Below are 56,947 nucleotides of genomic sequence, written 5' to 3' on the forward strand. Positions count from 1 at the left end.
GCACAAAATTAGTTGAAATTCGTTAAAAGAATGGTCTGAAACAAGATTATGCGTGGAGAAAATCATTTTGCTGTTTAATGATTCATCGAACTTTGCGAGCGAGTAGTTTGCAGCATAGTATGATGAAAAATCCTTAGTACCACCAGATTGAACATAATTTTCCGAATAAGCCTTAATGTAATTTAAAGGAAACATTCCTTTTTTTGCCTTTTCTAAAACGGAAGGATTAATATCAGTTGCATAAATAAGCGATTTGTGCAAGAGATTGAGTTCTTTTAAAACGATGGCTAAGGAATAAGCTTCTTCGCCGGTAGAACAGCCGGCAACCCATATTCTTATAAACGGATAGGTGCCCAAAACAGGCAAAACGTCATTTCTTAATGCCCTGTAAAACCCGGGATCGCGAAACATTTCGGTAACGTTAACCGTAATTTCTTCTAAAAATCTTTTGAAATATTGTTTATCTGTTTTAACGGTATACCTAAATTCCGCAAAACTAACAAAGTTATCGAGCGCATATAAACGAATAATCCGCCTTTTTATAGATGCATGCGAATATTCAAGAAAATCGTAACCATGTGCTTCCAACACATCGCTAAGCAGCATTTCTATCTGTTCATTATCTATAGCTTCGCTAATCACTTTTATTTTGTAACTTCTTGTATTTGAAACATTAATTCATCAACATTAATTGGCTTAGACACATACCCAGATGCTCCAGCGGTTAGGCAACGTTCTTTGTCGCCAACCATGGCCTGTGCTGTAACGGCCAGGACCGGGATATCACGCATTTTCTCCGATTTTTTCATCGTCGCTATTGCCTGATAGCCATCCATGTCGGGCATCATCATATCCATTAAAACAACAGATATTTTTTCGTTTTCGGCAATAATATCAAATCCTTCCTGTGCGCTTGGAGCTGAAAGTGTTCCAAATCCTTTGGCTCTTAGAACAGCTTTAAGGGCAAAAATGTTTCGATTATCATCGTCGATAATGAGAATTAACTTTTGGGGCATACTATTTAAAAAGGGATTAAGATTTATGGTGATTTTCGTAAAGCCAGACACGCAAAAGCGAAACCAGCTGGTCCATGTCTACAGGTTTGCTTATGTAATCTGAGGCGCCGGCGGCAATACACTTTTCCCTGTCGCCCATCATCGCCTTCGCAGTAACGGCGAGGATTGGCAAATTCCGGTATTTAAAATTCTGCCTGATGGCGGTAGTTGTTTCATAGCCATCAAGTTCCGGCATCATCATATCCATTAAAACAACGTCAACGGTAGGGTTTTCCTCTAAGAGTTTTAATGCTTCTTTACCATCTGTTGCAGCCAAAACCTTCATTTGGTGCTGCTCGAGCATTTTTGTTAGCGAAAAAATATTCCGAACATCATCATCCGCAACCAGTACAGTTTTACCTTTTAAAACATCCTGTAACTCAGAGAATTTTTTAGGCGTTTTTGCTTTACCTTTACTTTTCTCTTCTACAAGATGGAGGAATAAACCTGCCTCATCTAAAATGCGCTGGTAAGAGTGGGCCGTTTTAACAACGATAGAATCTGCATATTGTTTAATTCTGTTTTCCTCGCCTTTCGATAGGTTTTTGCCGGTAAAAATGATAATCGGCAGATTTTCCAGACCTGGTGTTTTTTTAACAACTTCCAGCGTTTCATAGGCGTGTTTATCCGGAATGCCCATGTCTAAAATAACGCAGTTAACATCTGATTTATGCAGCGCAGAAACACTATCGCCAACCTGGTTTACGATTTCGGTTTGAATATTAAAATTGCTCAAGAAATAACTTAAAGCCTTTGCATGTTGCTCGTTTTCTTCTACAATTAAAACTTTTTTAGGATGGCGGCTTAATGCATGCTCGAGCTTTTGGAAAATCTCTTGCATATGTTCGAATGCAAAAGGCTTATTGATAAAATCGACAGCTCCTTTTAATAAACTTTCTTTTTTTACCTGCAATGAGGACATAATGTGAACAGGAATAGGACGCGTTGCCGGATCAGATTTAAGTTCTTCCATAACCTGCCAGCCATCTTTTACAGGTAGTTGAATATCCAACAGGATGGCAAGCGGTTTGTAAGCCTTGGCCATCTCGATACCAACATCTCCACGAACGGCAACCAGACCTTTATAATCCCTTTTCCTCGTAAAATCCAACAATGTCTTAGCAAATGGAGTGTCGTCTTCCACAATTAATATCACTTTATCATCCGGCAGGATATTGTCTCTATCATCTTCAATATCTTGAGGAATGTTAGTAACCGTTAAGTTAGTTACTCTGCTAGTCGGAGTTTCGATTGCAGCAGCAGGCTTTTCAGTTGTTTCTTTAACATCGTGCAAACCCTTATTTTTATCTAAAGGAAGCGTTAAAGTGAATACACTGCCTTCATCCTCTTTGCTTTCCAAATTGATGTATCCACCCAGAAGTTTAGCCAGTTCTCTGCTAATCGAAAGCCCCAAACCTGTGCCGCCAAACTTGCGCCTGGTTGAACCATCAGCTTGCTGAAACGCTTCAAATACCAGCGCTTGTTTCTCCTCTGCTATGCCTATACCCGTATCCGTAACACTGAAAACAAGTGCGTTTAACGCTTCGTCTTTTTTAACATCAAGCGTAACAGCGCCTTCAGTTGTAAATTTAATCGCATTTGAAAGAAGGTTTTTAAGAATCTGCTCTAAGCGCATTTTATCTGTGTGCAAAAACTCGGGCACGTCATCAAATTTGTTAATGGCAAACTTTAGCGTTTTTTCATTGGCCAAAGGGTTAAACAGCGACCTCATATTGTTTACCACATCATCTACTCTGATATTCGCCCTGTCGAGTTCCATTTTACCGGCCTCGATTTTCGATAAATCAAGAATTTCATCGATAAGGCTTAGCAGGCCTTGTCCAGAGCTTTGAATTACCTCCGCATATTCCTGATGTTCGCGGTCCATATCTTCATTTTCGGCCATTAAACGCGATAGCAACAAAATTGAATTTAATGGTGTACGCAACTCGTGCGACATGTTTGCAAGGAATTCAGACTTGTATCTTGTACTAAGTTCTAAAGCCTCTGCTTTTTGCTGAATTTCTGCATTCCGTTCTTCAATAAGCTCGTTTTTTTCTTCCAGCAAACTGCTCCGCTCCTCAAGTTCCTGATTACTTTGAAGTAGTTCTTCCTGCTGAACACGAAGTTCTTCTTCTGATGCCTGCAGTTTTTGTGCCTGAGCTTCCAATTCCGCATTCATGCCTTCAAGCTCGTTATGCTGAACCTGCAATTCTTCAGATTGTGCCTGCGTTTCTTCCAGCAGAAGTTGTAATTTCTGCCTGTTTTGTGCACCTAACAATGCGGTGCCAACATCCGAGAGCACAAGGCTTAAAAAGTGCAGTTGCAAATCACTAAAGGCGCCAATATTTCCGAGTTCTACGGCACCAATTGTAATGCTGTTTCTTATAATTGGAAGAACCAGGAGCTGCGCTGGCTTAATGTTCCCGGTGGCATAACTGATGGTTAATTCTCCCTGCGGAACATCTTCGAGTAATATGGATTTACCAGAGCGTACCGCCTGACCGATGAGACCTTCGCCAACCTCTAAAACAGGTGACAGATTTTGCCCTTTTAATGCGTACTGTCCTTTAAGGTGTAAATAACCGTCATCTTTAAATAAGTAAATGGCACCAACCTGGCTTTTTGTGTAAGCACACAAAAATTCGATGATGTCATCAGCGAGGTGAAAAACATCTTTTTCGCCAACCATTTTAACGTTTAAGTTAGCGACGCCGGTTTGCAGCCATTCGTTTTCGGCTAAGGTATCAAAAGATTTTTTTAACGATTGCGACATGGAATTTAGCGAGCCTGATAGCTCTCCAATATCATCCTGCGCTTGATTATCGAGATTTACGCCATAGTTACCCATCGAAATCTGGCGTGCAATTTCTTTGATGGCAACGATACGTTTTTCCATCTCATATTTTTTATCTTCGATTTCTTTTTGAAGCTTAACGCGTTCATCAAAATCTACTGATACTTTTCTATAAAAGAATAAAGTGATGAGTATTGCTAAAACCGCTGCAATTAAAATCAGAATTGGTGTGTACGAAGTAAGTTTATTTAACTCTACCGTTCTGGCTTCCAACAAACGTTTTTCCTCATTCACCATTCTATGAACCACTGCCCTGGCCTGATCCATATACACTTTACCCTGAAACAAAACAGTTGGATCTACTTGTCCGCCCAATGATTTTATTTCGATCGTAGATTTGATAATATCCAGCCTGCGAACCATAATGTCTTTTAGTTCGGCGATGCTTTTTTGCTGTGCAGGATTATCTTTGGTATGCTCGGCAATTTTGTTTAGTGCGGCGAGTGCTGTATCAGTTGCGCCATTATAAGGCGCTAGAAAGATTTTATTGCCAGTTAAAAGGTAGCCCCGTTGACCGGTTTCAGCGTCTTTCAAAGTCGATATTACACCTTCAACATTTAAAATTACTTCATCACTGTGTTTAACCAGCTCAGTACTTTTAATTAAATTACTTATGCTAACATAAGATGCCAGAGAGCTGATAAACAGAATAATAAGCGATAGGCCGAGACCCAATCGTAAATTATTTTTAAGCGTTGTTTCCATTAAAATATAAGGGTTGTTATTGCTGTAATAGGTTGAGGCTAACTTTTATTTTGTGCTATCAGGTATTGTTTCCTGAGATTTTGATATCGTTTCTTCATCGATTGGAATAATGAAATAAAACTCAGAACCTTCATCCGGTACGCTGTTTACACCAACTTTACCACCATGGCGGTTAATAATTTCCGAACAAATATACAAGCCGATGCCCAGGCCATTAAATCGGTTGCTGTTTTCTTCTACGCGGTAAAATTTATCAAATATTTTGTGTTGCTGCTCCTTCGGAATTCCGATGCCGAAATCCTTAACGGCCAGGTAAAGCTTGCCATCTTTAATGTTTATGGTAATGTTTACCTGATTTGTGCCCGGAGCATATTTTATAGCGTTGCTGATAAAGTTTATTACAACCTGCTCCAACCTCATCTCATCACCATAAATCATTTCTTCAGTTTTGCCAAGCTTATTTATGATAAAACCGGGGTTCGATTGTTGCATCATTTCTATGGCATTTGTTACCATATTATCTGCACAGAAATGTTTCATGTTAAATTTGAGCTTGCCACTTTCTATTTTGGAAATGTCGAGCAAATCAACAATAAGTTCATTGAGTTTTTCCAGCTGAATGCTGGCCTTATCGAGGTGACTTTGAGCAAGCGACTTATCATCTTTATTAAGACTACGTTGCAGCAGTTGCATATAACCCTTAACACTGGTTAGTGGCGTTTTTAACTCGTGGCTGGCAATGCTGATAAATTCATCCTTTTTATTTTCCGCCTGTTTGCGAAATTCAATCTCTTCTAAAAGCTTCTCCTGCATTTCGCTCAGTTTTCTGTTTTGCTCATAAATGCGATAAAAGGTTTTTATCTTAAGCAGTAAGATATTGATGTCGACTGGTTTGGTTATATAATCCAGGCCACCGCTTTCGTAGCCTTTAGTTATGAAACGAAGCTCCGTATTTACGGCAGAAAGAAAGATGATTGCAGTATCTTTTGCCTTACTAAAACCCGAAATTGCTTCAGCAACCTCAAAGCCATCCATTTCAGGCATTTGAACATCCAGTATAATCAGGACGTAATTATTTTTGAGAACTTTTTTAAGTGCTTCTTCTCCAGAAGGCGCTGTATCAACTTCAAAATTATGAGCCTGCAGTACTTTCTGTAGAGATATTAGGTTTTCAGGCCTGTCATCAACAATAAGGATCATCTTTTATAAAACATTAAGGAAGCCTGTTTAAATCTGTTTGGTTTATGGGAAAACCCCTGTAACTGTAAACAAACAGCGTTGTTTTTAAAATGTTTTAAAATTTCTATCTTTTATAACTCATTTGAGTTGAAGGTGTCGCCTTTGGTCATGTCTCCGGTTTGGAACCCTTTTTTAAACCAGTACATGCGTTGTTGAGAGCTTCCATGTGTAAAAGAATCGGGTGTAACTTCGCCTGTAGCCTGCTTTTGCAATTTATCATCGCCAATGGCATTTGCGGCAGTTAAAGCTTCCTCAATATCACCCTCATCTAATTTAAAATCTTTAAGGTTTTGCGCATTGTGCGCCCATAAACCCGCAAAAAAATCGGCTTGCAGTTCAAGTTTAACTGATAAACGATTGTATTCTTTTTCGCTAACCCGGCCACGGGCTTCCTGCAATTTATCTGAAATACCTAAGAGATTCTGCACATGATGACCAACTTCATGCGCAATAACATAAGCCTGTGCAAAATCGCCGGCAGCACCAAAACGATTTTTTAATTCATCGTAGAAAGTTAAATCAATGTATACTTTATGGTCGCCAGGGCAATAAAATGGGCCAACCGCAGCGCTCGCGCTTCCACATGCTGTTTGTACACCATCACTAAAAAGCACCATTTTTGGGTGCTCATAGCTTTTGCCCATAGCTTCGAATTCCTTATCCCAAACCTGTTCTGTTGATTCTAAAACTCCGGATACAAACTGTGCCTGAGCATCGTTTGCAGGAACCCCCTGTTTTACTTCGGTGGTGCCGCCCTGTGGCAGCTGACTAACAACGCCGGTTAAATCTTTACCGAAAATTAAACCTAAAACAACTATTATTATGCCAATGCCGCCGCCTAAGGCCGTTTTACCGCCACCGCCACCTCTGCCGTCTTCAACATTGTTACTTCCTTTACCAAACCACTGCATAGCTTATATTTTTTCTTGTTAAACCACTATTGATTGAAATTGTTATACTAAAGTATAAATTTTTTTTCTTGATTAACTGCTCAGATATTCTTTTAAAGAATAAAAAAAGCCTGAAATTTAAGGTTTTCAGGCTTTCAGCTTTATGTATTGTTTAAGTTTTAACTGTTAAATACCGCGATAGCCTTTGCAATTCTTGATTGCGTTTCTGCTGCACCAAGTAAAATCGCAATATCAAAAACACCAGGACCGAATTTACCACCAACAAGCATAATACGAAAAGGCAGCATCAGTTCTCCGGGTTTAAAACCTTTAGCTTCGGCCAGCGTTTTAAAATTCGCTTCGGCATCTATTACATTAGTTAAATTAATATTTTCGGCATATGCTTCAAAGAAAGCTGCCTTTTCATTCGTCCATTTTGGTTTTACAGACGCAGAATCGTATTCTGCAGGCGCAGCAAAAAAATAACCGCTCTGCGCAACGAAATCCGGCAAAAGCGTGCAACGGTCTTTTATCAGTTCGATTACTGTGTTAAGAAAGGTTTCATCGTTAACTTCAATTCCAGCTTTTAATAATTCGTTTTTAACAGGCTTTTGCAACGTTTCTGCGGTAGATTGTTTAATCCACTCATGGTTATACCACTTTGCCTTTTCAAAATCGAACTTTGCTCCTGCTTTACTTATGCGCTCGATGGCAAATTTAGCTTCGAGTTCGGCAAGGGTAAAAATTTCCTGCTCGCTACCATCATTCCAACCCAAAAGTGCAAGCATATTAATAAACGCTTCCGGCATAAAGCCCAGCTCCTTAAATCCTTTCGTCAAATCTCCGGTTTTAGGGTCTGTCCAGTTCATTGCATAAACCGGAAACCCTAAACGATCTCCATCCCGTTTGCTTAATTTCCCATGGCCGTCGGGTTTTAGTATTAGCGGCAAATGTGCCCATGCAGGCATATCAGCTTCCCATCCCAAATACTTCCAAAGTAAGATGTGGACAGGCGCCGAGGGCAACCACTCTTCACCACGAAAAGCATGCGAAATTTCCATCGCTTTATCATCAACCACAACAGCCAAATGATAAGTTGGCATTCCGTCTGCCTTTAATAGAACTTTATCGTCAACAATGGCTGTTTCAAAACTTACATCGCCACGAATCAAATCATTAAAATGAACTATTTCATCCTCCGGAACTTTAATTCTGATTACATGAGGCGTATTGGCTGCCAGTAATTCTTCAACTTCACTAATTGTTAATGTTAAAGAGTTTCGCATTTGCATACGGGTTGCCTGGCCGTATTGAAAGTTTGGAATCTCTTTACGTTTAGCATCTAAATCTTCTGGCGTATCGAAAGCATAATAAGCGTAACCATCGCTAATTAACTGTTCTGCAAATTTTCGGTAGCTAGGTTTACGTTCACTTTGGCGGTACGGGCCATAGTTACCAGGCTTCGCCGGACTCTCATCCGGCGTAATGCCGCACCAATCTAAGCAATTAACAATATAAGCTTCAGCACCCTCTACAAAGCGGTTTTGGTCGGTATCCTCAACACGTAAAACAAATGTGCCGTTGTGTTTTCTGGCAAATAAATAATTAAATAAGGCCGTGCGAACACCACCTAAATGCAAGCCGCCGGTTGGGCTTGGCGCAAATCTTACTCTTACTTTTTTATTCATGATTGATTTGTTGAGCGGAAAACGTTAGTTGCCAAACTGTCAAAAGCGCAGCCAATAACGCAAATCGCAAGACAAGGCAAAGATAGGTTTTTCATTCATTTATCTGGTTTTGATATCTAATGAAGCGGTTAAGATTTCAAGAATTATTGCTTTTGGCTTTTTATAAAAGCATAATGGTTTGATGTTTTTTTCGTTTTGTTATTGTAATTTGGCTACCCAAAGCATGAATCCATACGAAAAGAAACGCCGCTGGAAGTTCTTCCTTCTCATTTTTGCCATCTTAATAGGCATTGCATCAGTATTTTACACCGATTCTTTCGTTAAAAAAATGGAACGTGAGGAGGCAAACCAATTTCAGCTTTGGGTTAAGGTGCAGGAACGTTCTATGCTTTTGATGGATAATGATTTGCTGGTTGGTTTGGTTGAAACCGTACGACAGAATACTAAGATGCCCGTAATTTTAACCAATAAGGAAGGCTTAATCATTTCATCTACGGGTTTAGACAGTACCAAGACCTGGTATCCGGATAATGAAAAACTGGTGTATGACAGTTTGTATTTTGTTAACCAGCTGGCTACAATGAAAATGCAGCATAAGCCTTCCACTATGAATGTTTTTGGCGATGAATTTAAAGCGTACTATAAAGATTCATTTATACTAACCCAGCTTCGCTATTTCCCATATATTCAAATGGGGGTTATTTTTCTGTTTCTTTTAACTGCCTATGCCGCATTTAGTTCTGCCAGGCGAGATGAGCAAGACCACGTTTGGGTGGGTTTAGCTAAAGAAACTGCACATCAACTTGGCACGCCAATATCTTCGCTTATGGCCTGGGTAGAACTCATGAAATCTAAATTTGACGCCGAAGATGACCCTTTGATTGCTGAAATGGAAAACGACATCAAACGATTGGAAATTATAACAGACAGGTTCTCGAAAATTGGTTCGAAACCGATACTCGAAGACCATGTTGTTTACCTGGTGATTAATAATTTTATTGATTATTTTAAGGTACGAACATCGGATAAAGTTAAGTTTACAATCACCGGCGATGAACAGGTTCGAGCCATGTTAAATGTTCCGCTTTTTGATTGGGTTACAGAAAATTTACTTAAAAATGCTGCCAATGCAATTGAAAATGAAGGTTCTATTTCGGTAAACATTATCGAGAATTTAGCTAAAGAGCAGGTTTTTATAGACATTACAGATAGCGGAAAAGGAATTCCAAGATCGAAATTCGATGCCGTGTTTCAACCGGGATATACTACCAGAAAACGTGGTTGGGGTTTAGGCTTGTCGCTAACAAAACGTATTGTCGAAAATTACCACAGTGGTGAAATCTTCGTTAAAGATTCAGAAATTGGGAAAGGCACAACATTTAGAATAATTTTAAAAAGCAGCTTAAAATATGAACCGACCACTGCCTAACGACTATCCCGCCTGGGGCGAAACCTATATTACCAAGGTTAATGGCGATATTATCGAAATCCTCGAAGAGCAGGTTTTCAGTATTCCGGCATTGTTTGAATCTAATAAGGAGAAAGAAAACTTTGCTTATGCAGAAGGCAAATGGACGCTTAAAGAAATGCTTGGCCATATTATAGATTGCGAACGGATTTTCGTTTACCGGATGACCTGTTTCGCAAGAAACGAACCACAGCATTTGCCTGGATTTGAGGAAGATGATTATGTTGCTAATGCCCGTTTCCACGAGCGCAACTATGAAGACATGATTGAGGAATTTGCAGCTTTACGCAAAGCGAATCTTTATTTTTTCAAAAGCCTGAATGAAGAAGAGTTAAGCAGAAAGGGTGTCGCTTCCAGCCGCGAAATATCTGTAAAAGCAATTTTATTTATCGCAGCCGGCCACATCATCCATCACGCTGGTGTACTAAAAGAACGTTACGATGTGGTTTAAAAACTTTACAATTGACGATTTAAACAATCGCCCGAAGAATCACCTTGGTGGTTTACTCGATATTAAATTTACCGAAATTGGAGAAGATTTTGTAGTTGCAACCATGCCTGTTGATGAGCGAACCCACCAGCCGGCCGGGATATTACATGGAGGCGCATCTGTGGTGTTAGCCGAAACGCTGGGGAGCATTGCCTCTTATATGTGTATAGACCCGGAGAAATACGTTGCTGTTGGATTAGAAGTTAACGCCAACCACCTTCGACCTGTAAAAAGCGGCTTGGTGAAAGGCATTTGTAAGCCATTGCATGTTGGCGCAAAAACACAGGTTTGGGAAATCAAAATTTACGATGAACGCGGCAAAATGAATTGTATCAGTCGTTTAACCGTTGCCATCATAAACAAACCTCAATAAAATTTAAAACTTACTGGTTTCAAAGGCTTAGCAGCCGTTGAAACCAGTATTCAAGTACTTATTGATCGATAGCTTTCTTTTCGACCAAGAAGGAGGTAATTAGACCTAAGCCGCCGAAAATGCCAAGACAACCGAAATAAATTGCCACCGACTGGCTTTCTTCGCTCCGTGTCATATCCGGGCCGAATAAGCCTCTAACCGTAAATAAAGCAACTAACAAACCAATGCCCAAGCCAACTAATAACAAGCCAAATTTTAAACTGAGGTATGGACGTGGCGTAGATTTTCCGATACCGGGGTCGATACCTCGTTCTATCATTGCCATTTTTTCTTTATTCGATAAATAGCGTATTCCAAATACCATTGCGAATGCGCCTAAGAAAAGTGAGATTGGGACTAATATGCCTTCCATGATTGTAATTTTTTATGTGTTAAATTTTGTTTTTTTATTTTTGTTGAACCGTGTTCTGTGCTCTATGACTACATGGTTTTTAATCAGGTTACAGGCATTGACGCAAAAAATTTAATTTACCAGCCGAAGCCTGAAATTATAAGTATTTAAACATTTCTAACTTTGCAACATGAACTGGATTATATTGATTATAGCAGGCCTTTTTGAAGTTGGCTTTACAACCTGTTTAAAACTGTCGAACAATTTTAGCAATCTGAAATGGAGCATTGGTTTTTTCATCTGTATTGCTTTAAGTTTTGTTTTGTTAAATAAGGCTTCGCAAACATTACCTATGGGCACAGCCTACGCAGTTTGGACGGGTATTGGCGCCGTTGGTACCGTTATAATTGGGATTGTATATTTTAATGAGCCCGCAACTTTTTGGCGCATATTTTTTATTTGTACGCTAATTGGTTCTATTGCCGGTTTAAAATTTTTCGCTTCGCATTAGGAGCTTTCTTTGGCGGTATGCAGGCATGCAGAAACTTGTGTTAATAAACCTGATGGTAACGATAGCCCGAGCTTTTTCTGCGAGGCTAAAGTGTACAGCAGGGCTGCATTTTGCGAAGGGACGCTAACCGTTCATTTTCAAAGAAATAAAATCTTGGTGCTTTAATAAGCCAATTGCATTTGGTGTGTAACCTGTTTAACTGTTAGGTAGTCTTAGTATTAAGTATGAAGCAAGAGTTAACAGATTTACAGCTGATTCAAAACGTGTTAACCGGCGAAACCGGGCAGTACGCTTTGTTGGTGAAACGCCATCAGCGCTTTGTTTTTACACTTGCTTTAAGGTTTGCCAAAAATCGTGAGGACGCTGAAGAGATTGCGCAGGATTGTTTTGTTAAGGCCTATAAAGCGTTGGGTTCTTTTAAACAGACCGCTAAGTTTAGCACCTGGCTTTACACCATAACTTATACAACGGCGATGACTTTTTTGCGCAAAAAACGTTTAGATACATCGTCTATTAGTGATGAGGAAACGTTTTTACAACTGGAAAACCATACTTCTGCCTTTAATGCTAATGTTTATGAGCAACAAAACAGTCATGCTTTTTTAAACCAGGCCATAGGAGATTTGCTACCGGATGATGCCGCGATTATTACCATGTTTTACAAAGGTGAACAGAGCCTGGAAGAAATTGGTGAGGCTTTAAACATGGAAGCGAACACGATAAAAGTAAAGCTACATCGTGCAAGACAAAGGCTTAAAGAAAAATTACAATATTTGTTAAAAGATGAGGTAAAGGAGTTACTATGAACACAATAGAGCAACAACTTTGGGATTATATTGATGGAAATTTGAATGAAACCCAACAAAAAGCCATCGAAGGAAAAATTGAAACTGATGTTTCGGTTAGGCGACAGTATGAAGAGTTACTAAGTTTAAATGCAACCTTTTCGGCAATGGAACTTGATGAACCTTCAATGTCTTTCACAAGAAATGTGATGGAAGATGTTGCGCTTCAACCGGCACCGATTGCTTTAAAAACCAAGGTAGATAACCGGATTATTTTTACCATTGCTGCGTTTTTTGTGCTTTCTATTTTAGGCATATTAGGATACGTTTTATACAATACAACGTTTACAATGCCTGATTTGAGCAAATATTTTACGTTAAACCTGAATATTGAAAAGGTTTTAAACCCAACAGCGTTATATGTGTTTATCGGAGTTGATTTGATTTTGGGATTGGTATTTGTAGATTACCTTTTAAGGAAGAAGTTGTTTGATAAAGACCAAAGTTTTACCAAAGGTGTCAAAGATTAAGCTTTAAAAACCCTTTGCAAAATTTTACTCAAATTCTTTTAAAATAGCCAGTCCCTCTTTCCATTCACCAAAGCCGGAAGTGGCGTTAATGTGGCCGGCTTCGCCGATATTGATGAGTTGACTACCCCAACTTTCTGCAAAGAATTTTGCTCGCTCCATACTCATCCATTCATCATTAGAGCTGGCGACCAAAATGGTTTTGAAATCTATTCTTTCTAGCGGCATCTGTTTAAAACCAACAGTATCAAAAGTATATTTTGGTGCTTCGACATCGCTTGGTGCAACTAATAACGCACCTTTTATTTTCATTTTATAGGCTTTTGCCCAATTGGCAATGGCTACACAGCCCAAACTGTGACCAATCAGCACAACCGTTTCCGGTTCGAAGCCAGAAATAGCTTCACAAATATTTTTAACCCAATCTTCACATTTTGGTGTATCCCATTCTTCCTGCTCGATACGTTTAACGTTAGGTGCCGATTCTTTGAAATAGCTTTGCCAATGTCCTTCACCAGAATTTCCCAAACCGGGAACAATGAAATAGTTTGTCATAAAATCTTGATAACAACAGAATGGATTAAAACCAAAAAAGCCCCGATCTGCGACCAGGGCTTCATTGTAAATATGATAGTTAATTAAATTACTTTCACATTAACGGCATTTAAGCCTTTTTTACCGTTAGCAACTTCGTACTGAACTTTGTCGTTTTCACGGATTTCGTCGATAAGACCTGTTGAATGAACAAAAATTTCGCTATCGCCGTTTGCAGGGATGATAAAGCCAAAACCTTTAGTTACATTGAAGAATTTTACTGTGCCTTCTTGCATTGTATTAAATATTAAAATTAAGTCTGCAAGGTAAGTTTTAATTTTTAAAATCAAAATAAATTTTAACATTTTTTTAACGTTAAAATTTTGTAAACAGCAGATTACTAAGGCCTTTTAATTGCTTTTCCAATAATCATCATCGTAATTTGGCTATTGTGCGGAATTCCGAGGCTCGTTCCTGGCAGTACATCAAAAAGGTTTCTGATGTAAATATCGGCCACAGCCTGCATATTCTTTTTCTTCGAATCAGCGTTCTCGGGCAATACGCCATAAACGTCTTTAACGTGTATACCACCCTGAAAATCTACTACAGCAGAGATTTGGTAAGCAAAATCTTTATATGCCCTATCGATAATGATTTTATACTGCGGAAACATATAATCGTAAGCCGCCGTTCGTCCCTCCAGCTTACTCGCCGTAACCAACTTTTCTACTGTAACAATTTTACTTTTCGGTATAAACTGAACCGGCTCTGTTGCGGCGAAAGCACTGTCGCTATTTTCGTTAACGCTAACGGCTCTTTTTATGATAAAAGCAGTATCTGCTTTACTTGGTTTCTGCAACTTTTCGGCCGTCGTTTTAAGTTTATTTTTGATATAGCTTTGGGCGTAAAAAATCATGTTAACATCCGACCGAAAATCGGCAAGTACATTTTTACCATTAACCTGTACCCGCTGTAATACGAGGCTATCATTAGTCATGGCTTTAACCTTAAACCATTCTTCGGCGAAATTGTAAAGATTACCATGATCATACTGGAGGAAAAACTTTTGCATAATTTGTTTCTGCGGACTCCAGGCCATCATCGTATCTTCTTTGGCAACCTCTATAATCCACGATGGCTTTTGCATAAAGCCTTCCATATTAAATGATAAGCCGTTTTTGAATCTTCTACGAACTTCCTGGTAGCGGATGCCTTTTACCGATTCCCAGGTGTAATCCCGCAGTTTTGGATTGGTCTTTTTTGAAGCAAGATCGCAGGATGAACACAAAATAATAACATAAAAAAGGAGGCAGAAATTTTTTATCATATGTATATAACGCAGCAGGCGCAAAGTTCGGCTAAAATAATTTATTTTTTCTTAACCAGAATTACGTTGGCTACTTTCCGCTGACCCTCGTGATCCCATTTTTTATTGTCCGTTGGGTAATTGATAACACCTGTGTCGCCATTTCCGTTAACCCAAAGCGTGGTAGAACCGCCGCCATCAAAATTAATTGCACTTGTACAGCCAAGCCAACGCATAATTTTTGTCAGTTCAAACAAACTCATTCCAGCAGAATTATCATTTCTTCCATCTACCGTTAGTAAAATGGCCCGGCCATTTGGCTTTAAACCCACGCAGGTGCGTGGATGTCGTAAACGATTAAAAGCCGCAGTATCCAGCCGCTCTTCCTGGTTATTGAATACCAACAAAGGCCCGTTAAACAATACATCTCCGTCTGTTAAACTTTTTTCCCAGTCAGCACTTCCATCCCACTTTACAATTTCGATTTTGCCCTTACGAATTACAACTGCAGCCTTTTGATGAAACGCACGGGATCCGCTCTTTTCAAGCCGGTTTGTATTAATAACTTCTCCGTTTACTTTTACAAAATCAACAGAACCGCCATTTTTTACGTCGAAAAAATTACCGTTTATGGCGGCAATTGCAGTATCTCTAATGCCAAAACCGCTCGTGGTTATTAATTGCTGCGCCTCTGCATCAATTGCAAAAACGGCTTTTCTGCCAGAATTTTTTACCTCCAAAAAAGAAATATTCTGGTTGGCAGAAAAGAGATTCTTCTGGTCGAAATGATGTCTAAAAAGCTTTACCTGCCTAGCTACTCTCGTTTTTATCCAATGAGTTTTTACTAAAGTAATCGAATCCTGGTTTTGCGCAAAGCAAGTTAAGCTTACTACAAATAGCGTAAAAAAAATTGCGGCCTTCTTAATCATTATCTAAGATTTTGATACCTGCGAATTTAAAGCCTGATAAGTTAGTTATGAGCTTGTAACCTTAAAATTACCTGTAAAATCAAATTCTTCGTTCGAGGTGAACTACTTTAAAAAAGGTTTTATTGTCTCTGTAAATCTCGAGAATTACGCTTTTATTTGCACCCGATTTGAAAAGTTCTGAGAGCTCATTAAGCGAATAAACGTTCATAGGCCTGAAATTAACGCCTATTATTTCATCATCCGGACAAAGGCCAGACTTTTCTGCCGGCGAGTTTTCGTCAATTTCCCCAATCAGGAATCGTTTGTATTCTTTTTGGTCAAGATATACAACCATTCCAATCATATCATGCTCAAAAGGTGTTTTGAAATTTCCGTTAGGCTTTACGTACATAAAACCCTCCTGATAGTTAAACTGGATGTTAAACTTTCTTAGCAAATCGGCGCCAACGTTACCGTTCCGGGTTTTTAAATCTATTTTTTGTGAGATAACCCGATAATCGGGAAAACCAGATATTACATCTTTAAAGTCATACCCTCCGATAGAGAAGCCTTTAATTCGTCCGAGATAACCTTTAATTTGTCCGCTAATGCTCATGCCCAGATTTGCCTTTATTTTAGAATAAGGCAAGGGAAACATTTCTCCATTATACATTTCCATAGATAAAGCATGACTGGCACCGGTATCCATAAGCAATTTAGCAGAAATCTTTTCATTATCTGATGTGGCAACATCTGCGTAAACGTATGGTTTCATGCTCTCAATCACAATTGGAATTTTGCTGCCTCTGTATTTAACCTTAGCGCCCGGCGCTGTGAAGATGAGCCTGCTTTCTGCATAGCGGATATCTACAATAAAACTGTTGAAAAAATTGAATCCGATTAATCCATAAATTTTTATCCCTAAATGCCCTGATAAATTAAACAAATCTTCTTTTAAAATGGCGGTAGGGATATGCTGAGCCTCAGCCCTGCCTACGGTAGCCTTTATATTTTGCGATACAAATGCCTCCACGGTTTCCAGCCCTAAACCCGAAACTTTAATTTTACGCATGGTTGTGAAATTCAGGGAATCGATAATGGATGGCTCTGTGATGATTAGTGGCCCTACGCCCGTATCTAAAACGAAATCAAAAGGCCCTTTTTCGTTGATGTAAACAGGAATAATGATTAGGTTTTTTATGGATTTGAACTGTAAGGATTGCCGTTGCTGATTACCTGAAAAATGGAATTCCTGAGCTTCACAGTTGTAAAAAAAAAGTATAAAAAGTCCTACGCAAATAATAATCAATTTGCGGCTCATAGCAAACTTTGCAAACTTATATTTGGTTAACATTTGATTAAATTTAATAATTTAGTTTGTATTATTTCCTATAACTTTAAAAGATGATTTTTCGCCAACTTTTTAAAGCCCCGGTGCTTCCCTTAGCTTTGTTAATTTATTTGTTGTCAGGCTGTTCTGCCGACAAAATGATGGCCCGTAAGGTTTCTAAAGAATTCAGGAAGTCAGAAATTATAAAGCAATACATGGTCGGCTTTTCACTATTTAATTTACAGGCGAAAACCACGGTGTTCGAGAAAGATGGTGATAAGCAATTTACGCCGGCATCAAACACTAAATTATATACTTTTTATGCATCGTTAAAAATGATTCCGGAGCGGATGCCAGCCTTAAGATACATCGAAACAAATGATTCGTTAATTTTTTGGGGAACGGGCGATCCATCGTTCCTGCAGTCAGAACTAAAAGATAAATCTGCCTACAATTTTCTCGCCGGAAGCACAAAAAAACTCTTCTACTCGCCTGGCAGATATACTGGGAATTTTTTCGGTGCCGGCTGGGCCTGGGATGACTACAACGATTATTACCAGGCAGAAATAAATGATTTGCCCCTGCTCGACAATACGGTTTGGGTAAAGGGAACACAAAACGGGAATTTCTCTGTAAGCCCAAAAAGCTTTAGCTCATGTTTCGTAAAAGACAGCACGCAGACCGCAGGCGATTTCCTGGTGAAACGAAATTTCAACAACAATGAATTTACCTACAACGCCGTTGCTGTCAAACCGAATTTTGTTCAGCAAATCCCTTTTAAATTAAGCAACGCCACAACGGTGGGCCTGCTTGCCGATACTTTACATAAACCCATTGGATTGATAGACAGGAATATGCCTGCCAACGCCAAGACCTTGTATGGCGCCAGCCGCGATTCAGTTTTAAAAGCGATGCTTTTACCCAGCGATAACTTTCTGGCCGAGCAACTGTTGCTTGTTTGTGGCGATAAGCTTAGCGATACGTTAAATACAGAAAAAACCATTCAGTATGTTTTAAAGAACCATTTACTAGGTTTACCCCAAAAGCCACGATGGGTTGATGGTTCCGGCCTTTCCCGAATGAACTTATTTACTCCTAATGATATGATTGCGGTTTTAAACCTGATTTATACAGAAGTAAACAACCCTGAAAAACTGTTTGATATGTTGCCTGCGGGCGGCAAAAGCGGCACCTTAAAAAACGCCTATCCAAAAACAGACAAGCCTTTTGTTTTTGGAAAAACCGGTTCGCTTACCGGGATTCATAACCAAAGCGGTTACATTTTAACAAAAAAAGGTAAAACCTACATCTATTCCTTTATGAACAACAACTTCATCAATCCAACCGCAGCGGTAAGAAATGAGATGGTTAGGATAGTTACCTACATTCATGACAACTTTTAATTTACAAACATGAAATGCTTAAAACTGATTTCGATTTGCCTCTTGTTTTTTCTTACTACAAATGCACAGCAGCAAATTATCTTCAAATCGAAAAACCTACCACAAGCAGACACGACATGGGTTTTTACCCCAAAAAACTTAAAGAATAATAAAAAAGTTCCGGCGATAATTCTGCTTCACGGTTACAGCGGTAACTACAAACAATGGAACAACATAATGGATGCTCAAAAGTATGCTGATGAATACGGGTATATTTTAATTGCTCCGGATGGGCTATACAAATCCTGGTATTTAAATAGTCCGGCGAAGGCGGACTGGCAATATGAAAATTTCTTTTTTGAAGAATTCTTACCTAAAATTAAGAACGATTACCCCATTGATACGGCGAACATTTTTATTACAGGCTTGAGTATGGGCGGACACGGCGCTTTATGGTTATTTTTGAAACATCCGGAAATGTTTAAAAGTGCGGGCAGCACAAGTGGAGGCATAAATCTTCGCGATGCGATTGGAAAATTCGGCGTCCCGGAACTTCTCGGTAACCCCGACAAAGATAGCGACATCTGGCTAAAATATTCTGTTATACAACAAATCGATAAGCTAGCCGGAAGCCCAAAGGAAATTATCTTCGATTGTGGTGCCGATGATTTTTTCTACCAATCGAACAATGCCATGAAGAAGAAATGTGACAGTTTGAAAATCAAGGCGACTTATATTTCCCAACCCGGTAACCATAATGCTGCGTACTGGAAAAAATCCACTAAACAACAATTTGAGTTTTTCAGCAAACAGGTTTCAAAATAAAATTGATGAATCGCGGACTTAAATCCATAACAAAACCATTTTCCAACAAGATAAATATCGGTGGCATTGATTATCTGTACTTTGGCGGAACTGCGTATCTGGGCATCCCGCAAAATGATGAATTTTTGCAGTTATATATGGAAGGCCTCAGAAAATATGGCTTAAATAATGGAACCAGCCGAACAAACAACATACAACTTGGTATTTACGATGATGCAGAAAAAGTAGCCTCCGTGCGATTCAAAGCAGAAGATGCCTTAATCACGTCAAGCGGTTACCTGGCTGCACAGCTTACTGTTAATGCGTTATCAAAACTGGGAGAAGTAATTTATGCGCCGTCAACACATCCTGCGCTTTGGTTAACAAAGCAAAGCTTTAATTCTAGCTCGTTCACGGCCTGGTGTAAACAGATAGTTGAAGTTATCAACAGTTCTGAACAACAGGATTGGGTTTTAATAAGCAATTCGATGAATAATCTTTTCCCCGAAATTTATGACTTTGATTTTGTGGAGGAAATAAACCCGGCTAAGAAAGTAACTTTCATTGTAGACGACTCTCATGGAATTGGCATTAACAATAAAGGTTTAGGTTGCTTCGATAGTTTGCCGAAAAAACCAAACCTCGAGTGGGTTGTTGTGGCCTCGATGGCGAAAGCACTGGGAGTTGATGCCGGTTTGGTTTTAGGCTCAGCAGCAATTATCGGGAAACTTAAGCACACAAATATTTTCGTGGGTGCATCTCCGCCCGCAGCCGCAGGCTTATATGCATTTATGCATGCAGAAGCCATTTACAACTCGGCCTGGAATAAACTGCAAACCAACATCGAGTTGTTTTCATCGCAACTTAATCCATCCTGGAAGTTCGAAACAACCTTTCCGGCATTTTTTTTAGACAATGCTGCTTTGGCAGACCGGCTGCTGGAACATCAAATCCTGATCTCATCTTTCCCTTATCCAAACACAACAAGCGAGCCCATAAATCGAATCGTTTTAAGCAGTTGGCACACTTTTGATGATGTAGAACGTTTGCTGTCGTTTATTCGATAGAATGCCCCGGCACTTTTTCATTTAGAGATGATTTCTGCAAACCGATAATTTTTTCAATATTTATAGCTTTAAAACTGCCTCTAATGAAAAAGCTTTTAATATTTCTTTCCGTCATTTTTCTGTTTTTCAACCTCGCAAAAGCACAAACTACTGAAATTTGGATAGTTCGCCATGCGGAAAAAGACAGGTCTGATCCACAAGAAAAAAACCCTGATTTATCGGAAGAAGGAAAAGTTAGAGCCGGCGACCTGGCCAAATACCTGAAAAAAGAAAATATAGATGTGGCTTTTAGTACTCCTTACAAAAGAACGCGTCAAACGCTGGATTCGCTTGTAATTCCTAAAGTTATAAACTACACGGATATCAAAGCTCTGGTTGATACGATTAAAACCAGTTACGCTGGCAAAAAGATCATCATCGCCGGGCATTCGAATACCGTGCTTGAAATTATTGAAGCATTTGGTGGAAAACGCCCCCGTGAAGAATTAACTGATGATGATTATGATTTCATCTTTCATTTGAACGTTAAAGGTGATAAAGCCAGGGTTAAAATGGATCAGTATGGCATACCGCACCACTTGTAACTGGCTTTTCAGGAAATAAGCCAAGCTGAAAACAATTGTTGCAGAAACGAGCACTTAAAGTTTTTCAAAAGGAATATCGAGCAGCGCATAATTTTGCCAGCCCTGAAAATCGTAATGCCACCACTCATTCTCCAGTACATTTAGCTTGTACTTTTTCATTATGGCGATAAAAAAGTCCCGGTTCTTTTTGACTTGTGGTGATACCTTAGCATAATTTGCTGCTGCAGCTGCCGAAAAGCTATCATAAGGCGTTGGCATGGCAATTTCTTTTCCTGTTTTTAAATCTACTATGGTTAAATCTACCGCACAGCCGCGATTGTGTTTAGAACCTTGCTTCGGGTTTGCTACGAAATTTTTATCGCTCGCCTTTTGGTAGAACGCAACTGTTATGGCGTAAGGCCTGTAACCATCAAATATTTTCAAGCCTAAACCTTTTTTAAACAACTCCGCCTGCACTTTTTTAAGCGACTCTACAACAGGTTTGCGGGCAAAAGCACGTGCCTGCCCATACATAACCTGTTTCATAAAATTATTTTTGGTTGCGTAACGAATATCTAACCTAATTGTCGGAATAGCCTTCTTTATTTCTACAAGTTGATTGTTCGAATTTTCTTTTACCGAAGCCAGGTATTGCTGATAAGAACTTATTATGAAAAGTTTTTTAGGCGTCGCAGGTTTAATTTGGGCAAGTGCCGAAACGGATGCGAATAAAAATAAAATGAAGGTATTTAGTTTCATAATTTGAAATTAGCTTAAGCTGGCCGTTGCAAAGAAATTCTTCTTACCGAATTGAACACCTTTAGTTTAAAAAAAAACCCGTGTTCCGCTCCAATAATAAAAAGCAAGTTTACTGATTGGAGACAACTAATAATTCCAAATCTTTAAAGGGCAAATTGAACATATCGGCTAAATCCTTATTGGTCACATTGCCCTGATAAATGTATAAGGCTTCGCGAATTCCGGGGTTGTTCCAAACCATATTCATTAAGCCACCAAATTCACCGATATCGAGCAAGATAGGTGCAAAAATATTGGTTAACGCATATGATGCGGTACGCGGAACCCGCGATGCGATGTTGGGAACACAATAATGGATTACATCGTATTTTCTGAAAACCGGATTGGTATGGTTTGTTACCTCAGAGGTTTCAAAACAGCCACCCTGGTCAATACTTACATCAATAACAACCGAATGTGGTTTCATCCGGGCAACAGTTTCTTCCATAACAATACATGGACTACGGCCGTGGCTCGCACGAATCGCCCCGATTACAACATCGCAGGTAACAATTGCCTTATTTAAAACAATTGGCTGCATTACAGAAGTAAACACGCGGCTGTTTCCTAAATTATTCTGAAGCCTGCGCAAGCGGTAAATCGAGCTGTCGAAAACTTTTACTTCAGCCCCTAAAGCTAAAGCAGTTCTTGCCGCATACTCGCCAACTGTTCCGGCACCTAATATTACAATTTCTGTAGGCGGAACCCCGGTAAAACCACCGAGCATCAATCCTTTGCCGCCGGTTACGTTACTTAAATATTCTGCAGCAATTAGTATAGATGTAGAACCTACAATTTCGCTCATTGCCCGCACTACACTTAGAACGTTTCCTTCATCCCGCAAATTCTCAAAACATAGGGCATTAATCTTTTTTTGCATTAAAGCTTTCAGATATTCTTGCTTTAAAGTTCCGGTTTGAAGTGAAGAAATAAGCGTTTGCCCTTTATGCATCAGCGCAATTTCCTCCAACATTGGCGGCGCAATTTTAACCAGAATGTCGCAATCGAAAACTTCCTTTTTATCGTAGGCGATTTTAGCACCCTGTTCTGCATATTCAGAATCTGAAAAATTAGCAGCAATGCCTGCCCCGCTTTCCAAAATAACGCGATGACCGTTATTGACCAATAACGCAACAGATAATGGTGTTAAAGCGATTCTATTTTCCTGGAAAGAGATTTCTTTCGGGATGCCAATATTGAGATTATTCTTTTTATTTCTGGTTTCCAGCGTCGCCTCTTGTGTTTGCAATAAGCCTTGGCGAGCTATATCGGCCATTCCTTCGCGTAATCCTGTAGCCATGATGTTATTAAAAAATGTTTTGGGTTTAAAGGTTTATGAAGGTACGGAAATTCTGTTAAATTACTGATAACAAAATACATCTGAACATTAGGTTTTTGTAAACTCAAATGCTCTGCCGCTCTCGTTTAAAACCGAAATTTCGACCTTTACATAGTGTGCCGGCAACAACTCTTCAATTCTTTCCGGCCACTCGATAAGGCAAATTCCACCACCATAAAAATATTCTTCGTAGCCTAAATCATAGGCTTCCTGGATATTCTTTATTCGGTAAAAATCAAAGTGGTAAATGGCATTTGCAGCACCCACGTATTCATTTACAATGGAATAAGTAGGACTCGAAACTACTTCATTAACGCCCAATGTTTTACAGAAATTTTTTATAAAGGTCGTTTTCCCTGCGCCCATTTCTCCATCAAAAAGAAATATCTTCTCATCTGCGGCAAATGCCGCAAGCTTTTCGGCAACTTCTGGCAACTCCGCTAAACCGTCAATATGAATCTTCATCGTTATAAAAGATAAAAGGCAAAAGTAATACATATTTGCATCGCTTTTGCCTTTCAATATTTTGCCCGCTAAATGTGGCTAAAAATTTACCTTGGCGAATAAGTTACCACCGGAATTATCATTTCCTCTAGAGAAATGCCACCATGCTGAAAGGTTTCGTTATAATAATTTACAAACTGATTGTAATTATTGGGATAAACAAAATAGCTGTCTTCTCTAGCAAATATGTAGCTGCTGCTGATGTTGATTTTCGGCAACAATGCATCGTGAGGATTTTTAATAGCAAAAACTTCCTTTGCATTGAAGTTTAGGTTTCTTCCCTGTTTATAACGAAGATTGGTATTTGTACTTCTATCGCCGATAACTTTAACCGGTTTTTTAACACGAATGGTTCCGTGGTCGGTAGTTATAATCACTTTAACCTGTTTCTGTGAAATCTTTTTCAACAAATCGAATAAAGGAGAATGCTCAAACCATGATAATGTTAATGAGCGGTAGGCCGCATCATCGTTAGCCAGCTCGCGAATCATTTGCATGTCTGTTCTGGCATGACTCAGCATATCAACAAAATTGAAAACAATAGCATTGAAATCATTTTTCAACAGGTTATTGGTTTGTTCAACCAGTTCTTTCCCTTGCTCAAAAGTTAAAATTTTGTTGTAGCTGAATTTACAATCCTTGCGTAAAGTGCGTTTAATGTTATCAGCCAGGAAAGCTTCTTCGTGCAAATTTTTACCACCTTCATCATCATCGTTTTGCCATAATCCCGGAAAACGTTTTTCCATTTCCAGCGGCATTAAGCCTGAAAAAATTGCGTTTCTGGCATACTGCGTTGCGGTCGGCAAAATACTGGTATACATATCTTCCTCATCAATTCTGAAATATTCAGAAATAAGAGGATTTATGATTTTCCATTGGTCGTAACGGAGGTTATCAACCAGAATAAAAAATACCGGGGTTGTATCATTTACATGCGGAAAAGCCTTCTTTTTCAATAATTCATTCGAAAGCAATGGCGCCCTGTCTTTATCTTTAATCCAATCGAGATAGTGTTCTTCGATAAATTTCGAAAACTGTGTATTGGCTTCCTGCTTCTGCATGGTTAAAATTTCGTGCATTTGCGGGTCATCTAACTTCTCGAGCTCAAGCTCCCAGAAAACTATTTTTTTATAAACATCTACCCATTCGTCATAACTCAGGCGATCGCCAAGTGTCATGCCGAGTCTTCTAAAATCCTGCTGGTAAGCCATTGATGTTTTTTCGCTTACTAAAAGTTTTTTATCAATCAGTTTTTTTATGGTTAAAAGAACCTGTTTTGGGTTAACCGGTTTAATTAAATAATCATCTATTTTACTCCCTATGGCATCTTCCATAAGGTTTTCTTCCTCACTTTTCGTAATCAAAACTACGGGCACATCAGGATTTAGGTTTTTTATGGCCGAAAGCGTTTCGATACCGCTCATACCAGGCATGTTTTCATCTAGAAAAACCAAATCAAAATGGCTTTTCCCAAAAGCCTCAAGGGCGTCGTTTCCGTTTGTAAAAGTTCTTACATTATAACCTTTATCGTTAAGTAAAAGTATATGAGGCTTTAGCAAGTCGATTTCATCATCGGCCCACAATATTTTAGTTTCTTGCATTTTTTTGTAAAAATAGGTCTGTATTGCCCCTTATATTCCGGCAGGTAATTAAACTATAAATAAAAATAGCAATTTTTGTACCGTATCTGTCTATTTAACTATTTTTAACGATTGAACAAGAAGAAAATAATAAATGATCCGGTGTACGGATTCATCAGCATTCCATCAGAATTGATTTATGATGTAATTTCGCATCCGTATTTTCAGCGTTTGCGCTACATCAAACAACTTGGAATGACTCATCTTGTTTATCCTGGCGCACTCCATACCCGTTTTCATCATGCTTTGGGTGCCATGCATTTAATGAGCCTGGCTATAGGTTTGCTCCGTAGCAAAGAACATACAATTAGCGATGCCGAAGAAGAATCGGCAATATTGGCCATTTTACTGCACGATATTGGGCATGGGCCGTTTTCACATGCGCTCGAACATTCTTTAGTAACCGGCATAAAGCACGAAGATATTTCAGCAAAGCTGATGCAGGATTTGAACAAACATTTTGATGGAAAACTCAGCCTTGCAATCGAAATTTTTAACGGCACATACCCAAAAAAATTCCTCAACCAGTTAATTTCTGGTCAATTGGATTTAGATAGAATGGACTATCTGAATCGCGACAGCTTTTTTACCGGCGTTAGTGAAGGCGTAATTAGTTTCGATAGGATTATTAAAATGTTCAACGTTGTGGAGGATGATTTGGTTATCGAAGAAAAAGGAATTTACTCCATTGAAAAGTTTCTGATTGCCCGCAGATTGATGTATTGGCAAGTTTATTTGCATAAAACTGTAATTGCCGGCGAAATGATTCTGGTTAAATTGTTGGAAAGGGCTAAAGAATTGGCCATAGCAGGTATTGATTTATTTGCGGCTCCATCTTTAAGTTATTTCCTCAATAACAACATCAATGAGGAAACATTTTTTACCCATGAAAACTTGGAGCACTTTACAAATCTTGATGATCAGGATATTTACGCTGCAGTAAAAGTTTGGGCTCAACATCCCGATAAAATTTTATCTACATTATGTAAAATGCTTACTTCTAGGAATTTATACAAGGTAGAAATGAGTAACGAACTGGCAGATAAAGAGCGTGTTGAGTTTTTGCAGAATGCCACTATCGATTTGCTGGGCATTGCTGCCGAAGAAGTAAAATATTTTGTTTTTACAGATTCGATACAAAACAGAGCTTACAACGCCGGCGTGGGGAATATTAAAATTCTGATGAAAAATAACGATATTGTAGATATTGCCAAAGCTTCGGATTTATCTAATTTAGAGTCGCTGCAAAAAACAGTAGAAAAGTATATTCTTTGTTATCCCCGCGGGATTTAAGTTTTTTTAACAAAATATTTAGGTTTTGGTGCCGTTTTAAGTCTTATTATTGTGTAAAATATACACTATTTAACCTTTATAGGTTTTTTTGTTCATATCAATTTAACATTTACCTTTGTACGATGCAATTTACTGCCAAGCAGATAAGCGAGTTTTTAAACGGTTCCATTGATGGTAACCCCGATGTAGCTGTAACAGAACTCTCTAAGATAGAAGATGGTAAGGCAGGCTCATTGTCTTTTCTTTCCAACCCGAAGTACGAAAACTTTTTATATTCTACCGAGGCCTCTGTCGTAATTGTATCTAAAGATTTTAACCCTACACAAAATTATACCAGCACGTTAATTCGGGTAGAAAACCCATATAGTTCTTTTACCGTTTTGCTCGATAAATATAACGAGGCAGTAAATGCCAGGGCGGCGCAATCCGGTATCGATAAGCTGGCTTTTGTGCACCCTACCGCGAAAATTGGTGAGGGCGTTTTTATTGGTGCTTTCGCATACATTGCCGAGCATGCAGAAATCGCTTCGGGTACAAAAGTAAATGCCCAGGTTTATGTTGGTGCCAACACAAAAATCGGCGAAAACAGCACGTTTTTTCCCGGCGTTAAAATTTACCATAATTCTGTTATTGGCGACAGGGTTATCATTCATTCGAACACCGTAATTGGCAGTGATGGCTTTGGATTTGCGCCACAAAAAGATGGTACGTACAACAAGATACCACAAATTGGGAATGTAATTATTGAGAGCGACGTAGAAATCGGTGCAAATACAACTGTCGACAGAGCCACAATGGGTTCTACAATTATTAAAAAGGGTGCTAAAATCGACAATTTGATTCAGATTGCGCACAATGCCGAAATAGGGGAAAATACTGTTCTTGCGGCGCAATCCGGCATTTCGGGCAGCACTAAAGTTGGCCCAAACAGCGTTATAGGTGGACAGGTTGGTATTGCCGGACACTTAACTTTGGCCAAAGGAACTCAAATCGGTGCTCAGGCCGGAATCAATTTTAACATAACAGAAGAAAATAAACAGTGGCACGGAAGTCCGGCGCAGCCTTTGAGGAACTGGATGCGTGCTTCGGTAATATTTAAGCACTTGCCAGATGTAGAAAAGCGGATTAATGTGCTTGAAGAAACGCTGAAAAAACTTACAGCAGAACTGGAAAAGAATACAATAAACAATGAACGTTAGACAAAAAACGATTAAAAAAGAGATATCTGCATCTGGTGTTGGTTTACACACCGGAGCTAATGTTACTTTAACTTTTTGCCCTGCACCAGAAAATCACGGTTTTAAATTTCAACGAGTTGATTTAGATGGTCATCCCATTATCGATGCAGATGCAGACAATGTAACCGATACATCACGCGGAACAACGATTACCCAAAACGGCGCAAGCGTGAGTACTGTTGAACACGTTATGGCATCGCTTGTTGGCATGGATTTAGACAATGTTTTAATAAAGCTCGACGGTCCGGAAACCCCGATTATGGATGGCAGCTCCATCCAGTTTATCGATTTGCTGGAAGAAGTTGGTGCGATAGAACAAAACGCAGACCGCGAATATTTTACCATTCCTCATAACATTACTTATACAGAAGCAGACAGAAAAGTTGAAATTGTAGCCATGCCTTTGGATGACTACCGTTTTACTTGTATGATAGATTATAACTCACCGGTTTTAGGCAGCCAACACGCAGGCATAAACACCATCGCAGAGTTTAAAAAAGAAATTGCGTCTTGCCGTACCTTTTGTTTCCTTCACGAACTGGAATATCAGCTATCTCATAACCTAATTAAGGGTGGCGACTTAAATAACGCCATCGTTATTGTTGATAAAGAAGTAACAAAAGATGAGTTGAGCCATTTGGCAAAACTTTTTAACCGTGCAGATATTGATGTTGCGCCACAAGGTATTTTAAATAATATGGAGCTCAGGTACCAAAATGAACCTGCCCGTCATAAATTATTAGATATGATTGGCGATTTGGCTTTGGTAGGTATGCACCTAAAAGGGCACATTATGGCCGCACGCCCAGGGCACGCCGCAAACGTTGCTTTTGCTAAGAAAATTAAAGCAGCGATTAAAAAAGAAAAAAACAAGAAAATACAAAAGGTGTACGATCCAAGCGCTAAGCCATTATATGACGTTGTTCAGATTATGGACATTTTGCCTCATCGTCAGCCGTTTTTATTTGTAGATAAAATTCTGGAACTTTCTAAAAACCATGTTGTGGGCGTTAAAAACGTAACCATGAATGAGGAATTTTTTAAAGGACATTTCCCTGGCGCACCGGTTTTTCCTGGTGTTATTCAGATTGAGGCAATGGCACAGGTTGGTGGAATCTTAGTTTTAAGCACTGTACCCGATCCAAGGAATTATTTAACGTACTTTTTAAAAATTGATAATGTTCGCTTTAGGGCTCAGGTTCTTCCCGGCGACACCATCGTTTTCCGCTGTGATTTGCTGGAACCAATCAGACGAGGAATTGCTCAAATGAAAGGTGTTGGCATGGTTGGCGAAAAAATTGTTGTCGAAGCCGAAATGATGGCTCAAATATCCAAAATTAAACAACCAGAACCAGTTCAATAATGATACAACCTCTAGCATACATACATCCTCAGGCAAAAATTGCCGAAAACGTGGTAATTGAACCTTTTGTGGTGATTCATAAAGACGTTGTAATTGGCGAGGGAACCTGGATTGGCTCAAATGTAACCATTATGGATGGCGCCCGGATTGGTAAAAACTGCCGCATCTTTCCTGGGGCGGTAATTTCTGGCGAACCACAGGATTTGAAATTTGCAGGTGAAGTAACTACCGCAGAAATTGGCGATAATACAACCATTCGCGAGTGCGTTACGATAAACCGCGGCACCAAAGATAAATGGAGAACAGTAATTGGCAGCAATTGCTTGATTCAGGCTTACTCTCATATAGCACACGATTGCGAGGTGGGTAACAACTGTATCTTTTCGAACAGTACAACTTTAGCCGGCCACATTACCATCGGCAATAATGTTGTTTTGGCTGGCTTGGTTGCCATTCACCAATTTGTAAAAGTGGGTTCTTATGCATTTGTAACCGGTGGTTCATTGGTTCGTAAAGATGTTCCACCTTATGTTAAGGCTGCAAGAGAGCCGCTTTCTTACGCAGGAATAAATTCGGTTGGTTTGCGCAGAAGAGGCTTTACCAATGAGCAGATTGATGAAATACAGGAAATTTACCGTGTGCTGTTTGTAAAACACAACAATGTAACCAAAGCCTTAGATATAATTGAGGCTGAATTTAAACCGACGGAAATTCGTGATGAGATTGTTGATTTCATCCGAAACTCTAACCGTGGGGTAATGAAAGGTTTCGGAATGGGTAGCTAATTTTTAGGTGAAATTGTTTCCATGTAAAGTGCAGATAATACCTAAACAGTGAAGCCATTAATCCTAAATATTTAAGTTACCCTCGTGAACATTTAATAACCTTATGAGTGATTTAACGCTAATCAGAACGAATTCGAACAATGCCGATTTTATACAATTGGTTGCATTGCTGGATAAGGATTTAGCCGTTAGAGATGGTGATGAGCATGCTTTTTATGCGCAGTTTAATAAAGTAGATTCCATTAAACGGGTTGTTGTTGCATACCAAAATGGAATGCCCGTTGCCTGCGGTGCAATAAAACCATTATCTGAAACCGCAGCAGAGGTTAAGCGAATGTTTGTGCACCCGGATTATAGAAAAAAAGGTATTGCAGCTAAAATTTTAACTGAACTTGAGGCTTGGGCTACCGAGCTCACTTTCGAAGAGTGTGTTCTGGAAACGGGTAGAAAGCAACCTGAGGCAATTGCACTATATCAAAAGGTTGGCTACCTGGTAACGCCAAATTATGGTCAGTACATCGGCGTAGATAATAGCGTTTGCATGGCGAAACCGCTCCCCAATTCAACAAGCAAATGAAAATAGCCTTAAAGAATGTTGGCAGAAGGTTTAACAAAGAATGGATTTTCAGAAACCTGAGCACAGAGTTAATCTCCGGAAATAGTTACGCTATTTTGGGGCCTAACGGCTCTGGTAAATCCACATTATTAAGTGTTTTAACCGGAAGTTTAACACCATCTGAAGGAGAAATTGCGTTTGCTGATACAAAGGATATTTCCGTTGAGCAAATTTATAAACATATCAGTTTAGCGGCACCGTATTTAGAACTTGTAGAAACTTTCACTTTAAAAGAGCTAATTAATTTTCATTTTAAGTTCAAAAATTTCGCTTCGGGCGTTGATGCGCAATCGTTAGTTTCTATTCTGGGTTTGGAAAAATCTGCAAATAAGGAAATTAAGTATTTTTCGTCGGGAATGAAGCAACGAACCAAACTTGGTTTGGCCTGTTGTTCTGATTCACCAATTTTATTTTTAGACGAGCCTACGAGTAATTTAGACGTTCAAGGCATTAACTGGTACCGGGAATTAATTGAAAACTTCACAAAAGATAGGCTCACAATCATTGGCTCCAACCAAATCCAGGAGTATGAATTTTGCAGCAATCGCTTGCAAATAGCTGACTTTAAGTAGATTAAATTGACTTTCGATTTGTGCTCATTCTATGAATTTGTCATTTTATTGTATTAAATAATTATTTTGAAAAAAATATTTTGAAAACAATAAATTGTTCTTACTTTTGCACCACCAAAAAGAGAAACAATTATTTATTTATCTCTTCAGGAAATGATAATATCTTCCGTTTATCGGACACAAAATATATCGCTGTAAAAAGCAAAAAAATTTTTCATAGTTTAGTTTGAGGTTTAGGTTGATTATGCCTTTGGAGTGGTTCCCAAAGGCATTTCTTTTATACGGATATTTTTTAAGGATTTGAGCTTTCTTAAACTTATCCGCTTCGCTCTGATTAAACAGAAATTCTGCCCCACAATCGCAAAAAAGCGCTGAGGCTGTAGCGGGTTCTATGCAAAAGCTTATCTTCCTAAACCCGATTGATACGAAAATCCTTTTTATTAGCAGCAACCGTAAATGAGCCGTTATGCTGAGACACGAAGCATCTGCAACCGATGAAACTCTTGCTTCGTTTTACGGATAGCAGCTGTTTTAAAAAGATTGGAGTAAAAAGCGGGACTATCGCGGCCGATTAATCCAGGTTTTGCTTTCCAAATCAAAATTCATTTTTTTAACTTTGATGTTCAGAAAACAGCAAACAAGTTTAAAATATAATGGCAAAGGCATCAGAAGTAAAAAGCGGAAATGTGCTTCGGTTTAACGGAGAACTGGTTAGTGTAGAGGAATATATTCACCGTACGCCTGGCAACTTAAGGGCGTTTTATCAGGCTCGTATGCGCAATGTTAAAACCGGGAAAATTGTTGAGTATCGTTTCCGGACGGATGAGGAAGTAACCATTTGTAGGGTAGAAACCAATGAATACCAATATTTGTACGAAGATGGCGACTATTTAGTGGTGATGGATAATAATTCTTTTGAGCAATACAACATTCCAAAATTACTTTTTGGTGCTTCGATTAAGTTTTTAAAAGAGGGCATGAATGTTACCATTGCCTTTGAGAGTGAAGAACCGATTGTAGCGCAATTACCGAACAGTGTTGAACTCGAAATTACCTATACGGAGCCAGCCGTAAAAGGCGATACCTCTACGAGTGCCCAGAAGTACGCCACAGTAGAAACCGGTGCTGAAATTAGGGTTCCGTTATTTATAAACCAGGGCGATAAAGTGAAAGTAGATACAAAAACCGGGGATTATATGGAGCGTGTTAAGTAGTGGATAACCGCTTTTTACGATATGTTAAGCGCCAAAGGTTTATAGGTTTTTATTAAAATAATTTTACCTTTGCCGTCAACAAAAAAGGAAATATAAATCCACATAGGATAACATCATATGGCTAAAGCATCAGAAATTAAAACAGGTAACATCCTGCGTGTAAACAACGAGTTGGTTACTGTTGACGAATGGAATCACCGTACACCAGGCAAAGGCGGGGCTTTTTACACTGGTAAATTTCGTAACATCAAATCGGGTAGAATTGTTGAAGCCCGTATGAATACCGATGAGGCAGTTGAAATTTGCCGCGTTGAAACTAACGATTATCAATATTTGTACGAAGATGGCGATTACCTGGTGGTGATGGACAACAACAGCTACGAACAATATAACGTAGAAAAAACTTTGTTCGGCTCGGCCATTAAGTTTTTGAAAGAAGGCATGAGCGTTATCGTTTCTATGGAAAGCGACGAAGCCATTATGGGTCAGCTGCCTAACTTTGCAGAATTCGAAATTACTTATTCGGAGCCAGCAGTAAAGGGCGATACATCGACAAATGCATTGAAAGCAGCAACACTTGAAAACGGTGTTGAAGTTAAAGTGCCTATGTTTGTAAACCAGGGCGATAAAATTAAAGTTGATACGCGTACAGGTGAGTATGTGGAACGCGTAAAATAATTAATAAAAATTTGTTGAAGCCCTTGGAAATTATTCAAGGGCTTTTTTTTTGAAACCCATCATAAAACACAGGTACTATAACACTCAGTGTATTTGCATGTTTTGGTGGCAATGTTTTTAAAAACCGCGTTCAGGAGATGTTAAAATCAACAATCAGACAACAAGCGTTAAAAGACAGGTTAGCAATAAGTGAACTGGAATTTGAATTGCTTAATGACCGTTTATTAAAGCAATTTACAACGGTGGATTTTACAAGGGTAAAGACATTGCACATTTTTTTGCCCATCCTGGAGAAAAGAGAACCCAATACATTTTTACTAATTGAATGGCTGTCAGAACAACATCCTGAAATTAAAATAATTGTTCCTAAAGCTGATTTTGGAACCGCTTTAATGACAAATCACGAATATTTGGGTCCAAACGATTTAAAGAAAAACCTTTACAATATTTTAGAGCCACAACAAGGCGTTATCCATAATGGGGATGTTGACCTGGTTTTGGTTCCGTTGTTAGCTTTTGATAAAAGAGGCTACCGGGTGGGTTACGGAAAAGGTTTCTACGACCGATTTCTCGAAAATTTAAATGCTCAAAAAATAGGCTTATCTTTGCTGCCTGCAATTGATAAAATTGATGATGTGACAGAACGGGACATCAGGTTAGATTTTTGCATTACACCAACAGAAATTATTAAATTTTAAGCTTTGCATCATGGCGCACGAAATCGTAATTAAAACTGAAAAACAATACGAAGAGAACATGATCGCCGTGTTTGAATTGCAGGAAAAGGAAGAACTTACGGCCGAAGATTTGAAGCAAATCGAATTAATGCTGAAAGCCGGTGAAAAATACGAGGCAGAGCATTTATAGTTTATCAATCCATTTCCAGCAACACCGGACAATGATCTGAATGGATTGCATCGGGTAAAATCCTTACATTCCTAAGTCTTTCCTCCATCGGCTTTGTTGCCAGATGATAATCAATTCGCCAACCCAGATTTTTGCCTCTTGCGCCCGCACGGTAACTCCACCAGGTATAATGATGCGGATCCTTGTTAAAATGCCTGAAGGCATCTATAAAACCATTCTCTAAAAATAACTGCATCCACTCTCTTTCCTCTGGCAAAAATCCCGAAGAGTTTGCGTTTGATTTTGGGTTGTGAATATCCATCGCTGTGTGGCAAATGTTGTAATCGCCACTCACAATTAAATTAGGTATTTCTTTACGCAGTTCGCCAATATATGAACCAAAAAACCGCATAAATTCGTACTTTTTACTTTGTCGCTCATCACCACTGGAACCTGATGGCATGTACAAACTCATCAGGGAGAAATCATTAAAATCTGCCCGCAAAATTCTACCTTCTTTATCAATCCACTCCTCGCCACAGCCGTATTCGACGTGGTTTGGCTTTATCTTACTCAAAATTGCGACACCGCTGTATCCTTTTTTCTCTGCCGGAAACCAGTAATGATGGTAGCCAAGTTGTTCAATTAAGCCAATGATTTCGGAAATTTGGTCAGGCATCGCTTTAACTTCCTGCAAACAAACCATATCGGCATTAGCAGCCTGTAACCACCCGAAAAAATTCTTGGCACTCGCTGCCCTAATTCCATTAACATTGTAAGAGATGATCTTCATATTAAACTAGTGCGTTAAAACCGTCGACTTATTTTCAACGAAACCCTGAGCCAACTGTTTCTCGAGTTTTCTTGCTTCCCGTTTTTTCAAAATCGTAATGTCCATCTTCACATCTTGTTTAGGCCGATTATTCTTATCGGTCGGCAATACAGCAATCTTATCAACCATGTCCAAACCCAAAACAATTTCGCCATAAACGGTGTAATTTCTGTCTAAATGAGGCACTCCGCCTAAGGTTTTATAAACCTGCCTTTGGTATTCAGGAATTTTAAACTTAAGTCTTTTTTCTTCTAACGTATTTAACTGTTCGTCGGTAAAAACTTTTCCCTGCACCAAATAAAACTGACTTCCGCTTGATGCCTTTTCTGGGTTATTATCTCTCGCTGCAGCCAAAACGCCTTTTTTGTGAAACAAGCTGTCTCGAAATTCTGCTGGAATGGTGTACTTGGGTCCACCCTCTCCAAGCAGCGAATCAGGTTTAGCATTTCTCGAATCAGGGTCGCCGCCCTGAATCATAAAATCTTTTATTACCCTGTGAAACAAGGTGCCATTGTAATAGCCTTCCTTAGTTAATTTTAAGAAGTTATCCCTGTGGAGGGGCGTTTCATTATACAGCTTAACAATGCACTCTCCAAATTCAGTTTTTATTCTGATGTATTGATTTTTCGGTTTCGCCGCAAAGGCAGAAATCATAGAAAAGGTACAGACAAGTAATAACAATCTCTTCATTTTATTCGTGTTTGAAGCTAAATTAAACTAAAAAATGAAATTCAATAAATAAAATGGCCTGTTATTCGATTAATTTTGCTTTACCTTTGCACTAATGAAGTTCAAACAAAAAATAGCGCTGTATTTGGCCGCACTCTATGTGGTTAGTGTTATGGGTTTGGCTTTGAGTTTGCATTTCTGCGGTGGTAAACTCGAGAATGTAAAGCTGTCCAGCAATGTTGTTTCTTGCAAGTTTTGTGCAGATATACCTTCTGAAAAGATAAAGGATGATGGTTGTTGCAAAAACACACAAGTAACAGTTAAGGTAAAAGATAGCCACCAAACGGCTGCCAAGGTTGAGATGCCGAAATTGTTTTCCGTTCAGCTTTTCTTACATCCACCTGTGCTTGATTTTTTGAGCAACATTACCCCCGCTTTTTTAAACAAAATTAGCAATAAGGCGCCCCCACTTTCCTCGCAGGTTGCGCTACATATTTTCAATTGTATTTTTAGGAATTAGGATTATCCATTTCCCTTTTATGCGCCAGCATTTCGATGGGACAATGCAACATTTCCTTAAATTCTAATTTCAAAAGCAATGAAAACTATAAAAATTTTTAGCATTATTATGCTATTCCTGGCCGTTCAGGCTTCGGCACAACAGATTACTAAAGTAGATTTACAGGTAACAGGTTTAACTTGTTCAATGTGTTCAAATGCCACACAAAAATCTTTGGAAACATTGAGCTTTATCAATTCGGTAAAACCAGATTTAAATAAAAATATCTTCGTTTTAACGTTCAAAAAAGGCGCCGACATTAACCTGGATATGGTGCGCAAAAAGGTACAGGATGCTGGCTTTTCTGTTGGCGGCTTAACTGCAGATTTTTCTTTTAACCAGGTTAAAGTTGATGATAAAGGCCAGGCAATTGTTGACGGCAATGTGTATCGATTCATCAACGCGAAGAACAAAACATTAAACGGCCCGGTAAAAGCCTCAGTTATCGATAAGAATTTTATCTCGAGTTCAGCATTTAAAAAACAAGCTGCAACAATAAATTCTGATGCCTACGCAAATGGGACTGCTATAGTTAACGGAAAGAAAATCCGTGTTTATCATTTGGTTCTATCTTAACATGAGAAGGTTTTTATTAATGGCGCTGATTCTTTTTGGCGCCTTTAACATCGCTTTTGGGCAGGAATTATATGTATTTACAGAACCTGCCAGCAATATGCCAACCAAATCTATAGGTTTAAGGCTAACCAATGAGGGGATGAACAACCCTGAATTTATGAGCAGAACTATACCAGAGGTGATGGTTGGTTTCAACAAAAACCTGATGATGCATGCCCAGGGCTTTTTATCTGATATGGATGGAAAATATCGATTGGAAGGCGGAAGTTTGTATGCAAAATACCGATTTTTGTCCATTGATGAAACGCATAGTCATTTCAGGGCTGCCGCTTTCGGAAGAATAAGCACGAGTAAAAGGCCAACCTTTACCCGGGATATTAACCTGGAAGGCGACAACAGCGGCACGCAGGGCGGTTTAATTTTCACGCAGCTTTTACACAAACTTGCGCTATCGGCCACGCTGGGTTATGCGCACGCGTTCAAGGATGCGGGCAAACAAATAGCAGGAATGCCGAGTCCGGGCAACATGTTCTCATACAGTTTATCCTCAGGCTACCTGGTTTTGCCGCTCGTTTATAAAAATTACAAGGAGCCAAACTTTAATCTGTATTTCGAAATGCTGGGTAAAACAGATCCAAGTTCTGGAGAATCGTATTTGGATTTAGCGCCCGCCGTTCAGGTTATTTTGAATAGCACCACCCGAATAGATTTAGGTTACCGCTTTCAGGCTACCGGAAATATGGCGAACCGGTATACCAAAAACATGTATTTGCTAAGAGCAGAGTTTAATTTTTTTAATGTTTTAAAGTAATCAGAATGAAAAAGATTATCACAATGATGGCGATAATAGCCATTTCAAGCACTAAAATACTTTTCGCACAAAGTAAAACCGATGCGTCTTTCAATCAGTTATTATCGACTTATTACGAGGTGAAAAATGCCCTTGCTGCCGATAAAAAAGAACTCGCAGTGCAGAAAGCTAAAACACTTTCAGCTAAAGTAGATGCTGTTCCACATAAGGATTTACCTGCAACACAGCATACCCTGTGGATGGAACAGGCTAAAATTGTTAAAGCTAAAGCCACAGAATTAGCTAGCGGAAAAGATATCAAGGCCCAGAGAAAAGCGTTTGAAGGTATCTCTTATGCCATGATTAAAACGATTAGAAATATCAAATTCAATAATACCACAGTTTATATCCAGCATTGCCCAATGGCGAAAGCGAGTTGGTTAAATGAAAAAGAGGCCATCGAAAATCCGTATTATGGAAGCATGATGTTTGATTGCGGCGACGTTACCGAAACCATAAAAGCAAAATAAATGAATCTCCATATAAAAAATATGGTGTGCAACCGCTGCAAAATGGTGGTTAAAGCCGAGCTGGAAAAGCTTGGTTTTAACCCCGTTTCGGTTGAGCTGGGTGAAGTCGTATTAGCGGATGCGGTGACTGAAAATGATAAGACCTTAATTGCCGAAAGGCTAAATTATTTTGGTTTTGAATTGCTGGAGGATAGAAAAACTCAAATTGCCGAACAGGTTAAAACGACGATTATCGATCTTGTACATTATACCAAAGAGCCCCTCAAAGCTAACCTTTCTTCTTATTTAAGTGGGCAGCTACACTTGGAGTATGCGCAGTTAAGCGCTGTTTTTTCGGAGGTTGAAAATCAAACCATAGAGAAATATTTCATTGCTCAAAAGATAGAAAAAGCGAAAGAAATGCTCACCTATGGCGAACTTACTTTGAGTGAAATTGCTTATCAACTTAATTACAGCAGCGTTGCACATCTTTCTGCGCAGTTTAAAAAAGTTAGCGGACTAACTCCATCCGCCTATAAAAAGCAAACATCCGGTAAAAGAAAAACGCTCGATGAGATTTAAACAAACGTTGTAAAGTTTAATCGGAAACGGTTGGGCTTTTCTTAACTTACATCAAGCGCAGTAGATAAAATATTGACGTAATTTATAAAAAATACAATTATGCCAACTTTGTCACAATTCAGAAACTTCACTCAGCGTTTGCCAAAAACGGATCTTATGCCAACCATTTTCATCGGTCATGGCTCGCCAATGAATGGTATTGAAAACAATGAGTATAGCCAGACTTGGAGTGCTTTGGCGAAAAACATCCCCGTTCCAACAGCGGTATTGGTTGTATCGGCACACTGGTACACGCACGGAACTTTTGTTACAGCAATGGATTTTCCATCAACTATCCACGATTTTGGAGGATTTCCTCAAGCGCTTTTTGATGTACAGTACCCGGCACCCGGCGATGCTAAGCTCGCTGCAGAAATTCCTGGCTTGGTTACAAGCACCCAGGTTCATTTAAATCATGATTGGGGTTTAGACCATGGCACCTGGACGGTAGTTAAACATATGTACCCGGATGCTAATATTCCTATTCTTCAATTAAGCATTGATTATACTAAATCTCCGGAACAACATTACCAACTTGCCCGGGAAATTTATGCGCTTCGAAAAAAAGGTGTTTTGATACTTGGCAGCGGAAATATGGTACATAACCTCCGCATGTTAAGCTGGGAAATGATTGATGGCGGCGGCTATGATTGGGCTCTAGAAATGAATGATAAGTTTAAAAACCTAATCTCAAACGGCGACCACAAGCCGTTGATTAACTACCAAAAGCTAGGTACCGACGCAATGCTGGCCATCCCTACACCAGAACACTACTTGCCCTTAATATATAACCTGGGGTTAAAAAACGAAAAGGAAGATGTTTCTTTTTTTAACGATAAGGCTGTTGGCGGCTCGTTAACAATGACATCTGTTTTTGTGGGTTAACACCGCAGAAGCCACACAGCTGTTTTGTGCCAAGAACAATGTCTTCGTTTATAAACCCGATTGGATGAATGCCGCCGCTTTGCCAAATAACCAGCAGAGGAAGAACTGCGGCAGAAAGAAAAGCGGGGCTGCTTTCGCCGATGGAATACTTAACATACATTTCCAAAAAACAGATTTGCATAATATTGTTTCATGGAAGCCTGGCTCATATTCTATAAATTGTTAAGAAAATTCTATAACATTTTTTGATTATTCTGTAACTGTTCTGGCTTACTTAAAAGTTAAATTTGTATAAAAAATTTATCATGACACATACTTATCAACTTACCGGCATGACCTGTGGTGGTTGCGAAAATAAAGTTAAAAGCAACCTGTTGGTTTTGCCTGAAATAACAGCTGTCGAAGTTTCGAAAGAAAGCAATTCAGCGACGATTAGCATGGCCAAACACCTTAATATAGATGCGTTGCAGCAAGCTTTGGGTGGCCCACAAAGTAAATATCAAATCTCTGCAATGGCGCAGAGCGAAACCGAGGAAGAGTCAAAATCATGGGTTGAAATTTACAAACCAATCTTGTTGATTTTTGGCTATGTTACGGCAATTTCCTTGATCGCAGCCTGGCAAAACAGCAGCATAAACTTTATGGTTTTTATGCGGGTGTTCATGGCTGGCTTCTTTTTAACATTCTCTTTTTTTAAAATGCTCGGTTTAAAATCGTTCGCCGAGAGCTATGCGATGTATGACATTGTAGCCAAGAAGTTTAGTGGCTGGGGCTATGTTTATGCATTTATCGAACTAGCGCTGGGCTTAAGTTTCGCTATAAATTTATCGCCGGTGGTTGTAAACTGGGTTACTCTGATTGTGATGACAGTGAGCATTTTAGGTGTTTTAGAAAGTGTGCTGAACAAGAAAAAGATTCAATGTGCATGCCTTGGAGCCGTTTTCAATTTGCCGATGAGTACGGTTACGATTGTAGAAGATGCAATTATGATTGCGATGAGCGCTGCGATGTTGGTACTAATGTAGATTAGAATTTTACCTGAATGCTGGCGCCTGCTTGTAAAAGCTAATCCCTGTGAATGGTGTTTTTAATGTGCGCCAAATGGTGTTTTCCATGCCAGGCGTACATGCCTAACATGTGAGCTAACGTGAATTTTTTGCCCTGAGCCGGATGAATATACTGGCGTTGGTAATCCTCCATCTTCAACGTTTTTAAAAATGAAATCAATCGTTGATGCACAGCTTTTAGAAGTAGTACAGACATTTCTATGTCGCCATTTTTAGCCTCTTCAGTTTCGGCCCAAAGTTCTTCATGATATGGCCTGATGACCGGAACTTCTTCGGTAATCGCTAGTTTAAAACGAATGTAAGCATTCATATGGCTATCCGGAAGATGATGAATTACCTGTCTCACGGTCCATCCGCCTGGGCGATAAGTTTCGTTTAAGAGTTCAGCGTTTATATTTTCAGTTGCATTTCTGACCTGTTCAGGTAGCGCCTCGATTTCTGAAATCCAAATTTTCGATTGCTTTTCATCGAAAACCTCTGGCATGGTGAATTGCCCGATTGGATATTTGAGTTGTTCCAAATCCATGCAACCAAATTAGCAATTTAATTATAATTGACTAAGAGTATGCGGAACTATTTACTAAAGTGTTTGATAGATTGAGGTTCGAAGTCTACAGCCGTAGGCCAGTATTACATTAACTTTTTTAACCACTTTAGCAGTCCCATTTTTTCCCTGTAGGGAGGATAAATCATTTTTGTCATGCCGAATTTGGATTGGAAGAAGACCGCCTTTTCGTGCGAGAAGTTTTTAAAGCCAAAAATCCCGTGGCAGCTTCCAATTCCGCTACTATTTACTCCGCCGAAGGGCAAATTTGGATTGCTGATATGAACCAAAACATCATTAATGCAGGTTCCGCCAGAAGCAGTTTCCCTAATTATTTTTTTCTGCGTTTCCCGGCGATCAGAAAAAATGTAAAGTGCTAATGGTTTATCTTTTGCGTTAACAAAATCGATGGCTTGCTGCAAATCTTTGTAGGTTAACACAGGTAAAACCGGACCAAAGATTTCTTCCTTCATTAGTGCATTATCAAGATTAACCGAAGTAAAAATTGTTGGATTAATTGTAAGGTTTTCTTCGTTTATCTCGCCGCCAAATTCCAACGTTGCGCCACCCTCTGCAGCATTTTTAATTAATTTGCTTAACCTATCAAAATGCTTTTTATTGATGATTTTGCCATAAACACTGTTGTCAATCTCACCGTTTAAATAAAACATCTTTTGCGTTGCAGCTTTATAATGCCTTATAAATTCGGCTTCAAGTTGCTCATCAATTAAGACATAATCAGGAGCGATACAGGTTTGTCCGGCGTTAACCAGTTTACCCCACGAAATTTTCTCTGCAGCTTTTTTTATGTTTACGGTATTATCAATTATCACCGGTGATTTACCCCCTAATTCCAAAGTAACGGAGCTTAGGTTTTTGGCTGCAGCTGCCATTACCAATTTTCCAATTTCGGTACTTCCGGTAAAGAAAATATGGTCGAAAGGAAGTTTAAGCAATGCCGAAGAAAGTTCTGCATCGCCCTCAAAACAAGCGATTTCGTGAATATCAAACGTTGCAGATATAATTTTATTAACAACAGACGAGGTGGCGGCGCTTAATTCTGATGGTTTGACAATTGCACAATTCCCTGCTGAAATTGCCGAAATAAGTGGGCTCATAATAAGCTGAAGCGGATAATTCCATGGCGCAATAATCAGGCAAACACCCTTTGGTTCGTAATAAATTCTATTCGTAGCAAAGAGATTACTCCAAGTTTTATTAACCGATTTCGGCTTCATCCAGCCTGCGAGATTTTTTATTGCATGATCTATCTCGGCATAAGTGAAAAATAATTCTGTAACAGCAGTTTCAAATCTGTTTTTCCGTAAATCCGTCTGCAAAGCGAGGTAAATTTCTTCTTCAGAATCTACCAAAGCCTGCTTCAATAGCTTTAATTTGGAAATACGTAGCTTTGCATCAGGTTTCCTCAATTCGAACTTATGCTTTTGTTGTAATTCGAAAATTGAATTTATTTTTTCTTCCATATTACTGTTGTTTTCCTGAGCCATTAGAAAGATATATAAAGCTTTCGAAAAAGTTAAAATCACCTCTTGCCCAGCACTAAATTTAGCGAAAATCATTTCATTAAAATTTCATTCATTTAAAGCATATTGCGAATAATTAAAATTCCCACTAATGAAAAAATTGTTTTGTGTTTTTGCGTTCTTGATTCCGCTGATTATCCATGCCCAAACTACTAAAACGGATGTTCTGATCGTAGGTAACAGCAATGCTGCTTTCGCCGCCGGAGTTCAAGCGTCACAATCGGGAGCAAGCACTACAATTTTAACACAGCGTGATGGTTTTAACTTAACTGAATTTAAAAGCTGGCCATTAGGGGGCGTGAAACAAGCATTTGAGAAAAGTGCAAGAAAATCCTTAAAACTTGCAGATGATGTTGCTTTGCCAGAAATGACGAACCAAATGGTAAATCCCATTATTAAAAAGTGGGCGGACAGTTCCAAGTTTTTAAGTGTAATTAATAATCTCCAGTACTACGAAGTTAAACGCTCTGGAAATGGCTGGGAGTTAAAGCTAACCCCAGAAAAAAGCATAAAGGCTAAGGTTTTAATCGTAACAGATAACATCGACAAAATTCTTCCTTCACTAAAAATCCAGACCTTAAACCCTTCTGAGACAGCTAAGATTAATTATGCAGAGAACCTGTACAAAACCACGGTGGCTGGTATAAGCGGTAGTGCCAAATTTCTTCCTCTTCGAAATTTGCTCATCGAAAACCAGGAAAATATGCTATACATCAGAGCGGATAATTTTGAAATTGGGCAAACGGCTGGCGTAACGGCTGCAAAAACTGTGCTTTTGAAAAGCAAAACCAGTCTGTCTAATCTGAAAGGAATTCAAAAAGAATTATTGAGCAATAAGCTTCCGCTGATGCCTTTTGAAGATGTGAAAATCACCGATTCTAATTGGCTTGCGATACAGAAAATCGGTATAACAGGGATTTTGAAAGCAGTTCTTAAGGATGATAAATGTTTGTTCAACGCTGAAAAGAATGTTACTTACGATGAAATAAAACAGCCGCTTAAAGATTATTACTACAAAGCTCAAATTTGGTTCGATGACCATCAAAATGTTCCGATTGACCTGGAAAACACAATTTCTTTGGCTTGTTATGTTGGCAATAAATCTGTTGAAGCCACAAAAACTGAATTGGAAAACAAGTGGAGTAAATCTTACAGGTTTCAGTCTAAATATGACCTTAAAAGAATCTTAACACGCAGGGAATTTTCAGTTATTGTAAATGATTATCTAAAGCCGTTCGATGACGTCAACGTCGACAGGTCTGGGCGTGTGATAAGGTAGGCCTCCTTATTGAATATACGCCAACTCGAATTCGGCATTTCCATTTTGCATCAAAACTTGGAATACACGGAAACAATCTATATTCCTTTCTCTGTGCCCTCCGTGCTTCTGTGGCAAAATATTTTAGGGTGTTAATAGTTCCTTTTTTCTGCCACAGAAACACGGAATACACGGAAACAATCTATATTCCCTTCTCTGTGCCCTCCGTGCTTCTGTGGCAAAGATATTTAGGCCATTAATAGTTCCTTTTTCTGCCACAGAAACACGGAATACACGGAAACAATCTGTATTCCTTTCTCTGAGCCCTCAGTGTTTCTGTGGCAAAAATATTTTAGGGTGTTAATAGTTTCTTTTTTGCCACAGAAACACAGAATACACGGAAACAATCTGTATACTGCTGTGTAACGGCGGTAGTTTTGTACTAAAAATTAAATCGTTCTAATTAAGGGTATAACTTTTTTATTGGTGGCCAAACAAAGCGTTGTAACATTTCCATTTCCTTGCCACTTTAGAAGCCACATTCTCTAAATTGCAGCATCCAAACAAAAACTTATGAAGAAATATTTACTTTTCGTTTTGCTTTGTGCAGGCGAATATACATTTGCGCAACAAATCGCTCCGCTAACGGTCGAAAAAATTATGCGAGACCCGAAATGGATGGGAATAGCACCAACGAATTTCCGGTGGACAGCAGATAGCAAAACTTTATATTTCAACTGGAATCCTGAAAATAAAGCAAAGGAGGATCTATATAAAATTTCGACTTCGGCCGGCAAGCCCATCAAAGCAATTGATAAAGAAGATGAAAAACTACTTAGCCAAACATACACCTACAACAAAGACAAATCGCTCGGACTCACAGAGAAAAGCGGAGATCTTTATCTGCAGAATCTGAAAACGAAGAAAGAAACAAGGTTAACAAACACCATGGAAAGAGAAAGCAGCCCTGTTTTTTTGAAAAATGGCGATGTTGTTTATCAATTGGGAGATAACCTGTTCCAACTTAATCTGAAAACGGCTGAAACCAAACAAATAACCAATTTTGTTAAAGGCAAGGCTGTGGGGAGAACGCCGGCAAAACTGGCGACGGAACAGGATACTTGGCTGAAAACGCAGCAAATAGAGTTATTTGACATTATTAAAAAGAGAAATGCAGAGAACCGTGGCGGCGGGAGTCGCGGGGGCAGAGGTCGGTTTGGAGCTTCATCTGCAGATAACAAATCTTTGAAACCACTTTACACAGATGAAAGATTTTTGAACGGGGTTGTCGTTAGTCCGGATGGACATTTTGTAACCTACAAACTAACGGCGCCAGCTCAAAACAACCGCAACACTATCGTTCCGAACTATGTTACCGCATCAGGTTACACAGAAGATATAACTGGTAGAACCAAAGTTGGAGAAAGCGAAAGTGTTTCTCAAGGCTTTATTTATGATACCCAAAAGGATTCTGTTTACGCCATTCAGACAGCAACCATTCCGGGTGTAAAAGACATACCCGATTTCTATAAAGAATATCCAAAAGTACTGGACTCGCTTAAAAAGAAAAATGACGATAGACTGGTTAATTTATTCGGGCCATCGTGGAATGAGAGCGGAAGCACGGCGATAATGGTGGCCACTTCTACCGACAATAAAGACCGTTGGATTTTGAAATTGGATGCCAATACAGGAAAATTTAACCTCATCGACCGCCAGCATGATGAGGCCTGGATTGGTGGTCCGGGCATCAGTGGTTTTTTTCAAGGCAGTACCGGATGGATCGACGACAATCGATTTTACTATCAAAGTGAAGCAACGGGATATTCACATTTGTATGTGGTAAATGTTTCTACCGGCGATAAAAAACAAATAACTTCCGGGAAATGGGAAGTGCAATCCGTTCAGTTATCAAAAGACAAAGGCACCTTTTATTTCGAAGCGAATAAAGAGCATCCGGGCGTTACAAATTTCTTTAAAATTGGCGTAAACGGTGGCGAACTGGTTCAAATTACAACGATGAAAGGTTTAAATGATATCACCCTTTCGCCTGATGAAAAATACCTGGCCATCAATTATTCTTACATGAACAAGCCTGGGGAGTTGTACATCCAAGCGAATAAGGCTGGTGCAAAAGCAGTAAAAATTACGCAATCTACTTCAGCAGAATTTAATTCTTACAAATGGCGGGAGCCGGATATGGTTTCTTTTAATAATCGTTACGGAGCAGCTGTTTATGCAAGGGTCTATAAAAGTGATAATCCGAACCCAAACCATCCTGCTGTGGTTTTTGTCCACGGTGCAGGCTATTTGCAGAACGTACATTTTGGCTGGAGCACCTATTTCCGAGAGTTTATGTTTAATAATTTGCTGGCAGATAATGGCTATACGGTAATTGATATTGATTATACCGGTAGCTCGGGCTATGGCCGCGACCATAGAACAGGCATTTATCGCCACATGGGTGGAAAAGACTTGACTGACCAGGTGGACGGCGTTAAATTTTTAGTCGACAAATATGGCGTAAATCCTAAACATGTGGGTTTGTATGGTGGCTCGTATGGTGGATTCATCACATTGATGGCCATGTTTAACGAATCGGATGTTTTCGCAAGCGGAGCCGCCTTGCGTTCGGTAACAGATTGGGCACACTACAACCATGGTTACACTTCAAACATTTTGAATGAACCATTTAACGACCCAATTGCATACAAACAAAGTTCTCCAATTTACTTTGCCGATAAGTTAAAAGGAAATTTATTGATGGCCCATGGAATGGTGGATGTGAATGTCCATTTCCAGGATATTGTCCGCATCTCTCAGCGCTTCATCGAGCTTGGGAAAAACAATTGGGAGTTGGCCGTTTATCCTGTTGAAGACCATGGATTTATTGAGCCAAGCAGTTGGACAGATGAATACAAAAGGATATTTAAATTGTACGAGAACACATTGAAGAAATAACGTCCAATCCCTTCTGATTTAGGTTGAGAGGGATTCTAATTCCGTCGACAGAAGTACGAAGGCAATGAAATCAAGGAATGAGTGCCTAAAAACGGCAACTAACTAAGCTCAAAATCATCATCGAATTGAGTCCAAAATATCAATAATAAACAATTATACTTCAAAAAAAGATTATAGTTTTTAACTATAACGTCATCAATAAATACAATTAACAAATAATAATTCCGGGTTGATTAGGAGTTGTTTTCGCCGTACCTTTGCGCTATAAAATTAAAGACAAAAAGATTATGGCAATAGTAGGTAAAAAATTTCCGAGTGTTAGTATTGATGCGATGTCAGACATGGGTGATGACTTGAAAATCAACGTATTTGAAGAGGCTGTAAACAAAAATAGTAAAGTGTTATTATTCTGGTATCCAAAAGATTTTACTTTTGTTTGCCCTACAGAATTACACGCTTTCCAAGCTGCTTTACCTGAGTTTGAAAAAAGAAATACAATTGTAATTGGTGCATCTTGCGATACTAACGAAGTTCATTTCGCATGGTTAAATACACCGAAAGATAACGGTGGTATTGAAGGTGTTACTTACCCCATTTTAGCTGATACGCACAGACAATTATCTGGAATTTTAGATATTCTGGATCAAGAAGTTAGCTATGACGAAGAAGGAAATGAATCTTTTTCAGGTTCAAATGTTTCCTTCAGAGCAACATACTTAATTGACGAAACTGGTAAGGTTTTCCACGAGAGCGTTAACGATATGCCATTGGGCAGAAATGTTAAAGAATATTTACGTTTAATTGATGCTTACGCTCACGTTCAAAAACATGGCGAGGTTTGTCCTGCAAACTGGGAAGAAGGAAAAGAAGCAATGAACGCAAACAGAAGTGGCGTTGCTGAATATTTAGCAGCTAACTAATAAAACAAACGTTATGTTTTTAGAATTAACAGAAGACAATCTTCAACAATATTTAGCCGATAACCCGAAAGTTATGGTTCAGTATGCTGCCTCATGGTGCGGCAATTGCAGAATCATGAAACCGAAATTTAAAAAGCTGGCTGCTGAAAATGAAGACGTAGCTTTCTTAATTGTTGATGCCGAGAAACTTCCAAACTCACGCAAATTCGCGAACGTTGATAACTTACCAACTTTCGCGGCTTTTAACGGTGGTAATTTGGTAGATCAGGTGCAGACTAACAAAGCAGAAGGTTTGATTGAATTATTTAATAAAATAAAATAATGAAAATTCCGGTTATAAGACAATTATTTCAAAACACAACTCCTGCTCAACTGGAGACAACTTTAGAGGTTTTAGAGGCTTTCTGCGAATTTAGAGGCGTTAGCGAACATGAAGTTGACGTTGCCGGCGAAATGATTACGAATATCTGTGGTGCACTTGAAGTACATCAAATGGTTGGCGACGGTGCAGCTGAAAAGGACGCACTAAATGCTTTTGGCCAAAAAGTTATGGGGTCAATTGATAGATAAATTTTTCTAATCAGACGCTTAAATAAAAAAACCCTTTGCAGAACAAATCTGCAAAGGGTTTTTTTTATTTCTATTTATCGAAACTCTAAAAAGTTTTCCTTGGATAGAAAGGGATTGCCTCTGTTAGAAATGACTCATAAAGAATGCTAAGCCAAATTTCTTCCTGCATTTACGATCCCAAAAACCGTTCTAACGGCTAACTTCTCTAAAGCCGCCTGGTCTTTTTCATTTTGATTGTGTTGCAATTTCTCCAAAGCGAAATGCTGTATAAGCACCAGGGGCAAAATAATTTTTTCCCGCGTAGCGATAGATTTCTTATCAACAGGATAATTTGCCATCAGCGTTTCCTGCCCAGAAAGCTTTAAAAGCATCTCTTTCGTTAACTCGAATTCGTTATGTAGTTGCGTCCAGAAAGCACCGAACTCTTTGTCGTTTGCCAAATGCGCAGTAATTACAAAATCTGATTTGCTCATGCTCATCATACAATTATCAACGATTGTTTTCAGGTAATCAGAAGCCTCATAAACCTTAACCACCTTATCCCAGTTGCCCGCATTTTCCTGGTTCTTCATTGCGGTGCCCATGCCGTAAAATCCAGGTACATTTTGCTTCAACATGCTCCAGGCGGTTACAAAACTAATTGCTCGCAAATCTTCAAGTTTCATGGCGCCGCCACCATTTCGTTTTACCGGGCGAGAACTTATATTTGCCTGAGAAAGTAGCTTTAATGGCGAAAGCTTTTCAAGATAGCTTACAAAAAGCGAATGCTCCCGCAGGTCGACAAAGGCTTTATAACCATCTTCGGCCATTGCATCGAGCAATTGCTTGTTTTCCGGATCTAAAAGTACATTGTGCTTTTCTTTTAAGCCCGAAGAAATTCCTGCATTAATCAACTGTTCAATATTAAACTCTGCGCTTTCAATAGAACCGTATTGAGAACTTATCGTTTGTCCCTGTACTGTTAACTGAATGTTTTTATTGGCTATTTCTTTGCCCATTGATGCGTAGAAACGATGAGTTTTTCCACCACCCCGAGACGGCGGACCGCCGCGGCCATCGAAAAATGCCAGTTGAATGTTGTGTTTTTTTGAAATCTCCGAAAGTGATGTCTTCCCATTAAAAATAGACCAGTTAGCCATTAAATAACCGCCATCTTTTGTACTGTCAGAATAACCAAGCATAATATCTTGCTTGTTGCCACGACTAGCCAGGTGTGCTTTGTAAAAAGGATTGCTGTACAGCGTATCCATAATTGCTGCAGCCCCTTTTAAGTCGTTAACGGTTTCAAAAAGCGGCACAAAATCTATGGTTAAACCGTCTTTGCTCCATCCATTCCAAAGGAAAAGCTCAATCAGTTGCAGTATGTCGCTTGCCTGCTGGCAGTTACTAATAATGAACCTGTGACAGGCATTTTCGCCGTTACGTTTCTGAATACCCTTTATTTCCTTTATGGTCTGAATCGTATCTTCAATCAGGGCATCGGCGTCTGTAACATAAACCGGGGTAGCCTCTTTAAACGATATCAGGCTCAGTTTTTCAGCTTCAGATAATTTATCATAATCTTCAGGATACAATGAAGAAATAGGTTTATTCTGACGACAATAAGCATGAACACTTCTTAACACTCTGCTATCCTGGCGGATATCCAAAGAGGCAAAATAGTTTCCGTATAAATCAATTTTCCGAATCAAATCATTCACCAAATCAACGAATAAACCATCATGTTCTTTTAATAACGTCTCTTTAATCTGATTCAGATTTTCACGCAATTCATCAGAAATGTCGTGCAGTTCGCAAGTTTGGTCGAAAGCGTTTTTATAAAGTACATCATGCAAATGGCTAATATTTTCTTCCACGCCCCTAAATGTAATCCTTCGTTTTATAACCCTGAAATCGCGGTAATAGCAGCGGAAAAGGATTTGACGCAACATTTTCGAAACTTCAAGCGTGGTGTCGGCATGAATATTTGGATTGCCATCTCTATCACCACCCGGCCAAAATCCCAACTCTAAAATTTTCTTTGTTTCCAGGTTATACTCATCAAGATTCTGATCTATTTCTTCCTGAATATTAGCCGCAGCGAAGTAAAACGTATTCTCTAAAAACCAGGCAAGGTTTAATGCCTCGTCTACAGGCGTAGGCGATTTTTTATTGAAAAACGGCGTTTTGCCCAATTGCTGCAACAAAGAGTTCATTGATGTTATATCATTATCTCTAATTGCTTTTGTTAAATCGGTAATTATCGCAAGTACGCTGCCAGGATAAAACTGAGTTGGGTGTGCAGTTAAAACCAAACGCAATGAAAGCTCGTCAATCAATTTCTCGATTTTCGCCAGCATTGGCTTATTATCCGCATTCTTTTTAAGGATAAACGCAAGGGTACTCTGCTCGTCGGTCGTATTTAATTTAGTGAAAGATGCATCTTCAACAGCATCGAATAATACAACCTGCCGCTCTATATATTGGATAAACCGAAAAAGTAAATCGATTATGTCTTTACGTTCAGTGTAGCTTGTATATTTAGTAAAAAATTCTTCGATAATTTGAGCAGGCTTTTGCCCATTCTGAATTCCTTCTTCACAACTTTTAAAAAATAAGGGCAACAATGTGCCTGTATCCTTAATCTTATAAAATGGAAGTGTTAAAAACAGGCTGTTAAAAAGCTCAAATTTCGAAATGACTTCGTTATTGAAAATGGATTCTCGCTGTGATGTTAAACGGAGTTTCGGCATAGCTTAAGCAATAGTTTTGTATACTGTAATACTACAAAAAATGCTTAAGGTATTAAAATTCTAAGGATTACAATTTGGAAAATTGCAGAATAAATTTTAATTTTAAAATCTTATTTGGCTATTCGATAGCTAAGTAAGAACATTTGCAATGTTTAAGGGCATTGCATTGATTGTTAATTTTTTGGGTTAAAACAGCCGATGTAATAAAATACACCGGCTGTTTTTAGTTTATGGTATTATTTTTAATAATTTGTTACCAATTTTAGTGTGCATCAGTAACAATATTTGCATTTTTCTTAAATTTTTGCAGATACAATAGCGGTATTGAAAACAACATAATTAATCCTGCAACCCAGTACGCATCGTTGTAAGTTAAGAGCATGGTTTGCTTAATTACCGAGCCTTCAATGGCTTTCATTGCCATTAATTTTGCATCCATAAAAGAAGATCCTCTGACCATAAAATTATGTACCAAACCATTCAGTTTCTGCGTAAAAGCCGGGTTGTAGTCGTTTATATTGCTTAACAAATTACTCCTGTGGAAACCTGCACGCACGTGAATAAGCGTTGTTAGTGCTGCAATTCCAAAAGAACCGCCCAACTGCCTGCTCATGTTATTTAAACCTGAGCCCTGGCCAATTTCTGGTCCTGATAAATCCTGCATGGCCAGCGTTGTTAACGGAACGAACAACAGCGCCATACCAAAACCCCTGATAACTAAAGGCCAGAAGAAATCGCCCGTTCCTGATGCCAACGTCGATTTGCTCAACATCCAGCAGAAAACGAAAAATAAAAACATGCCGCCCGTAGCCATAAACTGTGCCGGTACGCCTTTTTTTAGCATAATACCAATAAATGGCATCATAGAAATGGTACAAATACCGCCGGCAATAAATAGTTTCCCGGTTTGCAAAGGCGTAAAGCCTAAAAGATTTTGTGCAAAGACTGGGAAAACGAACACAGAACCGTACAAGCCAAACCCCAAAATAAATGAGGTAAACATCCCGATTGAGAAACTGCGCTTCTTCATTATCTTAAGGTTTACAATTGGGAATTCAGTACTCGTTTCTCGCCAGATAAAAAGCAACAGACCAAAAACAGATAATACTGCCAGGGCAACAATGTAAGGAGTAGAGAACCAATCTTCGCTCTCGCCTTTTTCCAACAGCGTTTGTAAACTTCCTACCGCAACAGCTAATAAACCAATTCCCCACCAATCAACAGGTTTACCCTGCCCATCTTTGGGCGTCTCTCGAATAAAGGTTATCGTACAGTATGCGGCGAGTATCCCGACGGGAATATTTACGTAAAATATCCACGGCCAATCTGCTATTTCCAAAATGTAGCCACCTATTGTTGGGCCAACCGTCGGACCAACAACAGCGCCCAAACCGAACAATGCTGTTGCAATACCAACATCTTCACGTGGCCAGGTTTCAATTAAAATAGCTTGCGCTGTTGATATTAGACCGCCTCCTGCCAAGCCCTGTACAATCCTGAACAAAATAAGTTCGTTTAAAGATGTTGCGTTACCGCATAAAAACGAAACCAGGGTAAAGACAATAATAGAGGTTAAGAAATAATTTTTACGTCCGAAACGACTTCCCAGCCAACCCGACATCGGGAGGATGATAACATTCGCAACGGCATAACCAGTAGATAACCAGGCCACATCTTCAAGCGTTGCGCCCAGGTTTCCCTGTATTTGAGGAATTGCCACGTTTACAATGGTTGTATCAATCAACTCCAATAACGAAGCCGTGATAACCGTAAAGGTGATAATCCACTTTTTTAAACCTACTTCGGCCATTTTAATATTAGTTTGTAGAAACGGAAGCTTTAACGCTCATTCCGGGGCGCAATTTTGCCAACATTTCTTTAGATGGATGAATTTTAATTTTAACCGGAATACGTTGAACCACTTTAACAAAGTTACCCGTAGCATTATCAGGAGGCAATAAAGAGCCTTTAGCACCAGTAATTGGAGAGAAATTATAAACTTCTCCTTCAATTTTTTGGTCTGGATAAGCATCAACTTCAATTTCTACTTTCGAACCCGACTTAATTTTCTCGAGCTGAGTTTCTTTAAAATTAGCCGTTACGTAAATACTTCCATCGTTAACCACAGAAAACAAAGCCTGGCCTGCCTGAACCAGTTGTCCTTTTTGAACATTCTTTTTAGAAACAATGCCCGAAGCAGGTGCCTTAATATCAGTATACGATAACTGCAGTTTAGCAAAATCGATATCACTTTGGCGCTGGCTGATTACATTACTGCTAACCGCCAGTTGGGATTGCGTTGTACCAACTTGTTTTACTGCTGCGTTGTATTGATCCTGAGCCGCCTGATAAGCCGCTTGTGCAGATTCTTGAGTGGCTTTTGCCTGGTCGAAAGCTTGTTGCGTAATGGAACCATCTTTAACCAGATTTGCATAACGTGCATAATCTTTATTTGCAAGATTTAATTTAACCCTCGCAGCTGCAACGTTTGCCCTTGCAGTGCTTGTGTTTGCTTCAGTTGCAATAATTTGCGATTGAGCAACACCAACACCTGCGCTAGCACCCTTTTGGCCCGATTGTGCCTGCTCCAGCTTAACCTTGTAATCATTATCGTCGAGCTTAACTAAAATCTGGCCTTCGTTAACATGCGTATTTTCTTCAAAATTGATATCCTTCACATAACCGCCAACACGAGCAACAACAGGACTAATGTCTCCATCAATCTGCGCATCATCCGTATCAACATGCTTGCTGTAATAATTCCATTCTACGATACCAAAAACGATACCTATTATTAGTAAAACACCTAAAATGATGGGCACTACTATATTCTTCTTTTTCTTTTCAGTTGTCATTGCTGTATTTATTGCGTTATTTTTCCTGTTGATTTTAGTAAGGTATAATATGCTAAGCCGGCATCAGCTTTAGCAATTTCTAAGTTTATTTTAGCTTGATATAATAAGGTTTCCGCATCAATTCTATCAGTTACAGATGCTACATTATTTTTGTATTTTGATGCCAGTAATTTATCATTCTCTGTTGCCTGGGCAATTGAAGTTTCTAAAACCTGAATTTTATTTATTGCCACCTGATAGTTTTGAAAGTTCCTGTTGATGTCTGTTTTTACATTATCAGATAAAACATCTTTCTGAAGCGTAATTTCACTTTGCTGAATTTTAGCTTCGCTTACTTTATTTCTGTTTGTCCACAAGCTGGCGATATTCCAGCTAACCGTAGCGCCTAAAGTAACCGGCATTAAATATTGATTCGCCGGCGGAATGAAGTTCCCGCTTGGATTGATGTAATATAGATTTGCGCCAACGCCTACAGTTGGTAATGTATTTGCTTTAATGGTTTTTACATTGTAATCTGCAATCTTGTTCTGCACATCAAGTTGCTGCAATTCCTGGCGGTTTGCCATGGCTAAACCAATATACTCGCCCAAAGAACCTGCGGCTTTTAAGCCTGCACTTGGGTCGGTAATTTTTACTTCCGTATCTTCTGGCAAGCCCAAAAGAATATCGAGGTTGTAATTCACTATTTTACGGTTGCTTTCTATATCAAGCTGCGTAAGGGTAACATTTGCCTGTTGCAACTGAAAGCGTAAAACATCGTTTTTAGTAACAATTCCTTGTTCGAAAAACCTTTGAGCCTGCTTTATTTGTGCCGCAATCGATTCTAAGTTCTGATCGATAACTTTTCTGCTCTGCTCAACCTTATATAAATTGTAATAGGTATTTATTACAGCGTAAGTTATTTCCTCCTTGCTTTTATCAGCATCCAACCGGGCAACATCAGCCAATAACCTGGTCGATTCTTTTGCGTACTTTAATTTTCCGCCACCATAAACCAATTCCTGAACCGCTGCAGTACCCACAAAAGCATCTGCTCTTTTCGGCAATTGCAAGGAAGAACCACCTCCGGGTAAGGTAAAAGTAGTAGTCGGGATTTCTGCGTGGTTATAAAGGAAACTCGCATTTGCAGTTGGCAAGGCGTTATCTTTTACAACCTCTAACTGTGCAACAGCCTGATCTATTTTGTTTTGAGAGAGTTTTAAGTTTTTACTATTGGCTATGCCAAGTTCAATTGCCTGGTTTATATTTAATTCTTTAGTGCTTTGTGCAAATAAAGCCGCCGGAATTAATGATGCCGCAAGCATTAATCTAATCGATTTGGGTATCATTTTTTTGCTGTTAAATAAACTGTTGTTAAATCCTGCAGGTGTGCAATAACGCGTTCCTTAATAATTTTTTTATCTTTTGGGTTATTCAAATCAAAGTTGGAACACGGAACAACCTTATTTGGTGCGATAACAATATTGGTAATGGTGCCCATAATGGTGGCAATTACCATCCTTACATCCACTTTATTAAAGCTGCCATCTTCTATTCCGGCCGTTATAATCCTGTCGATAAGGAGCATATTCTGGCCCATCGCATCTTTGATTTTATCATACATTTCGGGTCTTTGAGTTAAAGACAACTCCCTGTGCATCATTTTATGAAAAGCTGTATTTGCAAGTATTCTGTTCGTATAACCTTCGATAACTTTGTGCAGTTTTTCTAATGATGAGATTTTGTCTTCGTTGATGATCCTTAACTGAGAAGCAAAACCGGCAATGCGGTTGTTCATAATCTCAATAAAAACACCTTCTTTAGAACCGAAATAATAATTAATCATTGCCATATTAGCCCCAGATTCTTTCGCTATCTGGCGGGTAGAAGTGCCTTCATAACCTGTTTCGCAAAACAGTTTTTCGGCAGCCTCAAGTATGGCTTGTTTTTTATCTATTTTTTCTGTCTTCATTTCTTTATAATGACACAAAATTAATCAAACGATTGATTAACTTCCAAATATTTTGTTACATCTTTTACAATTCCTTGATAAAACACTAATTTTAGGTATAAATTCCTGTTCAGTATGAAAATTTTAGGCGCATATTTTAGTATAACTCTTGCCATTACGTTGTTTTGTTTCGCAAAAAACAGTAACGATAAACAGCAAAGCTGGATAAGAATCAATCTGCTTGGCTATACACCCGCCTCTATTAAAGTTGCCGTTTGGGGCAGTAAAACAAATGAGGTTCCTGCTTATTTTGAAATCATCGAGAAAGAAACAAACCGTGTTGTTTATAAATCATCGAACATTAAAACTTTTAACGCATACGGTCCGTTCAGTAAAACTGCGAGGTTAAACTTTTCTGACTTTAAGGCTAGCGGCAGTTTCTTTTTGAAGGCCAACGGCATTACATCGCCATTAGTTTTAATTAATGACAGCGTTTACAAAGGCGCTGCAGATTTTTGCCTTCGATACATGCGCCAGCAAAGAAGTGGCTTTAATCCTTATTTAAAAGATAGTTGCCACACGCATGACGGTTTTGCGCTTTATGGCGCAAAAGCAGGAATTAAAGACAGCACTCATTTCAATGCTTCTGGTGGTTGGCACGATGCCAGTGATTATTTGCAGTATTCTACAACCTCGGCAAATGCCACCTACCATTTATTAATGGCTTACCGGGATTTTCCTTCGGTTTTTAAAGATGAGAAAAAGGCAGATGGTTTAGATGGAAAAAACACAAAGCCCGATATTTTAGACGAAGCAAAGTGGGGTTTGGATTGGTTGTTAAAAATGCATCCTAAAGCAGATATCATGTTTAATCAGCTTGCAGATGATCGCGACCACATGGTAATGCGAATTCCGAAAGAAGACAGCCAGTATGGTAAAGGCTTCGAGCGACCGCTTTACTTTATAAATGGCGAACCGCAACAACGCGGAAAGTTTCTAAACGCCACAACAGGAACAAGTTCTACGGCTGCAAAATTTAGTAGCGCTTATAGCTTGGGTGCCACTATTTTTAAATCCCAGGATAACATGTATTCGGAGTTGTTAGCTAAAAAAGCTAAAACAGCATATCGGTTTGCGCTAAAGAAACCCGGCGTAACACAAACTGCATCCGTAAAATCGCCTTATATATATGCAGAAGATAACTGGGTTGATGACATGGAGCTTGCGGCAGCTGCATTAAATTTTGGAAAAAAGAAATTAGACCATCAAGCGATTGCAAATGCGATTAGCTATGCGGAAAAAGAAAAAATTACCCCCTGGATGCAGAAAGATACCGCAGCACATTATCAATATTATCCGTTTATAA

58 protein-coding genes (2 of these 58 running past the window's edge) are annotated in these 56,947 nt (G+C 39.1%); 33 read left to right on the plus strand and 25 right to left on the minus strand.

The genetic code is table 11. The features are described 5' to 3' along the window. From AC0IWT_RS16280 to gltX, 6 genes are all read right to left on the minus strand, one after another. Positions 1–606: the 5' portion of a CheR family methyltransferase gene (locus tag AC0IWT_RS16280; protein WP_471798503.1), read on the minus strand. 177 nt of this gene lie to the left of the window's left edge; the window shows 606 of its 783 coding nt (coding positions 1–606); the start codon lies at positions 604–606; its stop codon lies off the left edge, out of view. Positions 607–644: 38 nt separating this feature from the next. Beyond that, the gene (locus tag AC0IWT_RS16285) at positions 645–1,016 is read right to left on the minus strand and encodes a response regulator (protein ID WP_056869260.1); all 372 of its coding nucleotides are present in this window, start codon (positions 1,014–1,016) and stop codon (positions 645–647) included. A gap of 16 nt (positions 1,017–1,032) precedes the next feature. Continuing rightward, positions 1,033–4,617 (minus strand): response regulator, encoded by a 3,585-nt coding sequence (locus tag AC0IWT_RS16290; RefSeq protein ID WP_471797953.1) that lies wholly within the window; start codon positions 4,615–4,617, stop codon positions 1,033–1,035. 45 nt (positions 4,618–4,662) lie between these two features. After that, positions 4,663–5,817, minus strand: a complete 1,155-nt coding sequence (locus AC0IWT_RS16295; protein WP_056869258.1) for a sensor histidine kinase — start codon at positions 5,815–5,817, stop codon at positions 4,663–4,665. 110 nt (positions 5,818–5,927) lie between these two features. Beyond that, positions 5,928–6,767 carry a KPN_02809 family neutral zinc metallopeptidase gene (gene ypfJ / locus AC0IWT_RS16300; protein ID WP_471797954.1) on the minus strand — a complete coding sequence of 280 codons (840 nt, stop codon included), beginning with the start codon at positions 6,765–6,767 and terminating at the stop codon, positions 5,928–5,930. 158 nt (positions 6,768–6,925) lie between these two features. After that, positions 6,926–8,434: a glutamate--tRNA ligase gene (gene gltX, locus AC0IWT_RS16305; RefSeq protein ID WP_471797955.1), complete on the minus strand. Its 1,509-nt coding sequence runs from the start codon at positions 8,432–8,434 to the stop codon at positions 6,926–6,928. 223 nt (positions 8,435–8,657) lie between these two features. On the opposite strand from gltX, the gene AC0IWT_RS16310 reads away from it, so the two are divergent. Genes AC0IWT_RS16310 through AC0IWT_RS16320 form a run of 3 tightly spaced genes read left to right on the plus strand, consistent with a single transcriptional unit; the run spans position 8,658 to position 10,765 of the window. Continuing rightward, the gene (locus AC0IWT_RS16310; protein WP_056869255.1) at positions 8,658–9,863 is read left to right on the plus strand and encodes a sensor histidine kinase; all 1,206 of its coding nucleotides are present in this window, start codon (positions 8,658–8,660) and stop codon (positions 9,861–9,863) included. Further along, positions 9,844–10,353: a DinB family protein gene (locus AC0IWT_RS16315; RefSeq protein ID WP_471797956.1), complete on the plus strand. Its 510-nt coding sequence runs from the start codon at positions 9,844–9,846 to the stop codon at positions 10,351–10,353. Before AC0IWT_RS16310 ends, AC0IWT_RS16315 begins: the two co-directional genes overlap by 20 nt. After that, positions 10,343–10,765, plus strand: a complete 423-nt coding sequence (locus tag AC0IWT_RS16320; protein WP_471797957.1) for a hotdog fold thioesterase — start codon at positions 10,343–10,345, stop codon at positions 10,763–10,765. Before AC0IWT_RS16315 ends, AC0IWT_RS16320 begins: the two co-directional genes overlap by 11 nt. A gap of 58 nt (positions 10,766–10,823) precedes the next feature. On the opposite strand, the gene AC0IWT_RS16325 is transcribed toward AC0IWT_RS16320, so the two are convergent. Then, complete coding sequence (locus tag AC0IWT_RS16325) at positions 10,824–11,177, minus strand: DUF6249 domain-containing protein (protein ID WP_056869252.1); 354 nt, start codon at positions 11,175–11,177, stop codon at positions 10,824–10,826. Positions 11,178–11,346: 169 nt separating this feature from the next. Here AC0IWT_RS16325 and AC0IWT_RS16330 point away from each other — a divergent pair, with 169 nt between their 5' ends. The 3 genes from AC0IWT_RS16330 to AC0IWT_RS16340 all read left to right on the plus strand — a co-directional run bounded on the left by AC0IWT_RS16330 (position 11,347) and on the right by AC0IWT_RS16340 (position 12,982). After that, entirely contained in the window at positions 11,347–11,667 is a 321-nt protein-coding gene (locus tag AC0IWT_RS16330) for a DMT family transporter (protein ID WP_056869251.1), read from the plus strand. Between the two features lie 224 nt (positions 11,668–11,891). Continuing rightward, entirely contained in the window at positions 11,892–12,473 is a 582-nt protein-coding gene (locus AC0IWT_RS16335; protein ID WP_056869250.1) for an RNA polymerase sigma factor, read from the plus strand. Beyond that, positions 12,470–12,982 (plus strand): anti-sigma factor family protein, encoded by a 513-nt coding sequence (locus AC0IWT_RS16340; protein WP_471797958.1) that lies wholly within the window; start codon positions 12,470–12,472, stop codon positions 12,980–12,982. The genes AC0IWT_RS16335 and AC0IWT_RS16340 overlap by 4 nt, the downstream gene beginning before the upstream one ends. A 24-nt stretch (positions 12,983–13,006) precedes the next feature. Here AC0IWT_RS16340 and AC0IWT_RS16345 read toward each other — a convergent pair whose 3' ends face one another. From AC0IWT_RS16345 to AC0IWT_RS16365, 5 genes are all read right to left on the minus strand, one after another. Further along, the gene (locus AC0IWT_RS16345; protein WP_471797959.1) at positions 13,007–13,534 is read right to left on the minus strand and encodes an RBBP9/YdeN family alpha/beta hydrolase; all 528 of its coding nucleotides are present in this window, start codon (positions 13,532–13,534) and stop codon (positions 13,007–13,009) included. Positions 13,535–13,617: 83 nt separating this feature from the next. After that, positions 13,618–13,809, minus strand: coding sequence for a cold-shock protein (locus AC0IWT_RS16350; protein WP_010599196.1), 192 nt, complete (start codon positions 13,807–13,809; stop codon positions 13,618–13,620). Between the two features lie 104 nt (positions 13,810–13,913). Beyond that, positions 13,914–14,840 carry a hypothetical protein gene (locus AC0IWT_RS16355; RefSeq protein WP_471797960.1) on the minus strand — a complete coding sequence of 309 codons (927 nt, stop codon included), beginning with the start codon at positions 14,838–14,840 and terminating at the stop codon, positions 13,914–13,916. 41 nt (positions 14,841–14,881) lie between these two features. Next, positions 14,882–15,748 carry a phosphodiester glycosidase family protein gene (locus AC0IWT_RS16360; protein WP_471797961.1) on the minus strand — a complete coding sequence of 289 codons (867 nt, stop codon included), beginning with the start codon at positions 15,746–15,748 and terminating at the stop codon, positions 14,882–14,884. A gap of 79 nt (positions 15,749–15,827) precedes the next feature. Then, a complete protein-coding gene (locus AC0IWT_RS16365; protein ID WP_056869245.1) occupies positions 15,828–17,081 on the minus strand; it encodes an aspartyl protease family protein in 1,254 nt (417 codons plus the stop codon). Positions 17,082–17,131: 50 nt separating this feature from the next. Between AC0IWT_RS16365 and AC0IWT_RS16370 the strand changes: the two genes are divergently transcribed. From AC0IWT_RS16370 to AC0IWT_RS16385, 4 genes are all read left to right on the plus strand, one after another. Continuing rightward, positions 17,132–18,460 (plus strand): D-alanyl-D-alanine carboxypeptidase, encoded by a 1,329-nt coding sequence (locus tag AC0IWT_RS16370; protein WP_471797962.1) that lies wholly within the window; start codon positions 17,132–17,134, stop codon positions 18,458–18,460. 9 nt (positions 18,461–18,469) lie between these two features. Next, complete coding sequence (locus tag AC0IWT_RS16375) at positions 18,470–19,264, plus strand: alpha/beta hydrolase (protein WP_471797963.1); 795 nt, start codon at positions 18,470–18,472, stop codon at positions 19,262–19,264. A gap of 5 nt (positions 19,265–19,269) precedes the next feature. Continuing rightward, a complete protein-coding gene (locus AC0IWT_RS16380) occupies positions 19,270–20,310 on the plus strand; it encodes an aminotransferase class I/II-fold pyridoxal phosphate-dependent enzyme (protein WP_471797964.1) in 1,041 nt (346 codons plus the stop codon). Between the two features lie 83 nt (positions 20,311–20,393). Then, positions 20,394–20,894 carry a phosphoglycerate mutase family protein gene (locus tag AC0IWT_RS16385; RefSeq protein ID WP_056869242.1) on the plus strand — a complete coding sequence of 167 codons (501 nt, stop codon included), beginning with the start codon at positions 20,394–20,396 and terminating at the stop codon, positions 20,892–20,894. 54 nt (positions 20,895–20,948) lie between these two features. Here AC0IWT_RS16385 and AC0IWT_RS16390 read toward each other — a convergent pair whose 3' ends face one another. The 4 genes from AC0IWT_RS16390 to porX all read right to left on the minus strand — a co-directional run bounded on the left by AC0IWT_RS16390 (position 20,949) and on the right by porX (position 25,115). Then, the gene (locus tag AC0IWT_RS16390; protein WP_056869241.1) at positions 20,949–21,632 is read right to left on the minus strand and encodes a M15 family metallopeptidase; all 684 of its coding nucleotides are present in this window, start codon (positions 21,630–21,632) and stop codon (positions 20,949–20,951) included. Positions 21,633–21,741: 109 nt separating this feature from the next. After that, positions 21,742–22,971, minus strand: coding sequence for an alanine dehydrogenase (locus tag AC0IWT_RS16395; RefSeq protein WP_471797965.1), 1,230 nt, complete (start codon positions 22,969–22,971; stop codon positions 21,742–21,744). A gap of 87 nt (positions 22,972–23,058) precedes the next feature. Further along, complete coding sequence (tsaE, locus tag AC0IWT_RS16400) at positions 23,059–23,475, minus strand: tRNA (adenosine(37)-N6)-threonylcarbamoyltransferase complex ATPase subunit type 1 TsaE (protein ID WP_471797966.1); 417 nt, start codon at positions 23,473–23,475, stop codon at positions 23,059–23,061. A gap of 86 nt (positions 23,476–23,561) precedes the next feature. Beyond that, positions 23,562–25,115, minus strand: coding sequence for a T9SS response regulator signal transducer PorX (porX, locus tag AC0IWT_RS16405; protein ID WP_471797967.1), 1,554 nt, complete (start codon positions 25,113–25,115; stop codon positions 23,562–23,564). Between the two features lie 111 nt (positions 25,116–25,226). On the opposite strand from porX, the gene AC0IWT_RS16410 reads away from it, so the two are divergent. From AC0IWT_RS16410 to AC0IWT_RS16455, 10 genes are all read left to right on the plus strand, one after another. Continuing rightward, on the plus strand, positions 25,227–26,447 hold the full coding sequence (locus AC0IWT_RS16410) for an HD domain-containing protein (RefSeq protein ID WP_056869237.1): 1,221 nt from the start codon (positions 25,227–25,229) through the stop codon (positions 26,445–26,447). A 122-nt stretch (positions 26,448–26,569) separates the two neighbouring features. Then, positions 26,570–27,646, plus strand: a complete 1,077-nt coding sequence (gene lpxD / locus AC0IWT_RS16415; protein ID WP_056869236.1) for a UDP-3-O-(3-hydroxymyristoyl)glucosamine N-acyltransferase — start codon at positions 26,570–26,572, stop codon at positions 27,644–27,646. Beyond that, complete coding sequence (locus AC0IWT_RS16420) at positions 27,636–29,048, plus strand: bifunctional UDP-3-O-[3-hydroxymyristoyl] N-acetylglucosamine deacetylase/3-hydroxyacyl-ACP dehydratase (protein WP_056869235.1); 1,413 nt, start codon at positions 27,636–27,638, stop codon at positions 29,046–29,048. The genes lpxD and AC0IWT_RS16420 overlap by 11 nt, the downstream gene beginning before the upstream one ends. Beyond that, on the plus strand, positions 29,048–29,833 hold the full coding sequence (lpxA, locus tag AC0IWT_RS16425; RefSeq protein WP_056869234.1) for an acyl-ACP--UDP-N-acetylglucosamine O-acyltransferase: 786 nt from the start codon (positions 29,048–29,050) through the stop codon (positions 29,831–29,833). The genes AC0IWT_RS16420 and lpxA overlap by 1 nt, the downstream gene beginning before the upstream one ends. Positions 29,834–29,936: 103 nt before the next feature. Continuing rightward, positions 29,937–30,410 (plus strand): GNAT family N-acetyltransferase, encoded by a 474-nt coding sequence (locus tag AC0IWT_RS16430; protein ID WP_056869233.1) that lies wholly within the window; start codon positions 29,937–29,939, stop codon positions 30,408–30,410. After that, complete coding sequence (locus tag AC0IWT_RS16435) at positions 30,407–31,021, plus strand: ABC transporter ATP-binding protein (RefSeq protein ID WP_471797968.1); 615 nt, start codon at positions 30,407–30,409, stop codon at positions 31,019–31,021. Before AC0IWT_RS16430 ends, AC0IWT_RS16435 begins: the two co-directional genes overlap by 4 nt. Positions 31,022–31,674: 653 nt before the next feature. Continuing rightward, complete coding sequence (gene efp / locus AC0IWT_RS16440) at positions 31,675–32,235, plus strand: elongation factor P (protein ID WP_471797969.1); 561 nt, start codon at positions 31,675–31,677, stop codon at positions 32,233–32,235. Between the two features lie 117 nt (positions 32,236–32,352). Further along, entirely contained in the window at positions 32,353–32,913 is a 561-nt protein-coding gene (efp, locus tag AC0IWT_RS16445) for an elongation factor P (protein ID WP_056869230.1), read from the plus strand. 137 nt (positions 32,914–33,050) lie between these two features. Then, a complete protein-coding gene (locus tag AC0IWT_RS16450; protein WP_471797970.1) occupies positions 33,051–33,611 on the plus strand; it encodes a 5-formyltetrahydrofolate cyclo-ligase in 561 nt (186 codons plus the stop codon). 10 nt (positions 33,612–33,621) lie between these two features. After that, positions 33,622–33,780: a hypothetical protein gene (locus AC0IWT_RS16455; RefSeq protein ID WP_157274807.1), complete on the plus strand. Its 159-nt coding sequence runs from the start codon at positions 33,622–33,624 to the stop codon at positions 33,778–33,780. Between the two features lie 4 nt (positions 33,781–33,784). Here the strand turns inward: AC0IWT_RS16455 and AC0IWT_RS16460 are convergent, their stop codons facing one another. Together AC0IWT_RS16460 and AC0IWT_RS16465 are read right to left on the minus strand one after the other, a co-directional pair. Beyond that, on the minus strand, positions 33,785–34,552 hold the full coding sequence (locus AC0IWT_RS16460) for an exodeoxyribonuclease III (RefSeq protein ID WP_471797971.1): 768 nt from the start codon (positions 34,550–34,552) through the stop codon (positions 33,785–33,787). Positions 34,553–34,558: 6 nt separating this feature from the next. Continuing rightward, a complete protein-coding gene (locus AC0IWT_RS16465; protein WP_056869227.1) occupies positions 34,559–35,281 on the minus strand; it encodes a peptidylprolyl isomerase in 723 nt (240 codons plus the stop codon). A 94-nt stretch (positions 35,282–35,375) separates the two neighbouring features. Between AC0IWT_RS16465 and AC0IWT_RS16470 the strand changes: the two genes are divergently transcribed. The 7 genes from AC0IWT_RS16470 to AC0IWT_RS16500 all read left to right on the plus strand — a co-directional run bounded on the left by AC0IWT_RS16470 (position 35,376) and on the right by AC0IWT_RS16500 (position 40,225). Then, positions 35,376–35,780: an HYC_CC_PP family protein gene (locus tag AC0IWT_RS16470; RefSeq protein WP_471797972.1), complete on the plus strand. Its 405-nt coding sequence runs from the start codon at positions 35,376–35,378 to the stop codon at positions 35,778–35,780. Between the two features lie 78 nt (positions 35,781–35,858). Further along, positions 35,859–36,395 (plus strand): heavy-metal-associated domain-containing protein, encoded by a 537-nt coding sequence (locus AC0IWT_RS16475; protein WP_471797973.1) that lies wholly within the window; start codon positions 35,859–35,861, stop codon positions 36,393–36,395. Position 36,396: 1 nt separating this feature from the next. Continuing rightward, positions 36,397–37,206, plus strand: a complete 810-nt coding sequence (locus tag AC0IWT_RS16480; protein WP_471797974.1) for a hypothetical protein — start codon at positions 36,397–36,399, stop codon at positions 37,204–37,206. A gap of 5 nt (positions 37,207–37,211) precedes the next feature. After that, entirely contained in the window at positions 37,212–37,715 is a 504-nt protein-coding gene (locus AC0IWT_RS16485; protein ID WP_056869223.1) for a DUF3347 domain-containing protein, read from the plus strand. Beyond that, positions 37,716–38,276, plus strand: a complete 561-nt coding sequence (locus tag AC0IWT_RS16490; RefSeq protein ID WP_471797975.1) for a helix-turn-helix domain-containing protein — start codon at positions 37,716–37,718, stop codon at positions 38,274–38,276. It abuts the gene before it with no gap. A gap of 156 nt (positions 38,277–38,432) precedes the next feature. Beyond that, complete coding sequence (gene ygiD / locus AC0IWT_RS16495; protein ID WP_471797976.1) at positions 38,433–39,200, plus strand: 4,5-DOPA-extradiol-dioxygenase; 768 nt, start codon at positions 38,433–38,435, stop codon at positions 39,198–39,200. A 305-nt stretch (positions 39,201–39,505) separates the two neighbouring features. Continuing rightward, on the plus strand, positions 39,506–40,225 hold the full coding sequence (locus tag AC0IWT_RS16500) for a heavy-metal-associated domain-containing protein (RefSeq protein WP_471797977.1): 720 nt from the start codon (positions 39,506–39,508) through the stop codon (positions 40,223–40,225). 40 nt (positions 40,226–40,265) lie between these two features. On the opposite strand, the gene AC0IWT_RS16505 is transcribed toward AC0IWT_RS16500, so the two are convergent. Then, complete coding sequence (locus AC0IWT_RS16505; RefSeq protein WP_471797978.1) at positions 40,266–40,793, minus strand: YfiT family bacillithiol transferase; 528 nt, start codon at positions 40,791–40,793, stop codon at positions 40,266–40,268. A 104-nt stretch (positions 40,794–40,897) separates the two neighbouring features. Beyond that, positions 40,898–42,391, minus strand: a complete 1,494-nt coding sequence (locus AC0IWT_RS16510; RefSeq protein ID WP_471797979.1) for an aldehyde dehydrogenase family protein — start codon at positions 42,389–42,391, stop codon at positions 40,898–40,900. A gap of 55 nt (positions 42,392–42,446) precedes the next feature. Here AC0IWT_RS16510 and AC0IWT_RS16515 point away from each other — a divergent pair, with 55 nt between their 5' ends. The 5 genes from AC0IWT_RS16515 (at position 42,447) to AC0IWT_RS16535 (ending at position 48,064) form a co-directional block, all read left to right on the plus strand. Then, a complete protein-coding gene (locus AC0IWT_RS16515; RefSeq protein ID WP_471797980.1) occupies positions 42,447–43,634 on the plus strand; it encodes a hypothetical protein in 1,188 nt (395 codons plus the stop codon). Between the two features lie 552 nt (positions 43,635–44,186). Then, positions 44,187–46,574 (plus strand): S9 family peptidase, encoded by a 2,388-nt coding sequence (locus AC0IWT_RS16520; protein WP_471797981.1) that lies wholly within the window; start codon positions 44,187–44,189, stop codon positions 46,572–46,574. Between the two features lie 287 nt (positions 46,575–46,861). Further along, positions 46,862–47,494 carry a peroxiredoxin gene (locus AC0IWT_RS16525; protein ID WP_056869216.1) on the plus strand — a complete coding sequence of 211 codons (633 nt, stop codon included), beginning with the start codon at positions 46,862–46,864 and terminating at the stop codon, positions 47,492–47,494. Between the two features lie 13 nt (positions 47,495–47,507). Next, positions 47,508–47,816, plus strand: coding sequence for a thioredoxin family protein (locus AC0IWT_RS16530; RefSeq protein WP_056869215.1), 309 nt, complete (start codon positions 47,508–47,510; stop codon positions 47,814–47,816). Continuing rightward, a complete protein-coding gene (locus AC0IWT_RS16535; protein ID WP_056869214.1) occupies positions 47,816–48,064 on the plus strand; it encodes a DUF6952 family protein in 249 nt (82 codons plus the stop codon). The genes AC0IWT_RS16530 and AC0IWT_RS16535 overlap by 1 nt, the downstream gene beginning before the upstream one ends. Before the next feature lie 146 nt (positions 48,065–48,210). Here the strand turns inward: AC0IWT_RS16535 and AC0IWT_RS16540 are convergent, their stop codons facing one another. The 5 genes from AC0IWT_RS16540 to AC0IWT_RS16560 form a co-directional block, all read right to left on the minus strand. Beyond that, positions 48,211–50,796 carry a phosphoenolpyruvate carboxylase gene (locus AC0IWT_RS16540; protein WP_471797982.1) on the minus strand — a complete coding sequence of 862 codons (2,586 nt, stop codon included), beginning with the start codon at positions 50,794–50,796 and terminating at the stop codon, positions 48,211–48,213. 262 nt (positions 50,797–51,058) lie between these two features. Then, on the minus strand, positions 51,059–52,606 hold the full coding sequence (locus tag AC0IWT_RS16545; protein ID WP_471797983.1) for a DHA2 family efflux MFS transporter permease subunit: 1,548 nt from the start codon (positions 52,604–52,606) through the stop codon (positions 51,059–51,061). Between the two features lie 7 nt (positions 52,607–52,613). Beyond that, the gene (locus tag AC0IWT_RS16550) at positions 52,614–53,651 is read right to left on the minus strand and encodes an HlyD family secretion protein (protein ID WP_056869211.1); all 1,038 of its coding nucleotides are present in this window, start codon (positions 53,649–53,651) and stop codon (positions 52,614–52,616) included. Between the two features lie 8 nt (positions 53,652–53,659). Next, a complete protein-coding gene (locus AC0IWT_RS16555; protein ID WP_471797984.1) occupies positions 53,660–54,979 on the minus strand; it encodes a TolC family protein in 1,320 nt (439 codons plus the stop codon). Then, positions 54,976–55,602 (minus strand): TetR/AcrR family transcriptional regulator, encoded by a 627-nt coding sequence (locus tag AC0IWT_RS16560; protein WP_471797985.1) that lies wholly within the window; start codon positions 55,600–55,602, stop codon positions 54,976–54,978. Before AC0IWT_RS16560 ends, AC0IWT_RS16555 begins: the two co-directional genes overlap by 4 nt. A 114-nt stretch (positions 55,603–55,716) precedes the next feature. On the opposite strand from AC0IWT_RS16560, the gene AC0IWT_RS16565 reads away from it, so the two are divergent. Further along, positions 55,717–56,947 carry the 5' portion of a glycoside hydrolase family 9 protein gene (locus AC0IWT_RS16565; RefSeq protein WP_471797986.1) on the plus strand. It continues 614 nt past the right edge of the window, so only the first 1,231 of its 1,845 coding nucleotides appear in the window; its start codon is at positions 55,717–55,719; the stop codon falls past the right edge of the window.

The organism is Pedobacter sp. AC464 (genome assembly GCF_979253075.1).

What these genes read in the sequence shown, in the direction of transcription:
- AC0IWT_RS16285 (WP_056869260.1), bottom strand. Translation starts at nt 1,016, where the DNA reads ATGCCCCAAAAGTTAATTCTCATTATCGACGATGATAATCGAAACATT.
- AC0IWT_RS16290 (WP_471797953.1), bottom strand. Translation starts at nt 4,617, where the DNA reads ATGGAAACAACGCTTAAAAATAATTTACGATTGGGTCTCGGCCTATCG.
- AC0IWT_RS16295 (WP_056869258.1), bottom strand. Translation starts at nt 5,817, where the DNA reads ATGATCCTTATTGTTGATGACAGGCCTGAAAACCTAATATCTCTACAG.
- ypfJ (WP_471797954.1), bottom strand. Translation starts at nt 6,767, where the DNA reads ATGCAGTGGTTTGGTAAAGGAAGTAACAATGTTGAAGACGGCAGAGGT.
- gltX (WP_471797955.1), bottom strand. Translation starts at nt 8,434, where the DNA reads ATGAATAAAAAAGTAAGAGTAAGATTTGCGCCAAGCCCAACCGGCGGC.
- AC0IWT_RS16310 (WP_056869255.1), top strand. Translation starts at nt 8,658, where the DNA reads ATGAATCCATACGAAAAGAAACGCCGCTGGAAGTTCTTCCTTCTCATT.
- AC0IWT_RS16315 (WP_471797956.1), top strand. Translation starts at nt 9,844, where the DNA reads ATGAACCGACCACTGCCTAACGACTATCCCGCCTGGGGCGAAACCTAT.
- AC0IWT_RS16320 (WP_471797957.1), top strand. Translation starts at nt 10,343, where the DNA reads ATGTGGTTTAAAAACTTTACAATTGACGATTTAAACAATCGCCCGAAG.
- AC0IWT_RS16325 (WP_056869252.1), bottom strand. Translation starts at nt 11,177, where the DNA reads ATGGAAGGCATATTAGTCCCAATCTCACTTTTCTTAGGCGCATTCGCA.
- AC0IWT_RS16330 (WP_056869251.1), top strand. Translation starts at nt 11,347, where the DNA reads ATGAACTGGATTATATTGATTATAGCAGGCCTTTTTGAAGTTGGCTTT.
- AC0IWT_RS16335 (WP_056869250.1), top strand. Translation starts at nt 11,892, where the DNA reads ATGAAGCAAGAGTTAACAGATTTACAGCTGATTCAAAACGTGTTAACC.
- AC0IWT_RS16340 (WP_471797958.1), top strand. Translation starts at nt 12,470, where the DNA reads ATGAACACAATAGAGCAACAACTTTGGGATTATATTGATGGAAATTTG.
- AC0IWT_RS16345 (WP_471797959.1), bottom strand. Translation starts at nt 13,534, where the DNA reads ATGACAAACTATTTCATTGTTCCCGGTTTGGGAAATTCTGGTGAAGGA.
- AC0IWT_RS16350 (WP_010599196.1), bottom strand. Translation starts at nt 13,809, where the DNA reads ATGCAAGAAGGCACAGTAAAATTCTTCAATGTAACTAAAGGTTTTGGC.
- AC0IWT_RS16355 (WP_471797960.1), bottom strand. Translation starts at nt 14,840, where the DNA reads ATGATAAAAAATTTCTGCCTCCTTTTTTATGTTATTATTTTGTGTTCA.
- AC0IWT_RS16360 (WP_471797961.1), bottom strand. Translation starts at nt 15,748, where the DNA reads ATGATTAAGAAGGCCGCAATTTTTTTTACGCTATTTGTAGTAAGCTTA.
- AC0IWT_RS16365 (WP_056869245.1), bottom strand. Translation starts at nt 17,081, where the DNA reads ATGTTAACCAAATATAAGTTTGCAAAGTTTGCTATGAGCCGCAAATTG.
- AC0IWT_RS16370 (WP_471797962.1), top strand. Translation starts at nt 17,132, where the DNA reads ATGATTTTTCGCCAACTTTTTAAAGCCCCGGTGCTTCCCTTAGCTTTG.
- AC0IWT_RS16375 (WP_471797963.1), top strand. Translation starts at nt 18,470, where the DNA reads ATGAAATGCTTAAAACTGATTTCGATTTGCCTCTTGTTTTTTCTTACT.
- AC0IWT_RS16380 (WP_471797964.1), top strand. Translation starts at nt 19,270, where the DNA reads ATGAATCGCGGACTTAAATCCATAACAAAACCATTTTCCAACAAGATA.
- AC0IWT_RS16385 (WP_056869242.1), top strand. Translation starts at nt 20,394, where the DNA reads ATGAAAAAGCTTTTAATATTTCTTTCCGTCATTTTTCTGTTTTTCAAC.
- AC0IWT_RS16390 (WP_056869241.1), bottom strand. Translation starts at nt 21,632, where the DNA reads ATGAAACTAAATACCTTCATTTTATTTTTATTCGCATCCGTTTCGGCA.
- AC0IWT_RS16395 (WP_471797965.1), bottom strand. Translation starts at nt 22,971, where the DNA reads ATGGCTACAGGATTACGCGAAGGAATGGCCGATATAGCTCGCCAAGGC.
- tsaE (WP_471797966.1), bottom strand. Translation starts at nt 23,475, where the DNA reads ATGAAGATTCATATTGACGGTTTAGCGGAGTTGCCAGAAGTTGCCGAA.
- porX (WP_471797967.1), bottom strand. Translation starts at nt 25,115, where the DNA reads ATGCAAGAAACTAAAATATTGTGGGCCGATGATGAAATCGACTTGCTA.
- lpxD (WP_056869236.1), top strand. Translation starts at nt 26,570, where the DNA reads ATGCAATTTACTGCCAAGCAGATAAGCGAGTTTTTAAACGGTTCCATT.
- AC0IWT_RS16420 (WP_056869235.1), top strand. Translation starts at nt 27,636, where the DNA reads ATGAACGTTAGACAAAAAACGATTAAAAAAGAGATATCTGCATCTGGT.
- lpxA (WP_056869234.1), top strand. Translation starts at nt 29,048, where the DNA reads ATGATACAACCTCTAGCATACATACATCCTCAGGCAAAAATTGCCGAA.
- AC0IWT_RS16430 (WP_056869233.1), top strand. Translation starts at nt 29,937, where the DNA reads ATGAGTGATTTAACGCTAATCAGAACGAATTCGAACAATGCCGATTTT.
- AC0IWT_RS16435 (WP_471797968.1), top strand. Translation starts at nt 30,407, where the DNA reads ATGAAAATAGCCTTAAAGAATGTTGGCAGAAGGTTTAACAAAGAATGG.
- efp (WP_471797969.1), top strand. Translation starts at nt 31,675, where the DNA reads ATGGCAAAGGCATCAGAAGTAAAAAGCGGAAATGTGCTTCGGTTTAAC.
- efp (WP_056869230.1), top strand. Translation starts at nt 32,353, where the DNA reads ATGGCTAAAGCATCAGAAATTAAAACAGGTAACATCCTGCGTGTAAAC.
- AC0IWT_RS16450 (WP_471797970.1), top strand. Translation starts at nt 33,051, where the DNA reads ATGTTAAAATCAACAATCAGACAACAAGCGTTAAAAGACAGGTTAGCA.
- AC0IWT_RS16455 (WP_157274807.1), top strand. Translation starts at nt 33,622, where the DNA reads ATGGCGCACGAAATCGTAATTAAAACTGAAAAACAATACGAAGAGAAC.
- AC0IWT_RS16460 (WP_471797971.1), bottom strand. Translation starts at nt 34,552, where the DNA reads ATGAAGATCATCTCTTACAATGTTAATGGAATTAGGGCAGCGAGTGCC.
- AC0IWT_RS16465 (WP_056869227.1), bottom strand. Translation starts at nt 35,281, where the DNA reads ATGAAGAGATTGTTATTACTTGTCTGTACCTTTTCTATGATTTCTGCC.
- AC0IWT_RS16470 (WP_471797972.1), top strand. Translation starts at nt 35,376, where the DNA reads ATGAAGTTCAAACAAAAAATAGCGCTGTATTTGGCCGCACTCTATGTG.
- AC0IWT_RS16475 (WP_471797973.1), top strand. Translation starts at nt 35,859, where the DNA reads ATGAAAACTATAAAAATTTTTAGCATTATTATGCTATTCCTGGCCGTT.
- AC0IWT_RS16480 (WP_471797974.1), top strand. Translation starts at nt 36,397, where the DNA reads ATGAGAAGGTTTTTATTAATGGCGCTGATTCTTTTTGGCGCCTTTAAC.
- AC0IWT_RS16485 (WP_056869223.1), top strand. Translation starts at nt 37,212, where the DNA reads ATGAAAAAGATTATCACAATGATGGCGATAATAGCCATTTCAAGCACT.
- AC0IWT_RS16490 (WP_471797975.1), top strand. Translation starts at nt 37,716, where the DNA reads ATGAATCTCCATATAAAAAATATGGTGTGCAACCGCTGCAAAATGGTG.
- ygiD (WP_471797976.1), top strand. Translation starts at nt 38,433, where the DNA reads ATGCCAACCATTTTCATCGGTCATGGCTCGCCAATGAATGGTATTGAA.
- AC0IWT_RS16500 (WP_471797977.1), top strand. Translation starts at nt 39,506, where the DNA reads ATGACACATACTTATCAACTTACCGGCATGACCTGTGGTGGTTGCGAA.
- AC0IWT_RS16505 (WP_471797978.1), bottom strand. Translation starts at nt 40,793, where the DNA reads ATGGATTTGGAACAACTCAAATATCCAATCGGGCAATTCACCATGCCA.
- AC0IWT_RS16510 (WP_471797979.1), bottom strand. Translation starts at nt 42,391, where the DNA reads ATGATTTTCGCTAAATTTAGTGCTGGGCAAGAGGTGATTTTAACTTTT.
- AC0IWT_RS16515 (WP_471797980.1), top strand. Translation starts at nt 42,447, where the DNA reads ATGAAAAAATTGTTTTGTGTTTTTGCGTTCTTGATTCCGCTGATTATC.
- AC0IWT_RS16520 (WP_471797981.1), top strand. Translation starts at nt 44,187, where the DNA reads ATGAAGAAATATTTACTTTTCGTTTTGCTTTGTGCAGGCGAATATACA.
- AC0IWT_RS16525 (WP_056869216.1), top strand. Translation starts at nt 46,862, where the DNA reads ATGGCAATAGTAGGTAAAAAATTTCCGAGTGTTAGTATTGATGCGATG.
- AC0IWT_RS16530 (WP_056869215.1), top strand. Translation starts at nt 47,508, where the DNA reads ATGTTTTTAGAATTAACAGAAGACAATCTTCAACAATATTTAGCCGAT.
- AC0IWT_RS16535 (WP_056869214.1), top strand. Translation starts at nt 47,816, where the DNA reads ATGAAAATTCCGGTTATAAGACAATTATTTCAAAACACAACTCCTGCT.
- AC0IWT_RS16540 (WP_471797982.1), bottom strand. Translation starts at nt 50,796, where the DNA reads ATGCCGAAACTCCGTTTAACATCACAGCGAGAATCCATTTTCAATAAC.
- AC0IWT_RS16545 (WP_471797983.1), bottom strand. Translation starts at nt 52,606, where the DNA reads ATGGCCGAAGTAGGTTTAAAAAAGTGGATTATCACCTTTACGGTTATC.
- AC0IWT_RS16550 (WP_056869211.1), bottom strand. Translation starts at nt 53,651, where the DNA reads ATGACAACTGAAAAGAAAAAGAAGAATATAGTAGTGCCCATCATTTTA.
- AC0IWT_RS16555 (WP_471797984.1), bottom strand. Translation starts at nt 54,979, where the DNA reads ATGATACCCAAATCGATTAGATTAATGCTTGCGGCATCATTAATTCCG.
- AC0IWT_RS16560 (WP_471797985.1), bottom strand. Translation starts at nt 55,602, where the DNA reads ATGAAGACAGAAAAAATAGATAAAAAACAAGCCATACTTGAGGCTGCC.